This window comes from Microbispora sp. ZYX-F-249 (genome assembly GCF_039649665.1).
GTDB lineage: Bacteria > Actinomycetota > Actinomycetes > Streptosporangiales > Streptosporangiaceae > Microbispora > Microbispora maris.
On record NZ_JBDJAW010000045.1, the window covers coordinates 1 to 57,671 of the forward strand.

Annotated in this window: 49 protein-coding genes (1 of these 49 running past the window's edge); 36 read left to right on the forward strand and 13 right to left on the reverse strand. The window is 72.7% G+C overall.

Features of this window, described 5'->3' with window-relative positions:
- Positions 1-62: 62 nt before the first annotated feature.
- The 6 genes from AAH991_RS34040 to AAH991_RS34065 all read left to right on the forward strand — a co-directional run bounded on the left by AAH991_RS34040 (position 63) and on the right by AAH991_RS34065 (position 5,536).
- Entirely contained in the window at positions 63-728 is a 666-nt protein-coding gene (locus AAH991_RS34040) for a DUF5941 domain-containing protein (protein ID WP_169986224.1), read from the forward strand.
- Positions 729-821: 93 nt separating this feature from the next.
- Positions 822-1,553 carry a phosphocholine cytidylyltransferase family protein gene (locus AAH991_RS34045; protein WP_346230040.1) on the forward strand — a complete coding sequence of 244 codons (732 nt, stop codon included), beginning with the start codon at positions 822-824 and terminating at the stop codon, positions 1,551-1,553.
- Positions 1,554-1,597: 44 nt separating this feature from the next.
- Positions 1,598-2,638: an iron-containing alcohol dehydrogenase family protein gene (locus AAH991_RS34050; RefSeq protein ID WP_346230086.1), complete on the forward strand. Its 1,041-nt coding sequence runs from the start codon at positions 1,598-1,600 to the stop codon at positions 2,636-2,638.
- Positions 2,616-3,374 carry a CDP-alcohol phosphatidyltransferase family protein gene (locus AAH991_RS34055; protein ID WP_346230041.1) on the forward strand — a complete coding sequence of 253 codons (759 nt, stop codon included), beginning with the start codon at positions 2,616-2,618 and terminating at the stop codon, positions 3,372-3,374. Before AAH991_RS34050 ends, AAH991_RS34055 begins: the two co-directional genes overlap by 23 nt.
- A gap of 180 nt (positions 3,375-3,554) precedes the next feature.
- The gene (locus AAH991_RS34060; protein WP_346230042.1) at positions 3,555-4,436 is read left to right on the forward strand and encodes a glycosyltransferase family 2 protein; all 882 of its coding nucleotides are present in this window, start codon (positions 3,555-3,557) and stop codon (positions 4,434-4,436) included.
- Positions 4,437-4,606: 170 nt separating this feature from the next.
- The gene (locus AAH991_RS34065) at positions 4,607-5,536 is read left to right on the forward strand and encodes an ion transporter (RefSeq protein ID WP_346230043.1); all 930 of its coding nucleotides are present in this window, start codon (positions 4,607-4,609) and stop codon (positions 5,534-5,536) included.
- Between the two features lie 19 nt (positions 5,537-5,555).
- On the opposite strand, the gene AAH991_RS34070 is transcribed toward AAH991_RS34065, so the two are convergent.
- Positions 5,556-6,305, reverse strand: coding sequence for an acetoacetate decarboxylase family protein (locus AAH991_RS34070; protein WP_346230044.1), 750 nt, complete (start codon positions 6,303-6,305; stop codon positions 5,556-5,558).
- A gap of 148 nt (positions 6,306-6,453) precedes the next feature.
- On the opposite strand from AAH991_RS34070, the gene AAH991_RS34075 reads away from it, so the two are divergent.
- Positions 6,454-6,834, forward strand: coding sequence for a YciI family protein (locus tag AAH991_RS34075; protein ID WP_346230045.1), 381 nt, complete (start codon positions 6,454-6,456; stop codon positions 6,832-6,834).
- Positions 6,818-8,074, forward strand: coding sequence for an RNA polymerase sigma factor (locus AAH991_RS34080; protein ID WP_346230046.1), 1,257 nt, complete (start codon positions 6,818-6,820; stop codon positions 8,072-8,074). The genes AAH991_RS34075 and AAH991_RS34080 overlap by 17 nt, the downstream gene beginning before the upstream one ends.
- Here AAH991_RS34080 and AAH991_RS34085 read toward each other — a convergent pair.
- Together AAH991_RS34085 and AAH991_RS34090 are read right to left on the reverse strand one after the other, a co-directional pair.
- Entirely contained in the window at positions 8,050-8,697 is a 648-nt protein-coding gene (locus tag AAH991_RS34085) for a response regulator transcription factor (protein WP_346230047.1), read from the reverse strand. The genes AAH991_RS34080 and AAH991_RS34085 overlap by 25 nt on opposite strands.
- On the reverse strand, positions 8,685-10,667 hold the full coding sequence (locus AAH991_RS34090; protein ID WP_346230048.1) for a sensor histidine kinase: 1,983 nt from the start codon (positions 10,665-10,667) through the stop codon (positions 8,685-8,687). Before AAH991_RS34090 ends, AAH991_RS34085 begins: the two co-directional genes overlap by 13 nt.
- Before the next feature lie 143 nt (positions 10,668-10,810).
- Here AAH991_RS34090 and AAH991_RS34095 point away from each other — a divergent pair, with 143 nt between their 5' ends.
- Positions 10,811-11,161, forward strand: a complete 351-nt coding sequence (locus AAH991_RS34095) for a hypothetical protein (RefSeq protein WP_346230049.1) — start codon at positions 10,811-10,813, stop codon at positions 11,159-11,161.
- Positions 11,158-11,856 (forward strand): hypothetical protein, encoded by a 699-nt coding sequence (locus AAH991_RS34100; RefSeq protein WP_346230050.1) that lies wholly within the window; start codon positions 11,158-11,160, stop codon positions 11,854-11,856. Before AAH991_RS34095 ends, AAH991_RS34100 begins: the two co-directional genes overlap by 4 nt.
- 7 nt (positions 11,857-11,863) lie before the next feature.
- Here the strand turns inward: AAH991_RS34100 and AAH991_RS34105 are convergent, their stop codons facing one another.
- From AAH991_RS34105 to AAH991_RS34120, 4 genes are all read right to left on the reverse strand, one after another.
- Positions 11,864-13,000: a glycosyltransferase gene (locus AAH991_RS34105; RefSeq protein WP_346230051.1), complete on the reverse strand. Its 1,137-nt coding sequence runs from the start codon at positions 12,998-13,000 to the stop codon at positions 11,864-11,866.
- Positions 13,001-13,067: 67 nt separating this feature from the next.
- Positions 13,068-15,518: an acyltransferase family protein gene (locus AAH991_RS34110; RefSeq protein ID WP_346230052.1), complete on the reverse strand. Its 2,451-nt coding sequence runs from the start codon at positions 15,516-15,518 to the stop codon at positions 13,068-13,070.
- Between the two features lie 298 nt (positions 15,519-15,816).
- Positions 15,817-17,793, reverse strand: a complete 1,977-nt coding sequence (locus AAH991_RS34115; protein WP_346230053.1) for an LCP family protein — start codon at positions 17,791-17,793, stop codon at positions 15,817-15,819.
- 327 nt (positions 17,794-18,120) lie between these two features.
- On the reverse strand, positions 18,121-19,710 hold the full coding sequence (locus tag AAH991_RS34120; protein WP_346230054.1) for a phospholipid carrier-dependent glycosyltransferase: 1,590 nt from the start codon (positions 19,708-19,710) through the stop codon (positions 18,121-18,123).
- 499 nt (positions 19,711-20,209) lie between these two features.
- Between AAH991_RS34120 and AAH991_RS34125 the strand changes: the two genes are divergently transcribed.
- Genes AAH991_RS34125 through AAH991_RS34145 form a run of 5 tightly spaced genes read left to right on the forward strand, consistent with a single transcriptional unit; the run spans position 20,210 to position 26,238 of the window.
- A complete protein-coding gene (locus AAH991_RS34125; protein WP_346230055.1) occupies positions 20,210-22,318 on the forward strand; it encodes a hypothetical protein in 2,109 nt (702 codons plus the stop codon).
- A gap of 16 nt (positions 22,319-22,334) precedes the next feature.
- Positions 22,335-23,255: a permease-like cell division protein FtsX gene (locus AAH991_RS34130; protein ID WP_346230056.1), complete on the forward strand. Its 921-nt coding sequence runs from the start codon at positions 22,335-22,337 to the stop codon at positions 23,253-23,255.
- Positions 23,252-24,169 (forward strand): permease-like cell division protein FtsX, encoded by a 918-nt coding sequence (locus tag AAH991_RS34135; protein ID WP_346230057.1) that lies wholly within the window; start codon positions 23,252-23,254, stop codon positions 24,167-24,169. Before AAH991_RS34130 ends, AAH991_RS34135 begins: the two co-directional genes overlap by 4 nt.
- 57 nt (positions 24,170-24,226) lie before the next feature.
- A complete protein-coding gene (locus tag AAH991_RS34140) occupies positions 24,227-25,159 on the forward strand; it encodes a glycosyltransferase family 2 protein (RefSeq protein ID WP_346230058.1) in 933 nt (310 codons plus the stop codon).
- Positions 25,156-26,238, forward strand: a complete 1,083-nt coding sequence (locus AAH991_RS34145) for a glycosyltransferase family 4 protein (RefSeq protein ID WP_346230059.1) — start codon at positions 25,156-25,158, stop codon at positions 26,236-26,238. Before AAH991_RS34140 ends, AAH991_RS34145 begins: the two co-directional genes overlap by 4 nt.
- On the opposite strand, the gene AAH991_RS34150 is transcribed toward AAH991_RS34145, so the two are convergent.
- A complete protein-coding gene (locus tag AAH991_RS34150; protein ID WP_346230060.1) occupies positions 26,202-27,155 on the reverse strand; it encodes a lysylphosphatidylglycerol synthase transmembrane domain-containing protein in 954 nt (317 codons plus the stop codon). The genes AAH991_RS34145 and AAH991_RS34150 overlap by 37 nt on opposite strands.
- Positions 27,156-27,297: 142 nt before the next feature.
- On the opposite strand from AAH991_RS34150, the gene AAH991_RS34155 reads away from it, so the two are divergent.
- From AAH991_RS34155 to AAH991_RS34175, 5 genes are all read left to right on the forward strand, one after another.
- A complete protein-coding gene (locus AAH991_RS34155) occupies positions 27,298-28,152 on the forward strand; it encodes a class I SAM-dependent methyltransferase (protein WP_346230061.1) in 855 nt (284 codons plus the stop codon).
- Positions 28,149-29,075 (forward strand): lysylphosphatidylglycerol synthase domain-containing protein, encoded by a 927-nt coding sequence (locus AAH991_RS34160; protein ID WP_346230062.1) that lies wholly within the window; start codon positions 28,149-28,151, stop codon positions 29,073-29,075. The genes AAH991_RS34155 and AAH991_RS34160 overlap by 4 nt, the downstream gene beginning before the upstream one ends.
- Before the next feature lie 231 nt (positions 29,076-29,306).
- Positions 29,307-30,434, forward strand: a complete 1,128-nt coding sequence (locus AAH991_RS34165; protein ID WP_346230063.1) for a glycosyltransferase family 4 protein — start codon at positions 29,307-29,309, stop codon at positions 30,432-30,434.
- A 56-nt stretch (positions 30,435-30,490) separates the two neighbouring features.
- Positions 30,491-31,594 carry a mannose-1-phosphate guanylyltransferase gene (gene manB / locus AAH991_RS34170; RefSeq protein ID WP_346230064.1) on the forward strand — a complete coding sequence of 368 codons (1,104 nt, stop codon included), beginning with the start codon at positions 30,491-30,493 and terminating at the stop codon, positions 31,592-31,594.
- Between the two features lie 41 nt (positions 31,595-31,635).
- A complete protein-coding gene (locus AAH991_RS34175; protein ID WP_346230065.1) occupies positions 31,636-32,616 on the forward strand; it encodes a DNA-3-methyladenine glycosylase family protein in 981 nt (326 codons plus the stop codon).
- Here AAH991_RS34175 and AAH991_RS34180 read toward each other — a convergent pair.
- Positions 32,601-32,993 carry a hypothetical protein gene (locus AAH991_RS34180; RefSeq protein WP_346230066.1) on the reverse strand — a complete coding sequence of 131 codons (393 nt, stop codon included), beginning with the start codon at positions 32,991-32,993 and terminating at the stop codon, positions 32,601-32,603. The two genes, AAH991_RS34175 and AAH991_RS34180, sit on opposite strands and share 16 nt — an antisense overlap.
- Before the next feature lie 171 nt (positions 32,994-33,164).
- Here AAH991_RS34180 and AAH991_RS34185 point away from each other — a divergent pair, with 171 nt between their 5' ends.
- From AAH991_RS34185 to AAH991_RS34195, 3 genes are all read left to right on the forward strand, one after another.
- Positions 33,165-35,798: a bifunctional FO biosynthesis protein CofGH gene (locus AAH991_RS34185; RefSeq protein WP_346230067.1), complete on the forward strand. Its 2,634-nt coding sequence runs from the start codon at positions 33,165-33,167 to the stop codon at positions 35,796-35,798.
- 59 nt (positions 35,799-35,857) lie between these two features.
- Positions 35,858-36,655, forward strand: a complete 798-nt coding sequence (locus tag AAH991_RS34190) for a carboxypeptidase-like regulatory domain-containing protein (protein WP_346230068.1) — start codon at positions 35,858-35,860, stop codon at positions 36,653-36,655.
- A gap of 158 nt (positions 36,656-36,813) precedes the next feature.
- Positions 36,814-38,565: a substrate-binding and VWA domain-containing protein gene (locus AAH991_RS34195; protein ID WP_346230069.1), complete on the forward strand. Its 1,752-nt coding sequence runs from the start codon at positions 36,814-36,816 to the stop codon at positions 38,563-38,565.
- A gap of 3 nt (positions 38,566-38,568) precedes the next feature.
- Here AAH991_RS34195 and AAH991_RS34200 read toward each other — a convergent pair whose 3' ends face one another.
- Both AAH991_RS34200 and cofD read right to left on the reverse strand, forming a co-directional pair.
- Entirely contained in the window at positions 38,569-39,852 is a 1,284-nt protein-coding gene (locus AAH991_RS34200; RefSeq protein WP_346230070.1) for a coenzyme F420-0:L-glutamate ligase, read from the reverse strand.
- A gap of 21 nt (positions 39,853-39,873) precedes the next feature.
- Positions 39,874-40,812 carry a 2-phospho-L-lactate transferase gene (gene cofD, locus AAH991_RS34205; protein ID WP_346230071.1) on the reverse strand — a complete coding sequence of 313 codons (939 nt, stop codon included), beginning with the start codon at positions 40,810-40,812 and terminating at the stop codon, positions 39,874-39,876.
- A gap of 171 nt (positions 40,813-40,983) precedes the next feature.
- On the opposite strand from cofD, the gene AAH991_RS34210 reads away from it, so the two are divergent.
- The 4 genes from AAH991_RS34210 to AAH991_RS34225 all read left to right on the forward strand — a co-directional run bounded on the left by AAH991_RS34210 (position 40,984) and on the right by AAH991_RS34225 (position 47,914).
- The gene (locus tag AAH991_RS34210) at positions 40,984-43,011 is read left to right on the forward strand and encodes a hypothetical protein (RefSeq protein ID WP_346230072.1); all 2,028 of its coding nucleotides are present in this window, start codon (positions 40,984-40,986) and stop codon (positions 43,009-43,011) included.
- A gap of 192 nt (positions 43,012-43,203) precedes the next feature.
- Entirely contained in the window at positions 43,204-43,461 is a 258-nt protein-coding gene (locus AAH991_RS34215) for a WhiB family transcriptional regulator (protein WP_346230073.1), read from the forward strand.
- A gap of 164 nt (positions 43,462-43,625) precedes the next feature.
- A complete protein-coding gene (locus AAH991_RS34220; RefSeq protein WP_346230074.1) occupies positions 43,626-46,472 on the forward strand; it encodes a glycosyltransferase in 2,847 nt (948 codons plus the stop codon).
- Positions 46,469-47,914: a DUF5719 family protein gene (locus AAH991_RS34225; protein ID WP_346230075.1), complete on the forward strand. Its 1,446-nt coding sequence runs from the start codon at positions 46,469-46,471 to the stop codon at positions 47,912-47,914. The genes AAH991_RS34220 and AAH991_RS34225 overlap by 4 nt, the downstream gene beginning before the upstream one ends.
- A gap of 8 nt (positions 47,915-47,922) precedes the next feature.
- Here the strand turns inward: AAH991_RS34225 and AAH991_RS34230 are convergent, their stop codons facing one another.
- Positions 47,923-48,390, reverse strand: a complete 468-nt coding sequence (locus AAH991_RS34230; protein ID WP_346230076.1) for a metallopeptidase family protein — start codon at positions 48,388-48,390, stop codon at positions 47,923-47,925.
- 166 nt (positions 48,391-48,556) lie between these two features.
- Here AAH991_RS34230 and AAH991_RS34235 point away from each other — a divergent pair, with 166 nt between their 5' ends.
- The 7 genes from AAH991_RS34235 (at position 48,557) to AAH991_RS34265 (ending at position 54,893) form a co-directional block, all read left to right on the forward strand.
- Complete coding sequence (locus AAH991_RS34235; RefSeq protein WP_030509365.1) at positions 48,557-48,922, forward strand: DUF3499 domain-containing protein; 366 nt, start codon at positions 48,557-48,559, stop codon at positions 48,920-48,922.
- A 104-nt stretch (positions 48,923-49,026) separates the two neighbouring features.
- A complete protein-coding gene (locus AAH991_RS34240; RefSeq protein ID WP_346230077.1) occupies positions 49,027-50,382 on the forward strand; it encodes a phosphomannomutase/phosphoglucomutase in 1,356 nt (451 codons plus the stop codon).
- 4 nt (positions 50,383-50,386) lie between these two features.
- Positions 50,387-50,560 carry a Trm112 family protein gene (locus AAH991_RS34245; RefSeq protein ID WP_346230078.1) on the forward strand — a complete coding sequence of 58 codons (174 nt, stop codon included), beginning with the start codon at positions 50,387-50,389 and terminating at the stop codon, positions 50,558-50,560.
- The gene (locus tag AAH991_RS34250) at positions 50,557-51,705 is read left to right on the forward strand and encodes an SIS domain-containing protein (protein ID WP_346230079.1); all 1,149 of its coding nucleotides are present in this window, start codon (positions 50,557-50,559) and stop codon (positions 51,703-51,705) included. Before AAH991_RS34245 ends, AAH991_RS34250 begins: the two co-directional genes overlap by 4 nt.
- Positions 51,706-51,739: 34 nt before the next feature.
- Positions 51,740-52,681 (forward strand): cation diffusion facilitator family transporter, encoded by a 942-nt coding sequence (locus AAH991_RS34255; RefSeq protein ID WP_346230080.1) that lies wholly within the window; start codon positions 51,740-51,742, stop codon positions 52,679-52,681.
- Positions 52,682-52,843: 162 nt separating this feature from the next.
- Positions 52,844-53,422 (forward strand): DUF6230 family protein, encoded by a 579-nt coding sequence (locus AAH991_RS34260; RefSeq protein WP_346230081.1) that lies wholly within the window; start codon positions 52,844-52,846, stop codon positions 53,420-53,422.
- Between the two features lie 46 nt (positions 53,423-53,468).
- On the forward strand, positions 53,469-54,893 hold the full coding sequence (locus AAH991_RS34265; RefSeq protein ID WP_346230082.1) for a DUF6114 domain-containing protein: 1,425 nt from the start codon (positions 53,469-53,471) through the stop codon (positions 54,891-54,893).
- A gap of 31 nt (positions 54,894-54,924) precedes the next feature.
- Here AAH991_RS34265 and AAH991_RS34270 read toward each other — a convergent pair whose 3' ends face one another.
- On the reverse strand, positions 54,925-55,257 hold the full coding sequence (locus AAH991_RS34270) for a MerR family transcriptional regulator (RefSeq protein ID WP_346230083.1): 333 nt from the start codon (positions 55,255-55,257) through the stop codon (positions 54,925-54,927).
- A 167-nt stretch (positions 55,258-55,424) separates the two neighbouring features.
- Here AAH991_RS34270 and ahcY point away from each other — a divergent pair, with 167 nt between their 5' ends.
- Both ahcY and AAH991_RS34280 read left to right on the forward strand, forming a co-directional pair.
- Positions 55,425-56,852 carry an adenosylhomocysteinase gene (gene ahcY, locus AAH991_RS34275; protein ID WP_346230084.1) on the forward strand — a complete coding sequence of 476 codons (1,428 nt, stop codon included), beginning with the start codon at positions 55,425-55,427 and terminating at the stop codon, positions 56,850-56,852.
- 63 nt (positions 56,853-56,915) lie between these two features.
- Positions 56,916-57,671 carry the 5' portion of an adenosylhomocysteinase gene (locus tag AAH991_RS34280; RefSeq protein WP_346230085.1) on the forward strand. The gene runs 501 nt beyond the window's last position, so 756 of the gene's 1,257 nt are visible here — the first part of the coding sequence; it begins with the start codon at positions 56,916-56,918; the stop codon falls past the right edge of the window.

The window sequence follows — 57,671 nt, forward strand, 5'->3', positions numbered from 1 at the left end:
TGCCGGGTCGTCTGCGCGCCTCCGGCACGACGAAACCCCGAGCGGCCAGGCGAGGGGGTGGCATGAGCCGGCGCCCGCACGAGACCGACCGGAAGAGCCGCGGCGCGATCGCCGTGCACATGATCCCGGTGCCGCGCAGCGTCGTGGTGGCCTACCGGGACGACGGCCCGCTGTCGAAGGCGATGGGGCTGCTCGTCGCCGGGCAGCTCCCGCCGCTGCCGCCCGCGATCGCGGGGGCCTTCGTGACCGCCGTGCTGCTGGTGCTGGGCATCGCCGGGGCCGACGATTTCGCGGTCTTCGCCCCGGCGGTGGCCCTGCTGCTGGCCGGGGCGGGCAGCGCCCACCGGCACGACGGCCGGCTCGACTGGCTGGCGCCCCCGATCCTGCGGCTGACCGAATACGGCTTCATCGCCTCGGCCGGGTTCGCCCGTTCCGTTCCACCGGTGCTCGTCGTCGCGCTGCTCGGCGCGATGGCCTTCCACCACTACGACACCGTCTACCGGGTGCGCCAGCACGTGTATCCGCCGCCGTGGCTGGCGACGGCCGGGCTGGGCTGGGACGGCCGGATGCTCGTCGTCGCCCTCGGCGGCCTGCTCGACGTGATGACCGCCGTGTTCGTGCTGCTCGCGCTCTACCTCTGGGGCCTGTTCGGCTGGGAGAGCCTGACATGCTGGCTCGCCGCCCCCCGCACGCCGGACGAGGCCGTGGAACCGGCACCCGCCGATTAACGTCAGACCAACGGTGGATTACCCAAGCGGGGTGCCGAGCCAACTAACCTTTGGGGTTACTGTCTGACGCTCGACCTCAAGGAGTGCGGGAAATTGCTCGGAATGGTGCTGGCCGCCGGAGCCGGACGTCGCCTGCGGCCGTACACCGACACGCTGCCGAAGGCGCTGGTGCCGGTCGACGGTGAGACCACGATCCTCGACATCGCCCTGCGTAACCTGGCGGCCGTGGACCTCCGCGAGGTCGTGGTGATCGTCGGCTACCAGGCCCAGGCCGTGCGGGAACGGCAGGCCGACCTGGAGCGGCGCCACGGGGTGACGCTGACGCTCGTCCACAACGACAAGGCCGAGGAGTGGAACAACGCCTACTCGCTGTGGTGTGCCCGCGACTACTTCGCGCAGGGCGCGCTGCTGGTGAACGGCGACACCGTCCACCCCGTGTCGGTGGAGCGGACTCTGCTGGCCGCCGAGAACACCTCCGACATCCTGCTCGCCGTGGACGACGTGAAGTCGCTGGCGGACGAGGAGATGAAGGTCACGCTGGAGGACGGCCGGCTGAAGCGGATCACCAAGCTGATGGACCCCGCCGAGGCGTACGGCGAGTACATCGGCGCCACGCTGATCCGGCCGGGCGCGGCCGAGCGGCTGGCCGACGCGTTGAAGGCCACCTTCGAGCGCGACCCGCAGCTCTACTACGAGGACGGCTACCAGGAGATGGTCGAGCGCGGCGAGAAGATCGCCGTCGCGCCGATCGGCAAGGTCGAGTGGGTCGAGGTGGACAACCACGACGACCTCGCGAAGGCCCGTGAGATCGCGTGCCGTTACTGACTTCCGCGGTCTTCTGAGGAGTTCGCATGCCGATTCTGGCAAGGATGCTCCCCGCGCCTCTCACGATGGAGGTGCGGCGGGGCGCGATCGCGCAGCTCGGCACCCTGCTCGCCGACAGCAGGGTGGCCACCTCCGGCCGGGTCGCGGTCGCGGTCGGCGTCGGGCAGGGCGACCGCATCGCGGAGGTCATCGCGCCGTCGCTGGGTGAGGCCAAGGTGCTCCGGGTGGCGGACGGCACCGTGGACGCGGCCGTGTCCCTCGGCGCGGACCTGCGCAAGGGCAACTACGAGGCGGTGGTCGGCGTCGGCGGCGGCCGGACGATCGACGCCACCAAGTACGCCGCGTCGCTCGCCGGCATCCCCATGGTCGCCGTGGCCACCAACCTCTCGCACGACGGCATCTGCTCGCCGGTGGCCTCGCTCGTGTACGAGGGCGGCAAGGGCTCGTTCGGCGTGCCCATGCCGCTGGCGATCATGGTGGACCTCGAGTTCGTCCACGACGCCCCGCCCGCGCTCGTACGATCCGGGATCGGCGACGTGCTCAGCAACCTGTCGGCCATCGAGGACTGGCAGCTCGGCAACAGCGAGCGGGGCGAGCCCATAGACGGGCTGGCGATCTCCATGTCGCGCACGGCCGCCGAGGCCGTGCTCGGCCGGCAGGACACGATCGAGTCGGACGCGTTTCTGACCGTGCTCGCCGAGGCGCTGATCCTCTCGGGGATGTCGATGGTCATCGCGGGGTCAAGCCGTCCGGCGAGTGGTGGCGACCATGAGATCCTTCATGCCGTGGATCAGCTTTTCCCCGGCACTTCCAATCACGGTGAGCTGGCGGGCATCGGCGCGGCGTTCTGCTACTTCCTCCGCGAGGACGCGCACCGGCTCGGCCAGGTGACCGGCTGCCTCAGGCGGCACGGCCTGCCCGTCGCACCCGGCGACGTCGGCCTCACGACCGACCAGTTCACGGCCGCGGTGATGCTGGCCCCCAGCACCCGGCCCGGCCGTTACACCATCCTTGAGCACCTCCGGCTGTCGGAGCACGAGGTCCGGGGGAGAGTTGAGGACTATGTCCGCGCCGTCGGTCGCTGAGCTTCGCGCGGTCGCCCAGCCGCAGACCACCATGGACCGCCGCAGCGGCGAGCACTGGGCGGGCCTGCTGTACATGCGGCGTCTGTCCATCTACGCCACCTGGCTGCTGGCCAAGACCCCCATCTCGCCGAACCAGGTCACCGGCCTGATGATCGTGTGCGGGGTGGCGGCGGGCGCCGTGCTCGCCCTTCCGGGTCTGTGGGCGGCGCTGGGCGCGGCCCTGCTCATCCAGGTCTACCTGCTGCTCGACTGCTCCGACGGGGAGCTGGCCCGGTGGACCGGCCGCACCTCGATCACCGGGGTCTACCTCGACCGGGTCGGGCACTACTTCGCCGAGGCGGCGCTGCTGATCGGGCTGGGCTTCCGTGCCTCCGAGACGCTGCCCGACTGGTACACGGTCATGGGCGTGGCGGCGGCGCTCGGCGCGATCCTGATCAAGTCGGAGACCGACCTGGTCGACGTCGCCCGCGCCCGCTCGGGCCTGGTGGCGACCACCGAGGCGGCGGCGCAGCAGTTCACCTCGCCCCGGCTCGCGCTGGCCCGCAGATTCGCCGCGGCGCTGCGGTTCCACCGGGTGATCCAGGCCGTCGAGCTGTCGCTGATCGTCGTGGCCGCGGCGGTGCTCGACAACTGGTTCTCCGCCACCCGGATCCTCGTGGTCGCCTGCGTCGTCATCGCGGGAGTCCAGCTTCTGCTGCACCTCGTCAGCATCCTCGCGTCCCGGCGGCTGTCATGAGCGCGCCGGTCCCCGCGTGGCATGCCGATCGGTCGTACATTCGCGGTTGGGTAGGGGTTTGGTGGCAGTTCCGATACCCTTGTCCCACGGTAAACCAGGCAGATCCCGGATTGCCCGGCCATACAGACTCGGTGATCATGAAGTCGTGTGTAGTGCGCCCCATGTCGAGGCAGTGACGCGGTGAAAATCTCCTGTGTCATCCTCACCATGGGCAACAGGATCGCCGAGCTCGACCGGGCGGTGGAGTCCGCGCTCACCCAGACCGACGGCGACATCGAGGTGGTCATCGTCGGCAACGGCGCGGACGTGCCGCGGCTGACCGTGCAGCCGCTCCCCGGCTCCGCCGCCACGATCAAGACCGTACGGCTGGAGCGCAACGCGGGCATCCCCGAGGGACGCAACCGCGGCGTGCAGGAGTGCTCCGGCGACATCGTCCTGTTCCTCGACGACGACGGCTGGTACGCCAACGCCAAGGTCGCCGCGCACGTCCGCGAGCGGTTCACGCACGAGCCCGACCTCGCGGTGATCAGCTTCCGGGTGATGGACCCCGAGGGCGGTTCGGTGCAGCGGCGGCACGTGCCGCGGCTGCGGGCCGGCGACCCCGAGCGGTCCTCCCCGGTGACGACCTTCCTCGGCGGCGCCTGCGCCATCAGGAAGTCGGCGTTTCTGCAGGTCGGCGGGTTGCCGGAGAAGTTCTTCTACGCCCACGAGGAGACCGACCTCGCCTGGCGGCTGCTGGGCGAGGGGTACCGGATCGAGTACGACGCCGAGACGGTGATGTACCACCCGCTGGTGCTGCCGTCCCGGCACACGGATTTCTACCGGCTGAACGCCCGCAACCGGGTGTGGCTGGCCCGGCGCAACCTGCCGTGGCCGCTCGCGCTGCTCTACCTGCTCAACTGGGTCGTGCTCACGCTCGTGCGCGAGCGCTCGATGCCCGCGATCAGGGCGTGGTTCCGCGGCTTCTTCGAAGGACTGCGCGAGCCGGCGGGCGAGCGCCGTCCGATGGCCTGGCGCACCGCCTGGCGCATGCTCCGCCTCGGCCGCCCGCCCATCGTCTAGGTGTGCCGGCGCGGACGCCGCCGGCGGCTGCCGGGGCGTGGGCCCGGCGCCGGCGCGGCCGGGCGCGCGTTGCGTGAGTGGCAGGCGGTCGACGCCCTGCGGAAACCATAGTTAACCCCAAATTGTAAGATTTCGGGCGTTTCTTCTGCCTGATCTTCAGGGGTGTGGGCTTGCCCGTTTTCAACCGCGAACGGCTCCGCGTCATCGTCGACTCTCCGGTCTTCCAACGTGCGGTCATCGCCGTCATCGCGCTGAACGGGATCGCGCTCGGGCTGGAGACGTCGAACGAACTGGCCGATCGCCACGGCACGACCTTCCTCGTGATCGACCGGGTCATCCTCGCCGTTTTCGTCGTCGAGATCATCCTGCGGATCGTCGTCCACGGCAAGGCGTTCTTCCGTGACCCGTGGAGCTGGTTCGACCTGGTCATCGTCGGCATGGCCCTCGTGCCGGCCTCGGAGTCGGTGTCGATCCTGAGGCTCTTCCGGTTCCTGCGCGTCCTGCGGCTGATCTCCGTGGTGCCGGGCATGCGGCGGGTGGTCTCGGCGCTGTTCGCCGCGCTCCCGGGGCTGGCCTCGGCGGTGGTCCTTCTGCTGCTGTCGCTCTACACCGCGTCCGTGATCGGCGAGCAGCTCTTCCACGAGGCGGCCCCGCAGTACTTCGGGGATCTCGGGCGGTCGCTGTTCACCATGTTCACGGTTCTCACGGTCGAGAACTGGCCGCAGGTGGCCGAGGACGTGATGGCGAAGGAGCCGCTGGCGTGGATCTTCTTCGCCACGTTCATCGTGATCACGGCGTTCTTCGTGCTCAACCTGCTCATCGGTGTGATCGTCTCCGCGATGGAGGCCGAGGTCAACGCCCAGCGGTGGAAGGAGGACCAGGAGCTGGAACTGGAGCAGCACATCGTGGTCATGAACGAGATCAGGGCGCTGAGCGAGAAGGTCGACCGGCTTGCGGCCGCCCTGCCGATGTCCGCGGACGACCGTTCCGCGCACGCCGACGCCTCCTCGGGGAGGGACCGCTGCACCTGCGGCCATGATCCGTTACACGGCGGCGAGGCGTCCCGGGCCGAGACCGACGACCGGCGCCGGGGCGGGTGAGGGCGCCGCGGGCTCGGCGTCACGCGCGTCCCGGCTCCTCGAAGGTCATCGACACGCGCTCCGCGGTGGCCGTCATCAGGGCCCGCCGGGGCAGGCCGAGCTCGCTCAGCTCCTTGGCGATCGGGTGGTTGCCGAGGCGGATGAGCGCGCCGCCCGGCCGCCAGCGGACGCCCCGGGCGCGGGCCGTCCAGGGGATGCGGCGGGTGACCCCGTCCAGGTGGGCGTAGGCGTCCGGCACGGGAAGCGTCTCCCCGAGCAGCGGCACGGGCGTCGCCGGAACGCCGGGCCTGAGCAGCAGGTCGACGACCATCCGCCCGTCCTTGCGCAGCAGGCACCGCTTGTACGGCGAGCCGAGCCGCAGGTCGACGTCGGCGAGCTCCTTGGGGAAGCCCCAGATGGTCCTTCCGGCCTCCAGCGTGAACGCCTGGTCGACCGGCAGCCAGTGGACGAAGGCGCCCGTGCCCGCCCCGCGCAGGTCCTTCAGCCCGGCCAGCGGTCCGCGGCTCGGCGGGGGGCCCGCGTCGGCGGGCCGTACGAGGAAGGTCACCCCGAACTCGTTGTAGGAGCCCAGGTCGGAGTCGTGATAGCGGACGAACACCAGCGAGCACAGGGCCTTGCCCGGCAGGACCTCGGTGACGTCCATCCTGGAGTACGCGAGGACCGCGCGGGCGGCGTCGGCCCGCACCAGGTAGGCGGCGAGGCACACCGAGGCGTCGCGCACCTCCACCGGCGTCTCGACCCCGCGCCCCTGGACGACATGGCTTGCCATGGTTCCAGTACAGCAAGACCGGCGGCCCGGCGACAGCCGTACGGCGGCAAGGTTGTCCCAGACCTGGTTTCCGGCGGATGTCGAAACCGGGGGCGGCCGTTCGTGTAGAAGGTGAACGGGCCCGCGCCGGGTGGGCCCCGCCGAGGAGGTGTACGAGACGGTGAGGCACTACCTGCTCAGCATCCAGCAGCCCGACGGCGGGACGCCCCCGCCGGAGGTCCTGGAGCCGATCATGCGGGACCTCGCGGCCCTCAACGGGGAGCTGCGGGCCGCGGGCGCGTGGGTCTTCTCCGGAGGGCTGCACGATCCGGCCACGGCCACGGTCGTGCGGGCGCGGGACGGCGAGGAGCTCGTCACCGACGGGCCGTACACCGAGGGCAAGGAGCACGTCGGCGGGCTGACGATCATCAAGGCGCCCGATCTGGACGCGGCGCTGGAGTGGGGCCGCAAGCTCGCCCGCGCGACCACGCTCCCGGTGGAGGTGCGCCCGTTCGCCGGGGTCGTGGAAGGCGATGACGACCTCGCGTAGTGCGGCGTCCCCGGACGTCGAGCGGGTGTTCCGCGAGGAGTACGGCCGCGCCGTCGCGGTCCTGGTCCGCCACTTCGGCGACATCGACGTCGCCGAGGAGGCGGTCCAGGACGCGTTCGCCGAGGCGGTGCGGCGCTGGCCACGCGACGGGATGCCGCCGAGCCCGGCCGGCTGGATCATCACCACCGCCCGCAACCGGATGATCGACCGCCACCGGCGGGAGTCCCTGCGCGAGGACCGGCACGCGCGGGCGGTCCGGCTGCACGCCGCCGAGGACGAACCAGCCGAGGACGGGCCGGACGAGGAGGGGCCGGTGCACGACGACCGGCTCCGCCTCATCTTCACCTGCTGCCATCCGGCGCTCGCCCCCGCCGCCCGGGTCGCGCTGACGCTGCGCCTGCTGGGCGGCCTCACCACGGCCGAGATCGCACGCGCGTTCCTGGTCCCGGAGCCGACCATGGCCCAGCGGCTGGTCCGGGCCAAGGCCAAGATCCGCGACGCCGGCATCCCGTACCGTGTGCCGCGCGAGGCCGACCTGCCGGAGCGGCTCAGGGCCGTGCTCGCCGTCGTGTACCTGATCTTCAACGAGGGGCACACGGCGAGCGCGGGCGACCGGCTGGTCCGCGAGGACCTGTGCGCGGAGGCCGTCCGGCTCGGCCGCCTGCTGGCCGCGCTGCTGCCCGGCGAGCCGGAGGTCATGGGGCTGCTCGCGCTCATGCTGCTCCTCCACGCGCGGCGCGACGCCCGCACCACCCCGTCGGGCGACCTTGTGCCGCTGCCCGATCAGGACCGCGGCCGGTGGGACCGCGCCCTCACCGCCGAGGGCCAGGACATCGTGCGGGCGTGCCTGCGGCGCGGCCGGCCGGGGCCGTACCAGATCCAGGCGGCGATCAACGCCGTCCACGCCGACGCGCCGACGGCGGACGCCACGGACTGGCGGCAGATCCTGAGCCTGTACGACCACCTGCTCGCCCTCGCCCCGAGCCCGGTGGCCGCACTGAACCGCGCGGTCGTGGTGGCCGAGGTCGACGGGCCGGAGGCCGCGCTCGCCCTCGTGGACGCTCTCGACCTGAACGGCTATCACCTGTTCCACGCGGTCCGGGCCGACCTGCTGCGGCGGCTCGGCCGGGCCGAGGAGGCCGCCCGGGCGTACGAGGCCGCGATCGCCCGCACCCGGAACGCCTCCGAGCGGGCCTTCCTGGACCGCCGCCTGCGTCAGGTCCGGGAGCGGTTGAGATAGAGCAGGACGGCCAGCACGCGGCGGTGGTCCTCCTCCGAGCCGGGCAGGCCGAGCTTGGCGAGGATCGAGCTGACGTGGGTCTCCACCGTCCGGTCGGTCAGGTAGAGCCGCCGGGCGATGCCGACGTTCGTACGGCCCTCGGCCATCAGCGCGAGCACCTCGCGCTCACGGGCGCTGAGCGACGCCAGCGGGTCGGCGGCCCGGCGTACGCCGATGAGGCGCGAGACGACCTCGGGGTCGAGGGCGGAGCCGCCGGCCGCCACCCGGCGCAGCGTGTCGAGGAAGTCGTCCACGTCGAAGACGCGGTCCTTGAGCAGGTAGCCGAACCCGCCGCGGGACACCAAATCGACCGAGTGCCGGGTCTCGACGTGCTGGGAGAGCAGGACGATGCCGAGGCCGGGGTGGGCGTCGCGGATCCGCCGGGCCGCCCGTGCGCCGTCGTCGGTGTGGTCGGGCGGCATCCGGATGTCGGCGATGACCAGGTCGGGCTCGGCGGCGTCGACGGCGGCGACCAGCCCGGGAGCGTCCTGGGCCTTGGCCACCACCTCGTGCCCGGCGCCGGCGAGCAGCCGGGCCAGACCCTCCCGGAACAGGGCGGAGTCCTCCCCGATCACGACGCGCACGGCAGCACCGCCTCCACCGTCGTCCCGCCGCCCTGCGGGCTCGACAGCCGCAGCGCGCCGCCCGCCGCCCGGACCCGGTCGGCCAGGCCCGCCAGCCCGGCGCCCGGCCGCATCAGCGCGCCGCCCCGCCCGTCGTCGCTGATCCGTACGGTGACGTGGTCGCCGGCCCGGCTGACGCGCACGCCGATGGCGGCGGGGCCGGCGTGCTTGACCGCGTTCGTCATCGCCTCGCTCGCCACGTAGTAGGCGGTCATCGCCACGTCGTCCGGCAGGTCGCCGGCGGACACGTCGAGCGCCACGGGCACCGGGACCTTGCCCGCCAGCATGACCAGCGCGTTGCCGAGACCGTCGTCGAGGCTGCTCGGGCGCAGGCCGTGCGCGATCTGCCGCAGCTCGGTGACCGCGACGGCCAGCTCGGCCACCCACTCGTCCAGCAGGGCGTCGACGTCGGCCGTGCCGTCGCCGAGGTGGCGCTGGGCGAGCCGGATCGCCATGCCGAGGGACACCAGGCGCTGCTGGGCGCCGTCGTGCAGGTCGCGTTCGAGCCGCCGCCGCTCCTCGTAACCGGCGTGCAGCAGCCGGGTCCGGCTGGCCTCGGCCTCCTCGAGCGCCCGGCTCACCTCGATCCGCAGCCGGACGACCTCGATGAGCAGGGCGCTCGCGCCGGCCGCCTCGCGCAGCAGCTCGCGGCTCCCGGTCCGGCCGCGTACGATCGCGCCGATCTCGTGTCCCCCGAGCCGTACGGGTGTCACGGGGGAGTCGCCGGGATCGACGGGGGCGCCGGCCGCGTCGACCAGACCGGTGGCGCCGGGGATCCGGTAGCCGACGCGCAGCGCCCGGTCGCGCAGCGCCTCGCGCAGCGCCGCCTCCAGCTCCTCCGGCCTGGCCTGCCCGGCGTGCATGCGGTCGCGCAGCCGCGCGACGGCGGTCAGCACGGCCTGCCGGGCCGGGTAGAGCCGCCGGTCCACCCGGCGCTGGAGCCGGACGCGCAGCGGAGACAGCGCCGCGGCGCAGACGGCGGTGGCGGCGGCCGCCGCGACGGGTGAGCCGCGCCCCGCGCCGAGGCCGGCGAGGAACGAGGCGGCCGTGTAGAAACCCAGCAGGATCGTGGTGACCAGGCCGTAGGTGACGGCGGCGCTGATCGCCCGGTCGACGTCGTAGAGGTCGTGGCGCAGCATCGCGATGGCGGACGCCGCCGGGATCGCCACGGCCGTCGCGGAAAGGCCGAGCACCGCCAGGTCGGGGCTGCCGAGGAAAAGGTAACCGACCCAGCACAGCAGCAGCGTGAGCGGCAGGAAGACGGCGCCGAGGGCGAACCACTTGACCCGTGCCCGGCTCACCTCGTCGTCCGCGCGGCGGTAGCGGATGACCATCGCCGCCGCCGACGTGATCAGCAGCCCGAGGAAGACCGGCAGCAGCGCCACACCTGCGATCTCCAGCATCGGCAGGTACGCCCGCGGAGGCCGCAGCAGGTGCGGCGTGCCCTCGAACGGCGGCGGATACGCATCGGGGACGCACGCCGCGATCAGCATGAACAGCACGGGCACGACCAGCAGCCCGGCGACGGCCCAGCGCCAGCGCCGTCCCGGCAGTTTGCCGTCGGGGAAGACGAGCATGAGCAGCGCCGCCGGCACGTACAGGAACATCCAATTGCCCTGCGACAGCGCCGCGTAGACCTCGGTGAACAGCCCCCGCCGCATCGCCAGGTCCGCGTACGACTCACCGGCCGCGACATACACGGGCGCCGCGCCGGCCAGCACCAGCAGCAGGCCCACCACGCTGTGCGGACGCCGGGTGGCGACCAGCACGCCGAGCACGACGGAGGGCAGGGCGAGCGCGATGCCGATCGCGAACGCCATGCCGTCCAGCACCACCGTCCCGCCGCCCGCGACGGCCGGCGCCACCGGGGCGGCCATCAGCGCGCACACCAGCGTCGCGGCGGCGTACGTGAGCAGACGGGGGAGTGCCACGAGCACACCGTAGGCCGCGCGGCGGCCGGGGTGAATACGTGCCAGCACGGAGATCGGACCAGCGCCGGCCCGGATCCGCCGGCGGGGCCGGCGCGCCCACACTGCGAGACATCCGCATCCGGTCCCGCAGCTCGGGAGGCACAGTGAAACGCTCCGTTCCCCTCATCATCGGCCTGGTCCTGGCCGCTCTGTTCGGTCTCGGCGACGTGATCTCGGTGCCGCTGGGCGACGGCGAGCACCCGCCGTTCGCGGTGGCTCTCGCCGACGGCGTGCTCGGCCTGATCACCGTGGTCGGCGTCGTGCCGGCCTGGCGCGGCAGCCGCGCCGGGGTGGTGGCCGTGATCGTCACCCGGCTGCTGTCGGCGCTCAGCGCCGTGCCGGCGTTCTTCGCCGATGGAGTCCCGGCGCCGGCCATCGCGGTGGCCGCGGTCGGCATCGCGCTGACGCTCGCCTGCGTCGCGTTCCTCGCCCCGGCGCTGCGCTCCCGCGCATGACCCCCCACCTGCTCGACCGAGGAGAACCCGCGGAGACGGCTCCGTCGCGCACTCGTCATCTGCCGCTCGCCCTGGCGCTGTTCACCGCGCCGTGGGGCTTCGTCGCCGCCAACGGCGCCTACGCCTGGGCCACCCGCGCCGGAGGGGACGACAGCACCGGGGCGAACACGCTCGCCCTCGTGGCGGCCCACCCCGGCCTGTATCGCCTCAGTACGGTCGCCGCCATGCTGGGGAGCCTGCTCATGGTCCCGGCCATGCTCGGCGCGAGGCGCCTCATCGGCGACCGGAGCCGCAGGCTCGGGGCACTCGGCGCGACCCTCGTGGCGGCCGGGTACATGTGCTACTTCGCGGTCGCCTTCGCGGGGATCACCGACATCGTCATGGCGGAAGGCGGTGGCCGTGCCGCCGATTACGCGGCGGTCATCGACGGCACCCAGAGCGAGCCGATCGGCATCTGGGTGTTCCTGCTCTTCGCGCTCGGCAACCTCGTCGGCACGCTGCTGCTCGGGCTGGCCCTGCTACGCGCCCGTGTCGTGCCGCTGTGGGCCGCCGCCGGGGTCATCGCGTGGCCGCCGCTGCACGTTATCGGGCTCGTGGCCGGCACCGAGTGGTTCGAGGTCGCGGGCGCGATCACCCAGGCCGCCGGCCTCGCGGTCACGGGTGCGCGCCTGCTGTCCGCGTCCGGCCGGCCCTGAGCGGGGGTCAGGCCGGGACCGTACGGCCGGGGCTCAGGGCCGGCACCGTGTCCGCGGCCTGGGCCCACCGCTCCAGCAGAGCGACGAACGCGCCGGCCACGGCGGGCCAGTGATGGTGGTTCAGCGCCTCGACGTAGCCCCGGGCGCCCATCGCGGCCCGCCGTTCGGCGTCCTCGCGCAGGCGGAGCACGGACTGCACGACGGCGCCGGCCACCGCGCCGACGTCGCCGAACGGGACGATCGTCCCGCAGTCGACCCGCCCGACCAGGGACGCCGCCCTCGGCAGCGGGGTCGTGACGACGGGGATGCCGCGGGCCATGTACTCGACGACCTTCGTGGGCGTCGACTCACGGTAGTTCGGCACGTCGTGCAGCAGGGACAGCCCGGCAAGGGCGCCCTCGGCCATCCGCAGCGCGTGGTTGTTGGGGACGTATCCGAACCAGTCGAGCAGCCCCGCCCGCTGCGCGTCGCGCAGCATGGGACGCACCGCCGCGTCCGCCGGTCCGATCAGGTCCAGGCGGATGCCGTGGGGCCGGAGCCGCCGGGCGATCTCCACCATCTCGGCCGCGCCGCGCGCCAGGGAGATCTGCCCCACGTAGACGACCCGGGAGTCCCCCGGCGGCGCGGGCGGCGCCGGCGGCACGTACGTGTGGTTGGGCACCACGGGGTGCGGGCCGGGGAAGCGCTCGCGGTAGGACTCCTCGGCGAGGATCAGGTGGAGACGCCGCTCGGCACGGCCCTCGACCGCGCGGATCAGGGGCGGCAGGACGGTCCGCAACGGCCCCGGCAGGTACGCCTTCGCCCGCAGCGCGCCGATCGTGTCCTCGTGGACGTCCCAGACCGTGGGCGGCCGTCTGCGCGGCAGCGCGAGCAGCAGCTCGATGTCGTGCACGAGCAGCAGGTCGGCGTCCCGCACGGCCCTGCGCAGGGCGGAGGCGGCGGCCCGCAGCGCCTTTCCGCGGTGCAGGCCGACCGCCCTCGGCACGTCGACGGCCCGGATGCCCGGCCGCGGCGTCACGTTGCAGTGCGTGAAGGGCGCGACGAAGGTCACCTCGTGCCCGGCGTCGAGCAGCGCCCCGATCTGCCGGTGGGTGATCCGCGCGTCCTCCGGGTGATGGACTGTCGTGCCGACGCATACCCTCATGAGGGGAGGCTGACCGTGCCGTCCGAAATGACCGGATGCGCCAGGTGAATGCCTCCCGAAATGAGGCTTAACTTCCGGTGCTCACCGGCTTCGGCGCCTGTCCGCTCGGCCGCCGGTACAGCCATGTCAGCCGGGGTTCGAGCAGCCACTTGAACGCCGCACGGGTCACCGGCAGGCACAGCACGATGGCCAGGGCGAAGCCCGAGGCCGCGATGGCCGCCACCCCGAGCGGGCCGTACAGCCAGGGGAAGCTGACCCAGCCCATCTCCTTGGCGATCATCACCGGCACGCCGTGCAGCAGGTAGCAGTAGAGCGTGCGGGTGCCGAGGTCGGTGAACCACGTCTGGCGCCGGGGGATGAGCGACATCACGGCCGCCGACATTGCCAGCGCGGCGACCAGCAGGCCGGTGCGCAGCAGCATGCCCTTCCACCAGACCAGGTGGAGGTCCTTGTAGCTGTCCTTGTAGTAGATCGGGCCGAGCTTGACCGAGTAGTTCTTCACCAGGAAGATCGCCACGCCCGCGGCGCCCAGCAGCACGACCACCGACAGCATCATCACCCAGCGCTGCTTGAGGAAGTCGAAGACCTCCGGCTTGAGCACGAGGCCGAGGACGAAGAACGGCAGCAGCCCGAAGAACCGGTCCATGCTGAAATCGCCGGACAGCTCGGAGAACCCGGCGAACAGGTACACGGCGACCGAGATGAGGAACGGATGTTTCATCCGCTTCCACACAGGCGTGGAAAGCCGCCAGAACAGCAGCGCGAGCAGATACCAGTTCAACCACGCCGGATCCATGATGGTGAGGCTGAACTTGTGCCCGAAGGCGGTGCGCAGCAGGGCGTACCCCACCTCGACGATCACGTACGGCACCAGGAACGTGTCGACCAGCTTGTTGGTCTTCGCGTTCGAGTTCCAGAAGTTCCTGGACAGGTAACCGCTGATGATGACGAACAGCGGCATGTGGAAGACGTAGATGAACAGGTACGTCGCCCGCGCGGAGTCGGCCGCGAGCGTCGGGACCAGCGCGTGCCCGATCGGCACCAGGGCGATGCCGACGAACTTCACGTTGTCCAGGTAGGGATCGCGCGGCTTCTTGGCCCGGGGCGCGGGCTCCTGCTCGGGCTCGTTGTCCAGTCCGTCGTTCCGTCCCTCGCCGCGGGCGAAGGCGTCGTCCGGGCGGAGGGGCACCTCGGCCCAGGCGGGCAGCGGGGCGCGCAGCGGCCTGCCGAGCGGGCCGGTCTGGCGGGGGTCGCCCGGGCCGCCGGTGTCGTCCTGCGAGGAGCGCCGCCAGGGGTCGAACCGGGCGGGGTCGGCCTCCTGGCCGGGCCACGCGGGAGCGGGCGCCTCCGGCGCGGACGCGGAGCCGAAGGCCGCGTTCGGAGCGGCCCCGGGGAAGGCGTCCGGGAAGTCCCGCCCGCCGCTCCGGCCGCGGGTGGTCTCGGGGAACGGCGGCGCGGCGCCGAAGGGGTCGTCCGGTGGGAAGGCCGGGCCGACGCCGGACGGTGGAGTGTCGAGGAAGGGGTTCGCGGTCCTGCCCGCGGCGGCGGCCGGCTGCTGGGGGAATCCCGGAGGCTCGGGGAAGCTCGATGGAGGCTCGGGGAATCCCGGAGGCTCGGGGAACGGCGGCGCGGCGCCGAAGGCCGGCGCCGGGAAGGCCGGGGAGTCGCCGAACGGCGGCGTGGGGGCGTCGGAGCCACCCCGCAGGCCCGAGCCGTCCCGCTGGCCGAAGCCGGGCTCGGTGCCGGCGCCGTCCGGGTGGCCGAGGCCGGACGACCGCCGGCCGCCGCCGGGGAAGGCGTCCGACAGGTTGCGTGGACCATGCTCGGGGAACGCCTGCGGCCGGGCGGGGCCGTCGGAGGCGGCCGCCACACGCGGGACGCCCGGACGCTCCTGGCCCCGGCCGAAGTAGTCGAAGCCCTCGGCCTGCGGGGCGGACGCGGGCGGCATACCCAGGCGGGAGGCGCCCGGCTTGCGTGGCTTCCGTACGGGCAGGGGCTGCTTCTCGTACGGCGTGTCCTGCGACGCGGCACCGGCCGGCGCGGAACCGGTGGGTGCGGAGCCGGTGGGCGAGGCGCTCTTCGGAATGGAGCTGTGCGGGATGCCGCCGGGGCCTTCCGCGCCGCGCGGTTTGCGGGTGGGCAGGGGCTGCTTCTCGTATGGCTTGTCGTAGGAAGCGGTGCCGCCGCGCGCTTCGGCGGCCGGCCCTGCCGCGCTCCCCGGAGCACTCTCGTCGCTTTCGTGGCGTCCGTGCGCGGGTGCGGCCGTGCTCTCGTCGACGGGGGCGGACAGGACGCTCTCGTGGCGCCCGTGCTCGGGCCGCTCGCCGGCCGGGCCACCCGCGCCCTGCTCCCCCTCGGGATCGCCCGCGGGCTTCGGCTCTCGCCGCGGCAGGCCGCCGTCCGGAGCCGGCCAGTCTCCGGTGATCCGGCCTATCACTCCGGTGGGAGCCTCTTCGGCATCGGGGTCGTTGCCTTGCGGGGATCCGGGAACCGGGGGGTGATGGCGGGTGTCACTCACGGGAGAAACGCTCAGCTATCTGTTGGAGGCTCGGGGGGAACGGCCACGCCTGGCGTAGCGTCGCCGTGTCCTTTCGGACACTAGCGAAGGCGCCCCGGCGCATCAGCCCGAACGGGCGAACAGGGCGCGTTCGCCAGGTGTTCACCCTAACGTTCTTGAGGACTGATGTCGCCTCTGGGGCCGAACGTAACGGATGTGACGTTGTCGTGGTCCTCCGTCAGAGCACCGGTGACAGAACGGGCCGGGGCTCCTCCGTCCACGTGGACGGCCTGGAGTCCCGGCCCGGTGGTGACGCGGGTCAGCTCGCGCAGGGGTTGGTGTCGGAGGTGACGACGTTGTCGCCCAGGTTGATGGGGGAGCGGACGCCCTTCCAGTCGGCGCCGACGACGAGCTGGATGATCGGCCCGCGCACCTTGCCCTTGGGCGCGTCCGGCGGAGGCGAGGACGGCGTGAAAGGCCAGGCCGGGCCGCTCGCCGCCTTGCCGGTCTCCGGGCTGACGGGGTTGACCAGCTTGCCGACCAGGATCTTCGAGTAGTTCCAGCCCTGACCGGTGTAGCGGACCATCGTCTTCGGCTGGTCGGTGCCGTCGGGCTTCCTCGCGTCGCCGACGCCGACGACGTTGAAGCCGAGCCCGGCGAGCTCCTCGGCGACCTCCTTGGCCAGGCCGTCCCTGTTGGTGCCGTTGAACACCTGCACCTTGACCTGCTGCGGCTTGGTGACCACCGGCCCAGAGGGCGAGGCGGCCGGGCTCGCGGACGCGGTGGGAGCCACCTCGGTGTCGTTCGCGATGGCCCTGAAGAGGTTGCCGGCGGCCGGCTGCTTCCACTGGACGCGGTTCTTGTCGGCGGCGTACGGCTCCCACGGCACGGTGGTGGCCTTGAAGCCCTTCGCCGACAGCTTCGACGCGCTCTGCGCGATCTTGATGAGCTCCTCGGTGTTGAGCGCGTCGTCCATGGTGACGGACTTCGCCGCCGCGGCGATGAAGTTCTGCAGCTTGCCGACGTCGGTGAGCAGGGCGCTGCTGGTCGCCTTCTTCACGACCTGGGAGATGAAGACCTGCTGGCGCTTGATGCGGGAGATGTCGCTGCCGTCGCCGAGACCGTAGCGCAGCCGCACGTAGCCCAGCGCGGCCTCGCCCCGCACGGTCTGTTTGCCGGCGGGGAGCGTCAGCTTCGACTTCTTGTCGTTGACGGCCTGCGGCAGGCAGATCTCGATGCCGCCGAGGGCGTTGACGATGTTCTTGAAGCCGGTGAAGTCGACCTTCACGTAGTGGTGGACGCGGATCCCGGTGAGGCTCTCGATGGTCCGCCGCGTGCAGATCATCCCGCCGTCGGAGAACGCGGAGTTGATCATGCCGAGGTGTGCCGGGATGAGCGTCCTGCTGTGGGAGTAACAGGCCGGGATCATCACCATCGAGTCGCGGGGGAAGCTGAGCAGCGTCGCCGCGTCACGGTTGGGCGACACGTGCAGCAGCATGATCGTGTCGGTGCGCTCGCCGTCGTTGACCAGGTGCTGGCCGTACTTCTTGTTGTCTCCCGCCCGGGTGTCCGAGCCCACGAGCAGCACGTTGATCGCGCCGGTCTCGTTGACCGGGCGGTTCTTGTCGAGGTCGTCGGTGGACGCGCCTCTGTTGATCAGGCCGATGGTGCTCCGGTAGACCTTGTAGGCCGTCAGCGTGCCGATGACCATGACACACGTGAGCACCACGCTGATCCAGCCGCCGATCCCGAGGCCGGAACGGCCGCCGGCGCCTCCGCCGCGCCGACGCGGCGGCGGCCCGCCGTCCGGGGGGAAGTCGCCGCCGCCGTGCGCGCGGCTCGGGCCGGTGGGGGCGTGGGCCGTCTCCTCACCGCCGCGCCTGCGGCTCGGGACGGTGGCGGGGGCGTGGCCGGTCTCCTCGTCGCCGCCGCGCCTGCGGCCGCGCCGCCGCGGCGGCTCCTCCTCGTCGTAGGAAGGGTCGTAGGAGGGCTCGGGCGGGAGGCCCGGCTCGGCGCGCCGCCCGCCGCGGCGCCGTCCCCCGTCGTAGGCCTCGGGCGGGTGGTCGTCCCGGGGTGGTCGCTGCCCGCCACGTCTGCCCGGCATCTCCGCGTAGCCCGCGGGGGCGGTGGCCACCGGCATGTCGGCGTATCCGGCGGGCGCGGGAGCCGCTCTGCGGCCGTGCGGGGGCTCGAAGGCCCCGCCGTACGCGGCGTCCTCCGGGGGACCCCACACCCTCTGGTCGGACGGGGGCGGCGGAGGGCTGGTGCGCGCGGAGACGCGCCTGCGCTCGCTCACCGCACGCCTGCCCGGGAAGCGGTGGCCCGGCCACATGACAGGCCAGCCGGGCGACATGGTGTGGCAACCGGACGAGTGGGCGAGAGGCCGGAAGGATTACTGGTTCGCTCGCACACTTGTCCTCCTTGCCTGGCGATCACAGGTCGCGCTCCGAGGGTAGGTCACGGGAGCGTCTGCGGGCGCCGCGATTGGGAGGATCCGGGCCACGATCATGCCGTGTCACGTCCCCCTGATCCAGGGGCAGAGCATACTAAACACCGACATTTTGGGTATGGGAATGAGTTTGCCTTTACCTGGTTTTGATGATGCGCGCGTCGTTTGACCAGGTCAAGGGGTTCGTGCCCGTCTGCCGGGCCCTCGTACGGACAGGGCTGCGGCCAGGCAGGCGAGCGGCACCGCGGGCAGCACGTAGCGGTAGTCGAACTGGGCCGTGGCGGCCGGAACGAGCAGCAGCGCCCATGCCGTCGCCCAGGCGATGCCCCAATTCGCAGGGGCACGGTTCGAGGAGGCGTGGTTCTGGGGCACCAGTCGCGTCCACGCTGCCCCGGTTTCGCCCGCCGCCCCGGTGGTGCGCCTCGCCGGGGCGCGGCGGGCCGGCCCGGCCCGGACGGCCCAGGCGGCCGGCGGGACCAGGAGGATCACCAGCAGCGCCGTCCCCGGCAGCCACGCGACGTCCTGGTAGGCCCGCATCAGGCCCGCGAACGGCTCGGCGATGCGCACCGTGATCGGCCCGCCCTCGTAACGCTGCGCGAACTCCTTGCCCACCACGGCGGGGTGTCGTCCGGGCGGCGGCGGGACGGTCGCCGGGAACTCGTAGTACCCGTACGTCGCGGCGTCGGGGTAGACGGGCCGGCCCGGCGTGAACGACCTGCCGAGCTCGGTCAGCGTCGTGCGGACGAACGCGAGCGGCTGGCTGCGGATCGCGAGCGAGGCGAACCTTCCGGCCAGGGTGTCGGTCTCCTTGGTGAACGTGATGCCGGGCAGCCGGACCAGGGGGGACTGCGCGTTCCAGATGTACTCCTGGGACGCCGGCCGGGCCGCGGGAGGCCGCGGGTCGCACAGCACGGCGAGGTCGGGCGGCGGCTTCATCACCGAGCAGTCGGCGAACGACATCGTCCGCGCGTAGAGGAAGACGCCGTTCGAGCCGACCAGCCCGACGCGCTCGTAGGTCGCGTAGAACCACCCCGCGTAGCCCGCGACCGGCAGGAGCGCGGCCACCAGGAAGGGCACGGTGAGCCGGGCCACCGCCCTGCCTGGGCGCACCGACCCACTCTCCCCGCCTGGCCCGCTCTCCCCGGCCGCACGGCGCACGCCGTACGCGAGCAGGAAGAGCGCGAAGACGGCGACGAGCGGGAGCCCGACGGTCCTGGTCAGCGTGGCGGCGGCCAGCACGAGGCCGAGCGCGGCGGCCGAGCGAGGCGTCAGCGGGCGGCGCATCGCCAGGCACACCGCCCCCACGAGCAGGAAGGTGAACAACGAGTCGGAGACGAGCAGGTGCTCCAGCTCGATCTGGTACGCGTCGAGCAGCACCGGGACGCAGGCCAGGACGGCGGCCCACGGGGGACCGCCACGCCGCAGGACGGTCACGTAGAGCATCACGCCGACGAGCAACCCCAGCACGTGCTGGACGGTCACGACCAGGGCGAAGCTGTGGAACGCCTCCAGCAGCCTCAGGAACATCGAGTAGCCCGCCGGGCGGACGAGGTCCGGCCTCGGCCGCATGGCGGTCACCACGTAGGTGTAGGAGTCGGGGAACCACAGCGCGGGCCGGTAACCGATCACGGTCACCAGCCGCAGGAGCGCCCCGAGCCCGAGGACCACGAGAAACCACCGGTGCCGGCGCGCCCACCCGGGGAGGTCCTCACGCGCCCACGCCACCGGGTGCATCGGGTCGCGGGGCGTCAGACGCCCACGCACCCAACTCTCAAACCGGCCGCCTCCGGCCCGCGCGGCACCGCGCCACCCGACCCCGCGCCACCCGACCCCGCGCCACCCGACCCCGCGCCACCCGACCCCGCGCCCCCCGGCTCCTGTCCGCCCGGTTCCGACGTGCTCGGCTCGATGCCGCCCCATTCCGGCCCGTCCGTCCGTGGGCCGTCCGTCTGTGGGCCGTCCGTTCGGGAGCGGCGTGGGCGGACCAGTGGGCGGACCAGCGGACGACGACTCGCCGGGCCGGACGGGTCCGGAACGTTCGCGGGGGTGCCCGTCGTCCCCCTCCGGCCAGGGCGCCGAGCCCCGGCTGTCCGACACCCTCATGCGCCCCCCTGCCTGCCTCCCGGCGTACGCTACCGGCTTCCCGCGACCCCTGTGCGGGGCCGGGACGCGCCTGTGGACAACGGCGACGCGCGGGTGGCCGGGACACGACGCTGAAGAAGGCGCGGCTCCGGGGCAGGCCGCTAGTCTCGGGGGCATCCCGGTGAACACGTCAGGCCACGCGCGTGGCCGCACACGGCTGCCATCGCAGCGGAAGGCGGCGGGCAGGCTGCTCGCGGCCGTCTCCGTCGTGCCCGCGCTCGCGCTGAGCGGGTGGCTGATCGCCGGGCTCCCGCTGCTGCTGCTCGGGCGGTTCCTGCCGCTGCCCATGGCGCTGCTCGGCGGCGCCGCCGCCCTCCTGCTGTGCGCGTACGGCCTGCGCCGCCTGCCCGAGACCGCGCCGCCGCCCCGCCGGGCGACGGCGGCGACCCTCGCCGTCGCGCTCGGATCGGGGGTGTTCAACGGGCTCCTGCACGGGGAGCAGCTGATCGTCCGGCGTGACCCGTCGACCTACGCGCAGTACGCCGTCTGGCTCGCCCGGCACGGGTCGCTGCCGATTCCCACGGGCGACTTCGGCGGCCCCGACCTCGCACTGCGCTTCGACAGCATGGGGTTCTACGCGGTCGACGGCGGGATCGGCCCGCAGTTCATGGCCGGGGCGCCGATGATCCACGCGATCGGCCACTGGCTGGGCGGCGTCCCCGGACTGCTGCTCGTGCCGCCCGTGCTGGGCGCGCTCGCGGTGCTGACCGTCGCCGGGACCGCCGCGCGGCTCGCGGGCGGGCGCTGGGCGCCCCTGGCCGCCCTCGTGTTCGCGGTCAGCCTGCCGATCCTCTACACGTCGCGGACGACGTTCAGCGAGATCCCCTCGCTCATCCTGCTGTTCGGCGGGATGAACCTGCTGCTCGACGCGCGCGCCCGGCTCCGGGCCGCGCCGCCCGGCGCGGGCCTTCCGTCCGCCGCGCTCGCGGGGTTGTCGTTCGGGCTGGCGCTGCTGGTGCGCATCGACGGCCTGCGCGATGTGCTGCCCGTGCTCGTCCTGGCCGGGGCGCTCGTCGCGCTGCGGCGGACACCCCGCGCGAGGCCCCTGCCCGAGGCCCGGCTGGGCGCGCCCCTGCTGACCGGTCTGCTCGTGGGCGGTGTGTGGGGGTTCACCGGCGCTTACGCCCTCGCCCGGCCCTATCTGGAGTACCTGTCGGGCTCGCTCATTCCCCTGCTCGCGATCTGCGCCGTCGTCGTGGTGCTCACGGTCGCCGGGGCGGCGCTCGCGCCCCGGATCGCCGCCCGCGCCCGCCGCCTGCCGCGGGCGGAGTGGCTGCCGAACGCCGCCGCGGCCCTGGTCGTGCTGGTCATGGCGGGCTTCGCCGTACGGCCTCTGGTGCAGACGGTGCGGCGTGACGCGGTCACGCCCGAGGACATCCTCACGGCCGACTTCATCGAGAAGACGCAGATCGCGGGTGGCCTGGCGCCCGACAGGTCCCGGCTGTACTACGAGCACTCGCTCGACTGGCTCTTCTGGTACGTCGGGATCCCCGCCGTCGTGCTGGCGACCGTGGCGGCGGCCGTGCTCGCGCGCCGCCTCATGAAGGGGGAGGAGTTCGGCTGGCTGCTGCCGCTGGCGGTGATCGGATGGACGACGGTGACGACGCTCTGGCGTCCGGCGATCACCCCCGACCACCCCTTCGCCTCCCGCAGGCTGGTGCCGATCGTCATCCCCGGCCTGGTGCTGCTCGCCGTCTGGGGGCTGCGGTGGCTTTCGCGGCGGCTCGCGCGTACGCGCCGGTTCGCCGCCCGTCCGGGCCGTACGCGGGCGGCCGTCGCGGCCGGGGCGTTGCTGCTGGCGGTCCCGCCCGCGATCACCTCGATCGGCACCGCGTTCTCACCGGTCAATCAGGGGGAGGCCGCCGCGGTCGCGGGCCTGTGCCGGGCGATCCCGGCGAACGCCTCCGTGCTCGTCGCCGAGCGCGTCACGGGCGACCGCCTGACGCAGGTGCTGCGCGGCCAGTGCGGGCTGCCGACGGCCCGCGTGGTCTATCCCCCGGGATCCGACGTGCCGCGCCGGGCCGACGTCCTGCGCCTGGTCGAGGCCGTCCGGCGCACCGGCCGCAGGCCCGTGCTGCTCGCCGCCGAGCCCGAGCAGCTCATGGCGTACGGCCCGGCCACCCGGGTGATGAGCCTGCACACCCGGCAGGACGAACGCTCGCTGGTGGACCCGCCCAACGGCACCTGGTCGCTCAACATCGACGTCTGGATGACCGTTCCAACCGACTAGCTCTAGGGTTCGGCGTGTGGATTCCGCTGATATGGAGGAATTGTCCTTCGGTGACGATCGTCGTGAGCCGGAATCCAGGACGGGCCTTCTCCGGAGGCCGCTGGTCGTCGCCGGACTGGTGGTCGCACTCCTCGCCGGGCTCGGGCTCGCAGGGTGGCGGTTCTCCGGGCAGTCCCGCCGGCCGCTGCCCCCGCCCGCGCAGTCACCGCCGCGGTCGGGGTTCTTCTCGGTCTACCTGTGTCCGAACTCGCCGCATGACCTTCCGGCCTGTCATGACGGGGCGGCGACGGAAGAGGACAGACGCGGGATCGAGGCCGCGCTCAAGGCGATGCCGGAGGTCCGCATCTTCCGCTTCCGGACCCGCGAGCAGGGGTGGGAGGACTTCCAGGAATGGGTCGCGCCCGGGGAGGGCTCCGGGACCGAGAGCGTCTACGAGCCCGCCGACGTGCCGGAGGCCTACCACGGCGCGCTCGGCCCGGGGGACTGGCAAGGGGTCAAGCGCCGCCTGGAGGGCTTGCCCGGTGTCTCGGACGTCATCGTCTTCGGGGACACCGCATGGCGCGGCAGGGCCGACATCGCGATCCAGTTCTGTCCGGACAGAGGCGACGGCGCCTTCGAGCGATGCGAGAGGACTCCGAGGGCCTCCGAACGGGAGAGGGCGGCCGTACTCGACCGGATCGAGGACCTCGACGGGGTGGAGGCCGTCTACTTCGAGGATCTCGCCCACGCGCTGCGGGACAGGCGGCGCATGCTGTGGGAGGGGACGGAGATCGACCCGCTCGTCGTGCCCGAGGGCTTCTGGCTCAGGCTCGACAGGCCGGGCAGGCTGAGCGAGATGAGAGAGATCTTCGGACGGATGCCGGGCGTCGCCGCCGTGCTCGAGGTGTCCGCGCCGCCGCAGTGGCGGTTCGCGGTGACTCCCGGAGCCGGAAGATGACGGCGGTCTCCGGAGAGCGTACGCGGTGGACAAGGCCGCTCGCGGTCGTGGCGGCGGTGCTTCTGGTGGCGTCCTGCGCCACCGCCGGGCCGCCGGCGCGGCCTCGGCCCGTCGCGCCGCCGTCGCCGTCCGGTTCCGCCACGCCGTGGCCGCCGCCGGACGATCCGTGGCCGGGCACGAGCGCGCTCACACCCCTGCCGCCGCCGGATGGTCCGTGGCCGGAGACGGGGGAGCTGTCCGTGTTCTTCTGCGCGCGCTCCAGTGTCTTCGACGCCTGTGCCGAGCGCGGGGCCGCCACTTCGCGCGAGATCCGGAGGGTACGCGCGCTGCTCGCGGCGTCGCCGGAGGTCAAAAAGGTCCGGTTCATATCGCAGGCGGAGGAGTTGCGGCGCGAGCGGAAGATGTCCCGGGACAGGCCCGACATACTGGAGACGCTCGAATTGGAGGACATGGCGGCGTCCTACTGGGTCCGGGTCGGTTCGGGGGACTGGCCCGCACTGATCCGCCGCCTGTCGGCGTCACCGGGGGTCTCCACCGCCTTCGCCTTCCGCGACGACTTCTGGCCGGACAAGGCCGACGTGATGGTCCAGCTGTGCGTGCGGACCGACGCCGCCGAAGGGCCCTGTGCACGGCGGGGGTTCGCCACTCTCGCGGAGAAGAACGCCGTCCTCGACCGCATCGACGATCTCCCGGGGCTGGACGAGGTCTACTTCCAGGCCCGCTCCCACCAGGGCTCGGCGTGGCATCGCCGGCACGTGCCGGACAGCGCTCCCGTCCCCGGTCTGCCCGAGGTGTTCTACCTGAAGTTCACGAGCCCGCCGGTGCTGTCCGACGTCAGCCGGGCGTTGCGGGACGCGGAGGGGGTGCTCCTCGTGGGCGCGGTCGACGCGACCACGAAGGACAGGCGGCTGTGAGGGCGGCGTCCGCGAAGTGAGACCGCGATTTGGCGGGGCAGAGTACCCTAGCCGGACGTGACCACGCTCGAGACCTCTGGAAGCGCCGTGACTCCCGCAGAAACCCCGTACGTCACGATCGTCCTGCCGTGTTACAACGAGCAGGATCACGTGATCGCCGAGGTGGAGCGCATCTGCGCCGCCATGGACGCGAGCGGCTACACCTACGAACTGCTGGCCGTGGACGACTGCTCCACCGACGAGACGCTCGCGCGTCTGCACGAGGCCGCGCCGCGCTTCCCGCATATGCGGATCAGGGCGTTCCACCGCAACGGCGGCTCGGGCACCGTACGCAGGATCGGCAGCCAGGAGGCGCGCGGCGAGATCGTCGTGTGGACCGACGCCGACATGAGCTACCCGAACGAGCGCATCCCAGAGCTGGTCCAGATCCTGGAGAAGGACGCGACGATCGACCAGGTCGTCGGCGCGCGCACCACCGAGGAGGGCTCGCACAAGTTCCTCCGGGTGCCGGCGAAGTGGTTCATCCGCAAGGTGGCGGAGCGGCTGGCCGGGCAGAAGATCCCGGACCTCAACTCGGGCCTGCGGGCCTTCCGCAAGTCGGTGGCCAAGCCGTACCTGCGCCTGCTGCCCCCCGGCTTCTCCTGCGTCACGACGATCACGCTGGCGTTCATGTCGAACCAGCACGACGTCTACTACCTGCCGATCGAGTACGCGAAGCGGGCCGGCAAGTCGAAGTTCAACTTCGTCTCCGACGCCTACCGCTACGTCCTGCAGGTGCTGCGGATGATCATGTACTTCAACCCGCTCAAGGTGCTCATGCCGCCCGCGCTCTGGCTGGTCGGCATCGGCTTCGTCAAGGGCCTGTACGACGTGGTCCGCTATGGCTTCTACCTCACCAGCAACGCCATCGTGGTCTTCATATCCGGCATGCTGATCGGGGCGGTGGCGCTGCTGGCCGACCTGATCGTGCGCTCCAGAGGTGACGTTTGAGGATCGCGATCGTCGGCCCCACCTATCCGTACAAGGGCGGCGGCGCGCAGCACACGACGGAACTGGCCCACCGGCTGCGGGCGCGGGGCCACGACGTGGTCATCGAGTCGTGGCGGGCGCAGTATCCCTCGTTCCTGTATCCGGGGCAGCAGACGATCGACAGCCCCGAGGGCGAGCCGTACCACGGCACCCGCCGCGACCTCGACTGGCGACGGCCGGACGGCTGGGTGGCCTGCGGGCGGCGGCTGCGTGAGGCCGACCTCGTCGTGCTCGCCGTGCTGAGCCCGGTGCAGGTGCCCGCCTATCTCGGCATCCTGTCCGGCCTGCGCCGCCGGGCGCGGGTCGTCGCCCTGTGTCACAACGTGCTGCCGCACGAGAGCAAGCCGTACGACAGACCGCTGATGAAGGCGTTGCTGCGCCGGGTGGACGGCGTGCTCGCCCACTCGGAGCAGCAGGCGGACCTCGCCCGCGCGCTCACCGCCGCGCCCGTGCGGGTGGCCGCCCTCGCGCCGCACCTGCCCTCGCGCGGCGCCAGGGAGGCGGCGGGGCGCACGGCGCACGGCAGCCTGCTGTTCTTCGGCATCGTCCGGCCGTACAAGGGGCTCGACCTGCTGCTGGAGGCGCTCGCGCAGGTGCCGGACGTACGGCTCACCGTGGCGGGCGAGTTCTGGGGCGGCCTGGAGGACACCCGCGCCCTGATCGAGCGGCTGGGTCTCGCCGGCCGGGTGGAGATCCGGCCGGGGTACGTGCCCGCCGAGGACGTGCCAGGACTGTTCGCCGGGGCCGACGCCCTGGTGCTGCCCTACCGGTCGGCGACCGCCAGCCAGAACGTGTGGCTCGGTCACGAGCACGGCGTGCCGGTGATCGCCACCCGGGTCGGGGCGCTGCCCGACAACGTACGCGACGGGGTGGACGGCCTGCTGGTGGAGCCGGGCTCGGCCGGCGCGCTGGCGGAGGCGATCAAGCGGTTCTACGAGCCGGGGACGCCCGAGCGGCTGCGGGCGGGCATCGCGCCCGTCGACCCCGAGCCGCACTGGGCCGTCTACCTGGACACGTTGCTGGCCGCGTCGGACGGCTGACCGGCGGGGGCGGTGCGGCCGTGGGAGAGCAGGAAGCCGAGCCCGGCCCAGGCGGCGTCGCCGATGGTGAACATCACGCGGGACACCACCGCGATCGCCAGCGCCCTCGGTGTGTCGAGCACCGGCGCGAGCGCCACGACCATCGCGCCCTCCCGCACGCCGATCCCGGCGGGCACCACGACCGTGAGGATGCCGGTGGACCAGGCCAGCGCGTACGCCCCGGCCGCGACGGCGTACAGGGACAGGTCCGCGGGCCGCATGCCCCCGACGAGGACCCACAGGTGCACGCCGTACACCAGCCAGCCGGCCATCGTCCAGGCGGCGGCCTTGGCCATCTCCGTCCCGCTCAGCACCCGGTCGAGCGGATCCCTGCGGACGACGCGCAGGGCGAGGTTGAGCCCCCAGGTCATCACCCGTGGGTGGAGGCAGACGAGGATGAGCGGGATCAGCGCGAGCAGCCACCACGCCTGCCTGGCGATCTGCTGCGACAGCGTGGCCGCGGCGAGCGCGAGCGCGCAGCCCAGGGAGGTCACCAGGCCGAGCGCGGTGGCGCTGAACGTCCGGCGCGGCGGCGCGCCGTGGTCGCGGGCCAGCTCGATCATCGCGGCGAACGCCCAGACCGAGCCGGGGATGTACTTGCCGAGCTGGCCGACGAACAGCACCCGCGCGGCCACGCGCAGAGGCAGCGGCGAGCCGAGCCCGGCGAGGATGTCGCGCCAGGCGACCAGCATGAACCCGAGCCCGGCGAGCACGGCCAGGAACGAGACGCCGAGCGACCACCACGACAGCCGCGACAGGGCGGCCGAGGTGTCCGTCCAGTTCCGGGCCAGGCCGTACGCCAGGAAGGCGAGCGCGACCACGGCGAGCAGCACCCGCAGCAGCGGGCTGGAGCGCAGGCGGTTCAGCAGGCGCGGCACGCGCCCAGGGTAAAGCCTGAAGCTACTGATCGGTAGGTTCGCCGCGCGGGTTGTCCACAGGGTGGGCTGATCGCGAGGCGGGGGCGGCGCGGGCACGGGTACTGTTGGGCAGCGTGAAGACGAGGGTGAGCGGGGGACGAGGGTGAGCGCGGAACGCGCGGCTCAGCTGGAATACTCCGAGTTCCAGGCCGCGATGCTCGACGAGGACAAGCGCCGGCGCAAGGCCGCGAAGATCATCGCCGTGCTCGCGCACTTCCTGGGCAGGGACGCGGCCAAGCCCGGCGAGGTGCTGTCGGGGCTCACCGTCGGCGACGTCGGGTGCTCGGCCGGGTTCATCGCCGACGAGCTGGCCGCCGCGGGCGCGCGGCGCACGCTCGGGCTCGACATCGACGTCCCGGGCCTGCGCAAGGCGTCGGACCGCTTCGGCGGGCGGGTCGCGTTCGTCTGCGCCGACGGCTCCCGCCTGCCTTTCCCGGACGGCTCGATCGACGTGCTGGTCTTCAACCACATCTACGAGCACGTGGTGGACCCCGACGCGGTGATCGCCGACATGCACCGGGTGCTGTCCGACGACGGCGTGCTCTACCTCGGCCTGGGCAACCGGCTCGGCGTCATGGAGCCGCACTACAAGCTGCCCTTCCTGTCCTACCTGCCGCCCGCGGCGGCCGACCGGTACGTGCGGGCGTTCGGCCGGGCCGACCACTACTACGAGCGGTTCCGCACCCGCCCGGGGCTGCGGCGGATGCTCGCGGACTTCCACGTGTGGGACTACACGTTCCCGGTGCTGGCCGCGCCCGAGCGGTTCGCCGGGGGCGAGCTGTTCCCCGGCGCGGTCGGCCGCGCCGCCAAGGCCACGCTGGAGCGGACCCCGCGCCCCGCCCTGCGGGCGCTGCTGCCGGTCGTCCCGACCTACCTGTGGGTCGCGACCAAGACGCCTCGCCGTCCCCTCGGCGCGCCGCTCCCGCAGCCGCCCGAGCCGGTCCGTACGTCCCGATGAGCCGTCGCAAAGTCGTACGCGCGCTGTTCCTGCTCGTGGCGCTGGGGTTCGGCGTCTGGGCGGTGGCGAGCCAGTGGACCGCCGTGGCCGACGGGTTCACCCGGCTGTCGTGGGCGGAGCTCGCCGGCTCGCTGGTGGCGGTGCTCGGCGCGCTGGTCGCGGGGATGCTCATGTGGCGGGCGCTGCTGGCCGACCTGGGCTCCCCGCTGGCCTTCACCGACGCGTCCAAGATCTTCTTCGTGGGCCAGCTCGGCAAGTACATCCCCGGGTCGGTGTGGCCGATGCTCGCGCAGATGGAGATGGGCCGCGACCACGGCATACCCCGGCCGCGCAGCGCGGCCGCGTTCTTCCTGACGTACCCGATCTACCTCGGCACCGGCCTGCTGGTGGCCGTCGTCACGCTCCCGGTGCTCGCCGGGCAGTCGGTCGCGAGGTACGCCTGGCTGCTGCTGCTCGTGCCCGTGGTCGCCGCCGCCCTGCATCCCCGGGTGGTCAACGGCGTCATCGCGTTCGGGCTGCGCAAACTGCGCCGCCCGCCGCTCGAACGGCCCCTCACCCGGCGCGGCGTGCTCGTCGCGTGCGGCTGGGCCCTGGCGGGCTGGGCGGCGTACGGCGTGCACCTGGCGCTGATCGTGCACGGCCTCGGGGCGGGCGGGCCCTCGGCCGTGATCCTGAGCTTCGGCGCGTTCGCGCTCGCCTGGTGCCTGGGCTTCGTGTTCGTGATCGCCCCGGCGGGCGCGGGCGTGCGCGAGGTCGCGATGGTGGCCGCGCTCGCCCCGGTGCTCGACCGGCCCGCGGCGATCGCCGCCGCGCTGTGCTCCCGGCTCATCGTGTCCGTCGGCGACCTGGTGTGCGCGGGCGCCGCCGGTCTTGCCTCCCGCCGCGCGGTCCGTACGCGGAAGGAGCCCGTAGTCCGGGCCTGAATCCGTGGACTCGGCGCGGAATGCGCATCCTGAGAGACGCCCCTCATGTGATATCGCTCACGTTTTGGGGGACTCCGGAAATAGAGTGACAAGGAGGGGTGCGGGGGAAGGCGTCCGTTCGCGGCGTGGGCCCCCGGGCCTCTGCCGGAACACCGCCGGAACAGCGGGACCGCGTGGGCGGGGAGCGATCCTCCCCGGCCGGCGCGGGCCCAAGGGAGGGGAGCGATTCATTTGACACCCCGGGTGCTCGTCGACGCCGCCGCGGTCCCCGCCGACCGCGGCGCCCTGATCAGGTATGTCGATGGATTGGTCGCGGCCCTGCACGAGGCGGGCGCCGACGTCGCGGTGGTCTGCCAGCGGGCGGACGCCGAACGGTACGCGGCGCTGGCCCCCTCGGCGCGGATCCTCTCCGGACCGCCCGCCATCACCAACCGGGACAAGCGGCTGGCCTGGGAGCAGACCGGGCTGCCGGTCCTGGCCCGGCACGCCGGAGCCCAGGTGATCCACGCCCCCTACTACTCGATCCCGCTGGGCTCGGGCCTGCCCACGGTGGCCACCGTCCACGACGTCACCTCGTTCACCGACCCCGACCAGCACGACCCCGTGCGGGCCTCGTTCTTCCGGTCGGCCACCCGCACCGCCGTACGCCACGCGAACCGTGTGATCGTGCCGTCGAAGGCCACCATGGACGAGCTGGTCCGGGTGCTCGACGCCGACCCCACCCGGATCGACGTCGCCTACCATGGCGTGGATCCCGCGCTGTTCCACCCTCCGGCGCCCGAGGACGTGCGCCGGGTGGCCGGGCGCATCGGGCTGCACGGCCGGCCGTACGTCGCCTATCTGGGCGCGCTGGAGCCGCGCAAGAACGTGCCGAACCTGGTGACCGGCTTCGGCCGGGCGGTCGCACACCTGGCCACGCCCCCCGCGCTGGTGCTGGCGGGCGGCCCGGCCTGGGACGAGGAGGTCGACGCCGCCGTCGCCGCGCTGCCGCCCCGGGTGAAGGTCGTGCGTCCCGGCTACCTGCCCTTCGCCGACCTGCCGGGCTTCCTCGGCGGGGCGCTCGTGGTCGCCTCCCCCTCGCGGTGCGAGGGGTTCGGGCTGCCGGTGCTGGAGGCGATGGCGTGCGGGGCGCCCGTGCTGACCACCCACCGCACCTCGCTGCCGGAGGTCGGCGGCGACGCCGTGGCCTACACCGAGCCCGACGCCGACAGCATCGCGCGGACGCTGCGCGCCCTGCTGGAGTCGCCGGAACGGCGCGAGTCGCTGGCGCGGGCGGGGGTCACCCGGTCACGCGAGTTCACCTGGCGGCACTCGGCCGAGGCCCACCTCGTCGCCTACCAGCGGGCCGTGGAGGATTGAGCGCCACCTTTCGCGGCGAACCCCGCCGGAGGCGGCACTAGGCTACCCTCGCGGCTGTGAGGGAGAGTTCTGTGCGGTCGCCCGACGGTCTCGAGGCGATCCTTCTCGTGGGCGGCCAGGGCACGCGTCTGCGACCGCTGACGCTCAGCACGCCCAAGCCGCTGCTTCCGACGGCGGGGGTGCCCTTCCTCGCGCACCAGCTGGCCAAGGCGCGGGCGTACGGGGTGCGCCGGGTGGTCTTCGCGACGTCCTACCGGGCGTCGATGTTCACCGAGGCCTTCGGCGACGGCTCAGCCTTCGGCCTGGAGATCGTCTACATGACCGAGGACACCCCGCTCGGCACCGGTGGCGCGATCCGCAACGCCGCCCAGGCTTTGACCTGCGCGGCCGAGGCGCCGGTGCTCGTGCTGAACGGCGACATCCTGTCGGGGCACGACATCGCCGCCCAGGTGGACCTGCACGTCGCGCGGGGCGCCGCGGTGACCCTCCACCTCACGGAGGTGGACGACCCGTCGAGGTTCGGCTGCGTGCCGACCGACGGCGACGGCAGGGTCAGCGCCTTCCTGGAGAAGACGCCCAATCCCGTGACCAACCGGATCAACGCCGGCTGCTACGTGTTCCGGCGCTCGGTCATCGACACGATCCCCGAGGGCCAGGTCGTCTCCGTGGAGCGTGAAACTTTCCCCGGGCTCATCGCGGCCGGTGCGCTGGTGCTCGGCTTCGCCGACAGCTCGTACTGGCTGGACGTCGGCACGCCGGCGGCGTTCGTGCAGGGCTCGGCCGACCTGGTGCTGGGCAAGCTCGACTCGCCCGCCCTGCCCGGCCCGGCGGGCGAGCGCCTCCTGCTGGACGGGGCGGTCGTGTCGCCCGAGGCCAAGGTCACCGGGGGTACGGTCGTCTGCGCCCGGGCCATGGTCGAGGCCGGGGCGAGCGTACGCGGGAGCGTGCTGTCCGAGGGCTGCCACGTCGCGTCCGGCGCGACCGTCATCGACTCGGTCGTCGGCGTCGGCGCCCGCGTCGCCCCCGGTGCCGTGCTGCGGCAGGTCGTGGTCGGCGACGGCGCGCTGATCGGCCCCGGCAACGAGCTCACCTCCGGCATGCGCGTCTGGCCGGGGATCACCTTGCCGGAGTGCGCGGTCCGGTTCTCCAGCGACGTCTGAGCGTGCGGCAGACTGGGCGGGTGGAGGCGAGCCGAGCACCCGTGTTACCCGTTCCCGGGGCCGCGCTCCGCGAGCGGCGCTGGCGGCCGTCCGCGCCGCTCGACGTCGTGCTGACGCTGTCCCCGCACCGGCGCGGGGGAGGCGATCCGGCCTGGCGGCGCACCCCCGACGGGGCGATCTGGCGCACCTCGCGCACGCCCGAAGGCCCGGGCACGCTGCGCGTGACGGCGAGCGGCGACGAGGTCCGCGGGCAGGCGTGGGGGCCGGGTTCCGGCTGGCTGCTGGAGACGCTTCCGTCGCTGCTCGGCGCCGACGACGACGTGGCCGGCTTCGCCGCGATGCTCGCGCGGCTGACCCGCTCGCACGATTCCCGGCACGCCCGCGCGGCCGCGTTCGTCGCGGGCCTGGCCGGACGCGCCACCGGGCTGCGGATCGGCCGCTCCCTGCGGGTCTTCGAAGCGCTCGCGCCCGCCGTGCTCGAGCAGAAGGTGGTCGGCAGGGAGGCGTGGCGGGCCTGGCGGTTCCTCCTGCGCCGGTACGGCGAGCCGGCCCCGGGCCCGGCGCCCGAGGGCATGTACGTGGTCCCGCCGCCGGAGGTGTGGCGGGCGATCCCGTCGTGGGACTGGCACCGGGCGGGCGCGGAGGCCGTACGGGCCAGGACGATCGTCAACGCGGCCCGGCACGCCGAGAAGCTGGAGCGCACGACTACCACCACCGCGGAGGCGTCGGCGGAGGCGGACCGCCTGCTGCGGGCGCTGCCGGGCATCGGCGTGTGGACCTCCGCCGAGGTGCGCCAGCGGGCCCACGGCGACCCGGACGCCCCGAGTGTCGGCGACTTCCACCTGCCGGGCATCGTCGGCTACGCGCTGACCGGGCGGAAGACCGACGACGACGGCATGCTCGAACTGCTCGAGCCGTTCCGGGGACACCGCCACCGCGTGGTCAGGCTGATCGAGCTCAGCGGTGTCAGGCCGCCGGCGCGCGGCCCGCGCATGGCTCCTCGCGACTACCGGGCCTTCTGACCCCGTCCCGCGCCCCCTCGCGTCCGCAGGGCCTGGTTGATCCCGCAGTCGTCGATTCCCTGGCTGCACCGGCCGTTGAGGGTGTTGGTGAAGAAGGCGACGCTCGTCTCCTGCTGGAGGCCGGCGGTGGCGATGCCGTTGTTGCCCGCGGGCGCGTTCACGTTGCGTCTGCCCCCGGACAGCTGGCGGACCCCACTGGCGATCGCGTCGGCGTTGGCCGTGTTGCGTCCGTCCGTGACCTGCTTGGCGCGGCCCTTGCCGCCCCCGTCGCCGTGCCCGGCGTACGGCGCGGCCAGTGCCTGAGCCGGCGACAGCGCCATGCCGGCGACGATCGTCGCGACGGCCAGCGACCGGGCCCCCGAGGCCCGACAAAACACGTCAATCACCCTGATAACCGCCATTGGTATCCCGCCGGTTCGTTGATTTCGCCCCACCGTCATACCCTCCGGCCGCAAACTCCCCGGAAGCCCCAGCTCATGACTCCTCCCGTACGGGGTGGCCGGGGGCTGAGTACGCCGGACGGACCCACGCCCCATAGGGTGCGGCGTATGACGGCGAAGCGACCTCCGAACGTCAGTTCCGACAGCGGCACCCGCCGGGCACTCGCACGGGCGCGGGACGGCAAGACCCTCGACCTCGCCGAGGCGGCGACCCTGCTGCGCGCCCGCGGCGACGACCTCGACGCACTGCTCGCACACGCCTCGCGGGTCAGGGACGCGGGCCTGGAGGCCGTCGGGCGGCCCGGCGTCATCACCTACAGCCGCAAGGTGTTCATCCCGCTGACCCGGCTGTGCCGGGACAGATGCGGCTACTGCACGTTCGCCACCGCCCCGCACAAGCTGCCGAGCGCCTTCCTGTCCCCGGACGAGGTGCTGGAAATCGCCCGCCAGGGCGCCGCGATGGGCTGCAAGGAGGCGCTGTTCACGCTCGGCGACCGCCCCGAGGACCGGTGGCACCAGGCGCGCGAGTGGCTCGACGCCCACGGGTACGACGACACGTTGTCGTACGTCCGGGCGATGGCGATCCGGGTGCTGGAGGAGACGGGGCTGCTGCCGCACCTCAACCCCGGCGTGCTGAGCTGGAAGGACCTGCAGCGGCTCAAGCCCGTCGCGCCGTCGATGGGCATGATGCTGGAGACCACCTCGCGCCGGCTGTTCACCGAGAAGGGCGAGGCCCACTACGGCTCCCCGGACAAGGACCCGGACGTCCGGCTGCGCGTGCTGGAGGACGCGGGCCGCTCCAGCGTGCCGTTCACGACGGGCCTGTTGATCGGCATCGGCGAGACGGTCGAGGAGCGCGCCGAGTCGATCTTCGCGATCCGCCGGGTCGCCAGGGAGTACGGCGGCGTCCAGGAGGTCATCGTCCAGAACTTCCGCGCCAAGCCGGACACGGCCATGCGCGGCATGCCCGACGCCGACCTGCACGAGCTGGCCGCGACGATCGCGGTGACACGGCTCGTGCTCGGACCGAAGGTCCGCGTGCAGGCGCCGCCCAACCTGATCGGCGAGGAGTACGCGCTGATGCTGCGGGCGGGCATCGACGACTGGGGCGGGGTCTCCCCGCTCACGCCCGACCACGTCAACCCCGAGCGGCCGTGGCCGCAGATCGACGACCTCGCCGCGCGGACCGCCGCCGCCGGGTTCACGCTGCGCGAGCGGCTCACGATCTATCCCGAGTACGTGCTCGCGGGGGAGCCGTGGCTCGACCCCCGGCTGCGGGAGCACGTCGCGGCGCTGGCCGACCCCGCCACCGGGCTCGCGCGGGAGGACGCGGTGCTCCTCGGCCGTCCCTGGCAGGAGCCCGACGGCGGTCTCGTCACCGGGGGACGGGCCGACCTGCACACCGCCGTCGACACCGAGGGCCGCACGGGCGACCGCCGCGACGACTTCGACAGCGTGTACGGCGACTGGGACGCCCTGCGCGAGCGCCTGCCCAGCGGCGGGCGAGACGGGTCCGTCAGGGCGGACGTCCGGGAGGCGCTGCGGCAGGCCGAGGCGGACCCGGCGCGGCTGACCGACGAGCAGGCGCTGACGCTGCTCGACCTCGCCGGGGACCAGTCGGGGGCGGGCGCCGACGACGCCGGTCTGGACGAGCTGTGCCGGATCGCCGACGGGCTGCGCCGCGAGGCGGTGGGCGACGACGTCACCTACGTCGTCAACCGGAACATCAACTTCACCAACGTCTGCTACACCGGCTGCCGCTTCTGCGCGTTCGCCCAGCGGCGCACCGACGCCGACGCCTTCACGCTGTCGCTGAGCGAGGTGGCCGACCGGGCGCAGGAGGCGTGGGAGGCCGGCGCGACCGAGGTGTGCATGCAGGGCGGCATTCATCCCGACCTGCCCGGCACGGCCTACTTCGACATCGCCCGCGCGGTCAAGGAACGCTGCCCCGAGATGCACGTGCACGCGTTCTCGCCGATGGAGGTCGTCAACGGCGCCAGCCGTACGAACCTGTCGGTGGAGGAGTGGCTGCACGCGGCGCGGGAGGCTGGGGTCGACTCGCTGCCCGGCACGGCCGCCGAGATCCTCGACGACGACGTCCGGTGGGTGCTGACCAAGGGCAAGCTGCCCGCCCGGGAGTGGATCGAGGTCATCACCACGGCCCACCGGGTCGGCATCCCGACGACCTCGACCATGATGTACGGCCACGTCGACACCCGCGAGCACTGGGTGCGTCACATCCGGCTGATCCGGTCGATCCAGGAGGAGACGGGCGGGTTCAGCGAGTTCGTGCTGCTGCCGTTCGTGCACCACAGCGCCCCGATCTACCTGGCGGGAATCGCCCGGCCGGGGCCGACCGCGCGGGAGAACCGGGCCGTCCACGCGCTGGCGCGGATCATGCTGCACGGCGCGATCCGCAACATCCAGTGCTCCTGGGTCAAGCTCCGCGACGACCTGTGCCGGGACGTGCTCGCCGGAGGCGTGAACGACCTCGGCGGCACGCTCATGGAGGAGACGATCAGCAGGATGGCCGGCTCCGAGAACGGGTCCTACAAGACGATCAGCGAGATCGCGGCCATGGTCGCGCCGACCGGTCGCCCGCTGCGGCAGCGCACCACGTCGTACGGCCGGCCGAGCGAGGAGCGCGCCGAGGCGGCCCGGCGCAGTGACGGCGTGTGCCGGTCCGTCCGCGGGGTGCGGTTCCTGGAGAATCCGCAGTTCGGGCGGCAGCCGATCGGGTAGCCCGGCCGCCGTGTGATCTCCAAGTCGATTGCAAGATCGTGATCTTAATATTGGTCGGCATGGAGAGACGGCTGGTGCTCGGTGTCCTGGTGATGACGGTCCTCGGCGGGTGCGGGCTTCTGGAAGAGGGCGTGAGGAGCGGCTCGGTGCGCGAGGGGCGGGGCGAGGATTCCCGGGAGGCCGAGCCCGGGGAGGTCGAACGCGGCGTGCTCAAGGGACGGGTCGCCGACGAGCGGGGCCGCCCGATCGAGGGGGCCGAGGTCGTCGCCGACAACCAACTGCTCTACGACAGCAACGAGGTCGCGCGGACCGGCGGCGACGGCCGCTACCGCGTCGCCACGAACATCGGGGCGACCTTCCACGCGTCGGCGACGATCACCAGGCGGTACAACGGCAGGGAGTACTCGCTGAGCCTGGCGCCCGACGACGACGCGCCGTTCGCCGGGCCGAGCGGCGCGATCAGGAACTTCACCTGGAAACTCACGGGGGCGAAGCCCGACGGCCTCGGTTTCTACGGGGGCAAGGTGCTGTTCCGCGTCGACCTGAACGACCAGCTCGACACGGGCGCCTTCCTGGAGGACGAGAAGGTGCGGCTCACCCTCGTGCCGGACGGTCCGCTGATCGACGGCTCCGAGGGGAGCCGGATCGTGCGGACGGCCACCCGGAACGGGGACGGCTCGGGCCTGGAGGACGTGCCCATCGGCCGCTACCGGATCACGGCCGACTACGAGGGCCGCCCGCTCGCGGTGAAGCTCCGCGGCGCCGGTGACTACGCCCAGGAGGTCGTCGCCGACTTCACTCCCGTCATGACCGGCGTCTACTGGATCGAGCTGGAGCTCGGGCTTCCCAAGGGATGACGGCGCCCGCCCGATCGGACGCCTAATTGGACGCCGTGTATATAACAAGTTCTACGCGGCTCTTGCGCGGGGCGCGGGGGTGATGGGCAGAATCGTGACACTCGGCAGCGCCCCACGAGACCCTTACGAGAGCCACGAGAACTGGGGAGGACCCGCACGTGCCCTCCGGTCGTCACCGGGCCGCCTTCACGGCCGAGCGGCGCCGCAGGCAGGCCGGCTGGAAGGGTGTGGCCGCGGTCCTCACGGTCGCGATGATCATCGCGGGCGGGGCCTACCTCTTCCTCACCCGGTCGGCAGGAACGTGTTCCGCCCGGGATCCGATCCTCGTGAGCGTCGCGGCGGCGCTGGACGTCGCGCCGCCGGTGATGGACGCGGCCGGGCGGTTCAACGCCTCGGGCGCGCAGGTGGAGGGGCGGTGCGTCCAGGTGCAGGTGGCCGAGCAGCCGCCCGCGCCGGTGCTCCGCACGCTGATCGGCGACCGGGCCGGCGTGCTGCCCGGCCGGCCCGACGGCTGGATCGCCGACTCCTCGGTGTGGGTGCGGCTGGCCCGCAAGCAGGGCGGGCAGGACATCGCCGCCGACGAGACCGTCGTCGCGACCTCCCCGCTGGTCTTCGCCACCCGCCGCTCGCTCGCCGAGCGGTTCGCCGCCGGGGGGACGGCCATGAGCTGGGACATGGTCTTCCCCGCCACGGTGCGGGGACGGCTCCGGCCCACCGAGCACGAGCCGGACATCGTGCGCATCCCCGATCCGTCGGTGTCGGGGGCGGGGATCGCGACCGTCGCGGCGGCCCGCGACATCGTCGGCACGGGTGAGAAGGCGGACCGCGACCTCACGGCGTTCGTGCGGATGGCGCAGTCGGGCTCGGCCCCCGACTACCGCAGCATGCTCGGCGCGGTGGACGCGCCGGGCATCTGGTCACGGCCCGTGGTGATCGTCCCCGAGCAGTCGGTGTGGACGCACAACCACGAGGGCCACGCCGAGCCCGTGGTCGCCCTCCAGCCCAAGGAAGGCACGATCGACCTCGACTATCCGTACGTCGTGACGGCCGCCGACCCCGACCGGGCGGCCGCCTCGCGGCTGTTCGCGGCGTGGCTGCGGTCGGCGGCCACGCAGGAGGCCGTACGGAGGGCCGGGTTCCGCGGCGCCGACGGGCAGCCGCCGTTCGCGGCGGGCGACGACATCCCGACCGTGCGGCCCCGCCCGCGCCCGTCTATCACGGCCGAGGTCATCGACGAGGCGCTGGAAGCGTGGAGCAGGCTGGCTCCGCCGAGCCGGATCCTGGTGCTGGCCGACGTGTCGAAGGAGAACGCCGAGCCGATCAGGGCGGGCGGCGAGACCCGGCTGGACGTCGCGGTCGAGGCCGCCAAGCTCGGCCTGCAACTGTTCCCGAACGAGACCCACATGGGCCTGTGGGAGTTCGCCCGCGACCTGAAGGGCGGCGCGGACCACCGTGAGCTGATCGGCCTCGGCCCGATCACCGAGCCCGACGGCGGCCAGGAGGAGATCCGCAGGACGGCCCTGTTCCGGGTGGCCGACGGCATCAGGGCCCTCGGTGACCGGAGCGGCGCGCTGTACGACGCGATCGACGCGGGCTTCCGCTCGGTGTCGGAGGGCTACGACCCGCTGATGAGCAACGCCCTGCTGGTGCTCACCGCGGGCGTGGACGACGGGAAGGGCGTGTCGCGGCGCGAGCTCGTCGACAGGCTGCGCGAGGAGTGGGACCCGGACAGGCCGGTGCAGATCATCGTGGTCGCGTTCGGCAAGGCGGCCGACCGGGCCGCGCTCGGCGAGATCGTCTCGGCCACCAACGGCCAGCTCTACGTCGCCCAGGAGCCGGGCCAGATCATCGACGTGTTCCTGTCGGCGCTGGCCCGGCGGCTGTGTCACCCCACATGCACCCAGAAGTGACGGCTATCTGGTGACGTAGAAGTCGGCCGGGTCGCGCGGCGGCCGGTCCCTCGGCGGCGCGGCGGGATGGCCGATGGCCACGGCGCCCATGGGGTCCCAGTTCTGCGGCAGGCCGAGCACCTTGCGCACCACGTCGCGGCAGAACATCGTGGACGACACCCACGCCGAGCCCAGCCCCTGCACGGCGAGCTGCACCAGGAAGTTCTGCACGCCGGCACCGGTGGCCACCACGAACATCTCGCGCTCGGCGGCGTTCCTGCGCTCGTCGCGGTAGGTGTGCGAGCCGTCCATGACCAGGCACGGCACCGCCAGGTAGGGCGCGTTCCTGAGCACGTCGCCGCGCCGGATCCGCCGGGCGATCGACTCCTCGGAGAAGCCGTCGGAGCGCAGGTCCTCGATCCAGGCGTCCCGCATCGCGTCGAGCAGTTCGGTACGCGTCTGCGGGGTCTCGAGCAGCACGAACCGCCAGGGCGTGGTGTGGTGCGGGGCGGGCGCCGCGATGGCGGCCGCGACGGCCCGCCGTACGGCGGCCGGGTCGACCTCGCGGGCGGAGAACTCGCGGATCGTGCGCCGGGCGAAGACGACGTCGGCCGAGCCGAACCGGAACATGTCCTCGTCGGCGGGGCGGACGAGCACCCGCCCGCCCGGGCCGTCCTCGTCCGTCACCAGGTCGCCCAGTCCGCGCACGACGGCCACCGGGACGCCGGACAGCTTGCCCTTCGCCAGGTCGCCCGCCGCCGCGATCTCGTCGACCAGCGCCGTGACGGTGGCGTTGAGCGGGTTGCCGTAGGGGTCGACGCCGCCGCGCAGGTCCTCCAGCGGCCGTACGCCGGCCGCGCCGATGGCGACGTCGGTCAGGCCGTGCCGCCAGGGCCGGCCGAAGGTGTCGGAGACGATCACTCCGACGCGCACGCCGAGCCGCTCGCGCAGCCCCCCGCGGATGCGGGCCGCCGAGGCGTCCGGGTCCTCGGGGAGCAGCAGCACGGTGCCGGGGGAGGTGTTGGAGGCGTCGACGCCGGCCGCGGCCATCACGTAGCCGTGCCGCGTCTGCGCGATGACCGTGTCCCCGCGCCGCGCGACCACGCGCGCGGTCTCCTCCTCGATCGCGGCCGTACGGCTGTCGCCTTCGCGGATGCGGCCTTCGGCCTTGCTCACGATCTTGGAGGTGACGACCAGGATGTCGCCGTCCTCCAGGTCGGGCGCGGCCTGCGCCACGAGCAGGGCGATGTCGTCGCCGGGCCGCACCTCGGGCAGGCCGGGCACGCCGCTGACGGTGATCTGGGGCATGTGCTCCTCTGACATCTGGATTCAGGACCTGAGTGACTGGGCCAGGGCGAGGGCCGCGGCGGCGATGTCCCGCGTGGCCTCGGGACCGCTCATCAGGAGCGGGCGGGCCTCCACCACCACGCCGTCGAGCGCGACGCCCTTGTCCTCCTCGGCCACGAGCCAGCCGTCGAGCAGGGCGGAGCCGTACAGCTCCAGCACGGCCTGGGCGCTCGTCTCCACGCCGATCGCCGTCAGGCAGGCGTCGGCCATGCCGCGCACCGGCGCGCCGCCGATGATGGGGGAGACGCCGACGACGGTCTTGGTCTCCAGGGCCGCCCGGATGCCCGGGATCTGGAGGATCGTCCCGATGCTGACGACCGGGTTCGACGGCGGCAGGATCACGACGTCGGCCGCCGCGATGGCGTCGAGCACGCCGGGCGCGGGCCGGGCCTCGTCCGCGCCGACGAGCACGATCTGCTCGGCCGGCACGGAGGCGCGCAGCCGCACCCACCACTCCTGGAAGTGGATCGCCCTTCTGCCGGCCTCGTCGGAGACGACCACGTGGGTCTCGGTGCGGTCGTCCGACATCGGCAGCAGCCGCACCCCGGGCCGCCACCGGTCGCACAGAGCTTCGGTCACCTGCGAGAGCGGATAACCGGCCGCGAGCATCTGGGTGCGGACGATGTGCGTGGCGAAGTCCCGGTCGCCGAGGCCGAACCACTGCGGTTCCATGCCGTACGCGGCGAGCTCCTCCTTCACCGTGAACGTTTCACCGGCCCGTCCCCAGCCCTGTTCCTCGTTGATGCCGCCGCCCAGCGTGTACATGACCGTGTCGAGGTCGGGGCACACGCGCAGGCCGAAGAGGGTGATGTCGTCGCCGGTGTTGCCGATCACGGTGATGTCGGAATCGGGGGCCGCCGCCTTGAGACCTCGGAGGAACCGGGCGCCGCCGATTCCTCCGGCGAGGGACACGATGCGCATGCCGTCAGTCTTCCACCGGCCGTACGCGGCATCGCCGACACCCACCCAGAGAGCGGTATGAACAGCCATATGTAGGGTGTGTTCGGCTTGTGAGGTTGTTGGGTCTGCCGACGCTTAAGTCAGGCATGTGCAAAACTTCCCCGAGTGCCGTTTGGACCGATGGGGGTAGTCGTGCTCAAGGTCGATACCGGCCGGCTCCGCGAGCCGGCCGCGTGGACGATGCTGGCGGTGGTGATCACCGGCGTCCTCGTGAGCATCGCGCGCTTGCTGATCGGCTCGTCGCCGAGCAGCACCTTCGGCGTCCGCGCGGCGATGAGCCTGCACTCCCTCGTGTCCCCGCTCACGACCGCGCTCGCGGCCGGCGCCGTCCTGCTCGTCGCCAAGGCGGGCGCGCCCACCCCCCGGGCCCGCCTGGTGTCGCTCGGCGCGGCCGGGTCGCTCGGTCTCGGCGTCGTCTTCGGTGTGATCGGCGTGCTCGGTGTGCTCGTGGGCGACCTGCTCACGTTCCGCGACCGGTTCGAATACCTGATCACCGGACTGCCGATGATCGCCCTCGCCGTCTTCGGCGCGCTGTTCGCGTCGAGCACGGCCGCGGCGCTGCAGTCCGCCGCCGAACCGGCGGGCGACTACTTCGGCAGGCGCGAGGACGCCCACTCGCCCCTGTCGTACGCTCCGGCGCTGCCGCAGGGTCACCAGGGCCCCCAGAACCACCAGGGCCCCCAGGGTCACCAGGCCCCGCAGGGGTACGGCGAGGCCCCCGGCGCGGGCGTGATGCCCGGCCAGCAGGCGCCGGTTCAGCAACCGGTTCAGCAACCGGTTCAGCAGGCGCCGGTCCAGCAGGCACCGGTTCAGCAGATGCCCGCCCAGCAGGGTCCCGGTCAGCAGCAGTTCGGCCACCCCGCTCCGGGCGAGCCCCAGAACAGCCCTCAGAGCGCGCCGCACGTCCCCTCGCACGCGGCTCCCTCGCACGCCCCCGGCGGCCAGCAGGGTTTCCCGGGCCAGGGCCAGCAGAACGGACCGCAGAACCCGCCGCACCCCGGCCAGTACGACGTCCCCCACCAGAGCCACCCACAAAGCCACCCACAGGGCCAGCCGCAGAGTCAGCCCCAGGGGACCGCGTACGGGCAGAGCGCGCCGGCCCACCCCCAGCTGCCGCCCGCCGAGCACCGGTACGCCGAGCCCCAGCAGTACGCCGACCAGTACCCCCAGGAGCAGTACGGCCAGGAGCAGTACGGCCAGGAGCAGTACGGGCAGGAGAGGGGCCAGGGCGCCTTCGGCCAGGAGCGGCCCCAGGACGTCTACGGCCAGGAGCACGAGCCGCAGCACTCCTACACGCCCGCGCCGACCGCCCCGCAGCCCCCGCCGTTCGGGCAGCCCGGCGCCCCGGCTCCCGTCCATGGACAGGGGCAGGCGCAGCAGCCCCGGCCGTCGCTGCAGGACGTCCAGACCGGCGCCCACTACGCCGACTACGGCACCCAGGGCTACCAGCAGGAGCGGCCGCCGACCGGCGCGTACGGCACGCAGCCCGAGGCGCCGGCGCCCCAGCGCTCCGACTACTCCCCGCCGCAGGGCCCGGTGTTCGACCAGTACGGCTACGCGGGACAGCAGACGGAAACCGGCTCGTTCGGGCAGTTCCCGGCCGTCTCCTCCGGCGCGCCCAACGCCGGGTACGACCAGCCCTCCTTCGAGCAGCCCCAGCAGGACCAGTCGTACGGGCAGGGGTCGCCGTTCTCCGGATACTCCGGCCCGGCCTTCGCCCGGCAGGCCGCCGAGCAGGCCGCCACGGGCCCGGCCTTCGACGCTCCCCCCGCGTACGAGGGCCCGGCCGACCCGAGGGAGCAGCAGCTCGCGCAGGCCTACCAGCAGGCGCAGAGCTACCAGAAGATCGCCCTGCCGGATCACCCCACCGGTCCGCAGGACCTGCCTGAGTACTACGACAACCCGCTCGGCCATCCCCAGTCCGAGCCCGCGCCGTTCCAGCCCCCGGCGGCCGGCCCCACCGAGCAGACCGTCCGCTTCGACCCCTCCGCCTACACCGGAGACCCCCTCAGCGACCCGCTGCGCAGGGAGGAGCCGATCGACCCCACGGCGATCTACACGCCGGACCGGTCGCAGGCAAAGTATGAGGAAGGTTCCGCCCCCGATCAGGCAGGCCGCGGAACCGACCCCAACCTCCCTTGGTATGGTTCCGAACGCTGATAGGACCGTAGATCGGGGCATACGAACCGGGGCGAGCAGGTCTTTCCCCGGGTATCGTTATGCCGCTTGACGCCACACGCGCCACGCGCGTGTAATTACAGACATGTTGTTACGCCTTCCCAAGGGTGGGTATAGGGCAGGCGTTTTTATGGGGGGCTCCATGTGGGCGGGCGAGCGACAGGGAGGTGTGCAATGACCGATCTGGTCATGGCACAGGCGCTCGATGGTGAAGATCTGGGGTGGCAGGAGCGCGCTTTGTGTGCGCAGACCGACCCTGAAGCGTTCTTTCCTGAAAAGGGCGGTTCCACCAGGGAAGCCAAGAAGGTGTGCCGTTCGTGTGAGGTGCGCGCCGAGTGCCTTGAATACGCGCTTCAGCATGATGAGCGTTTCGGCATCTGGGGCGGCCTGTCCGAGCGGGAAAGGCGCAAGATGAAGCGCCAGGCCGTCTGACGACGACGCCGGCGGGGCCGCGTGCTGTGCGCGCGGCCCCGCACGCATGTCCGGGGCGTGTCCCGGATGGTGCTGACATCCTGTTTCGCCTGGATGTGATCGGGTGAGTCCGGGTTGCCGTATCGTGGTCGGCGCTCAGCCGTACGACCCCCCTAGGACTCGACGTGCACTCGGTGACCGCGATCGTCGTCGCCCACGACGGCGCCCGCTGGCTCAAGGAGACGCTGGCGGCGGTGCTGCGCCAGACCCGGCCTCTCGACCGTGTCGTCGGCGTCGACAACGGCAGCCGTGACGGCAGCGGGAAGCTGCTGACCGAGGCGTTCGGGACGGGCAACGTGCTGACCCTGCCCCGGTCCACCGGGTTCGGCGAGGCCGTCCACGAGGTCCTGCGGCGGCTGCCGCCCGCGCCGGGCCGGGAGTGGGTGTGGCTGCTCCACGACGACTGCGCGCCCGACGCGAACGCGCTGCAGGCCCTGCTGGGGGCGGCGGAGCAGGATCCCAAGGCCGCCATCCTCGGCCCCAAGCTGCGCGACTGGCTCGACCGGCGGGTGCTGCTGGAGATGGGCGTCACCGTCAGCAGGTCGGGGCGGCGCGACACCGGCCTCGAGCCGAGAGAGTACGACCAGGGGCAGCACGACGGCATCGCCGACGTCCTGTCGGTCTCCACGGCGGGCATGCTGATCCGCAGAGACGTCTGGGACGAGCTGAACGGCCTCGACACCGCGCTGCCGCTGTTCCGCGACGACCTCGACCTGTGCTGGCGGGCCCGTACGGCCGGCCACCGCGTGCTCAACGTGAGCGACGCGGTGGCCTGGCACGCCGAGGCCGCGGCGCGGCGGCGGCGCAGGATCGCCACCAGCGACGAGCATCCCCGCAGGCTCGGCCGGCGCAACGGCCTGTTCGTCCTGATGGCGAACCTGCCGTTCGGCGCGTTCGTGCGGTCCGTGCTGCGCAACGTCGTCGCGTCGACGCTGCGGGCGCTGCTTTTCCTGCTGGCCAAGCAGCCGGCCAACGCCCTCGACGAACTGGCCGCGCTCGGCTCGGTCATCGGCCGTCCGCTGCGCCTGCGGCGGGCCCGCAAGGCCCGCAGGAAGGGCAGGAAACAGGGCTGGCCCGCGATCCGGCGCAAGCTGACCCCGCCGGGCGCCGCGCTGCGGCGGCTGGCCGACATGGTGCAGGGCTTCCTCGCCGGAGCAGGTCCGGTCGACTCGGCGGGCCGCCACCACGCGGCCGCGGACCGCGCCCAGGAGGACGACGGCGACGAGTTGCTGACCGACTCCGGCGGGGTCCAGCGCGTGTTCGGCAGCCCGGTCGTGGCGCTCGGCCTGATCCTGGCGGTGATCACGCTGGCCGCCGAAAGGACGCTGCTGTCCGGGCTCCTGTCCGGAGGACACCTCGGCGGCGGGGCCCTGGTGCCCGTCTCCGGCGGCGCGTCCGACCTGTGGCGGCTCTACGTCGAAGACCACCACGTCACCGGGCTCGGCTCGCAGACCTGGGCACCGCCGTACGTCGCCGTGCTCGCCGGCCTGTCGGCGGTCGCGTTCGGCAAGACGTGGCTGGCCGTCGGCGTGGTGCTGCTCGGCTGCGTGCCGCTGGCCGGGATCTCGGCGTACGCGGCGACCAAGCGGATGATCCCGTACACGCCCGCGCGGGTCTGGCTGGCCGCCACCTACGCCCTGCTGCCGGTCGCGACCGGCGCGGTGGCGGGCGGGCGGCTGGGCACCGCGATCGTGCTCGTGCTGCTGCCCGTCTACGCGGCGCTCGCCACCCGTGTCATCGCCGGGTCGCGGCGGGCGGCCTGGGGTTTCGGCCTGCTCCTGACCGTGGGCACGGCCTTCGTCCCGCTCGTGTACGTGCTCGTGGCGATCCTCGGCGGGCTCGCCGCGGTGTCGTTCGGCGGCATCCGCAGAGGTGTCAGGCGGTCGCTCGTGATCGGCCTCGGCACCCCGGTCGTCCTGCTGTTCCCGTGGCTGGTCGAGATCGTCAGGGAACCGGCACGGATCCTGCTCGAGTCCGGCCTGCACGACAGCCGTCTCATCGACCTCCGGCTCGGCGCCGAGTCCCTGCTCATGCTGAGTCCCGGCGGGCCGGGGGCGCCGCCCGTGTGGGCGACGGCGGGCCTGGTCGCGGTCGCGCTGGCCGCCCTGCTGCTGCGGCGCCACCAGATGGTCGTCGCGATCGGCTGGGGCGTCATGCTCTTCGGGCTGCTGGTGGCGATCGTGGTGAGCCGGATCGGCGACACGGCGTGGCCGGGGGTGCCGCTGGCGTTCGCGGCGACCGGCCTGCTGGTGGCCGCGGGACACCAGGCGCACCGGATCGCCGAGTTCCGCGCCGCGCGCGGGCTGCGCCGCCTCGGCGCGATGCTCATCGTCGTGGTCGCCTTCGCGACCCCGCTCTCCGCCGCCGCGCTGTGGGTGACGAGGGGCGCGGACGGCCCGCTGCGCGGCGACCTGGGCGACCCGGTGCCGGTGCTCGCCGCGCTCCAGTCCGCGCCCGGCGAGGGCACGCTCCTGCTGCGCTCCAGGGACGACAGGGTCGGCTACACGCTGATGCGCGGCCGGGGGCCGCTGATCGGCGAGTCCGACCTCGAACCGCCCCGGGAGGCGAGCGCCCGTCTCGCGGCCGCGGTCGCCGGGCTCGCCTCGGGCCGGGGCAGCACGTACGTCCAGACACTGGCGTCGTTCGGAGTCCGCTTCGTGACGGTGCCCGGCCCCGTCGACCCGGCCCTGCAGCGGGCGCTCGACTCGCAGCCCGCCCTGGTCAGGGTGAGCCTCTCGGAGACGGGCGGCCTGTGGCGCGTGGCGGGTCAGGTGACGGCGCCCCCGCCGCCCGCGCCCGCGGGCGCGCTGCACCGGGGCTGGCTGTGGGCCCAGGGCGCGCTGCTCGTGCTCGTGCTGATCCTGGCCTCGCCCGGGGCCCGCACGAGAGAGCCGGAGGTCGACTACGCCGACGTGCCAGAGGAAGGGCCACGGGGCCGCCGCCGGGCGAAGGAAGATCGGGTGCCCGCGTGAGGAGACTGATCGAGAACCGCTTCGGCCTGCTCGCCCTGGTGCTGGTCGCACTGGGCGCGTTGTACGGCGTGGCCTACGTCAGCCGGCCTGCGCCGGTCGCGCAGGCGCGTCCGCAGGCCGTCAGAGCGCCGGTGGAGTCGGTGACCGCCGTGTGCCCGGCGCCGTCCGGCAGCCGGGTGAGCGTGGTGACCCCCGAGCAGAACCAGGGGCCGGGCAGCGCCACCCTGTCGGGGATCAAGGCCCCGGAGGAGAAGGGCGGCGGCAAGGACGACGTGATCGACCGGCCGGGTCTGCTGTGGCAGCGTGACGTCGCCGCCGGGGGCGGGCCTCTCGTGGTGGACGCCACCGGGTCGATGGCCGCCGGGCTGGAGAGCGCCCAGACCGCCCGGGAGACGTCGGGCACCCAGCGGGGTCTCGCCGGGGTGCGCTGCGTCGAACCGGGGGCCGAGAGCTGGTTCGTCGGGCCGGGGCCGGCCGCGGCGGAGATGACGCTCTACCTCGCCAACCCCGACTCGGCCCCGGCCAACGTCTCGTTCATGGTCTACTCCGGCGAAGGCCCGGTGCTGAGCGAGCGGGGCAACGGCGTCGTCGTCAAGCCCGGCGGGCACCGCGTGATCAGGCTGCGCGACCTCGCACCTTCCCCGCTGATCATGGCTCTGCAGGTCAGCACGCGCAGCGGCCGGGTGGCCGCCGCGGTGAAGGCCGTGCTGGGCGAGGGCAGGGGCGTCGACTGGCTGCCCGTCGCCGCCGCCCCCGCCACCCGGGTCGTCGTCCCCGGTGTCCCCGGCACCGCCGGGCAGCGGGAGCTGTACGTCGCCGCGCCGGGGGAGCGGGACACGGTCGTGCGGATCAAGGCCGTGCTCGAGGACGGCTCCTACGCGCTGAAGAACAAGGAGACGCTCGAGGTGCCGGCCGGCTCGGCGTCCTCGCTCGACCTGTCCACAGGCATCGGCGGGCAACCGGCCGCGCTGGTGCTGGAGTCCGACGTCCCGATCGTGGCGGGCCTGAGGATCACCGGGACGGGAGCCAGGCAGGATGTCGCCTTCACGGCCGGCGCCGCCTCCGTCGACCTCGGCAGCGTCGTCGCCGACGGCCGGGCCGAAGGCAAGCAGACCTCCTGGCTGGTGCTCTCGGCGCCGTTCGCGGCGGCCACAGTGGAGGTGCGGCTGCTGCCCGCGAAGGGCGAGGCGCCGGCCCCGATCGAGGTCAAGCTGCCCGCCGCCCGCACCCAGGAGCTCAGGCTCACACCCCCCAAGGGCAGCAAGGGCGGTTTCAGCGTCGTCGTACGGCCGAAGCCGGGCTCGGGGCCGGTGTACGGCGGGCGCGTCCTCGACGAGGCGGCCAAGGACGGCCAGATGGTGACCGCGCAGCCGCTGGCCATGGCCAGGACCTGGGCGCTGGTGCCTCCGACCGTCGACTCGCCGGGCGTGGTGCTTCCGTAAGAACCGCTTCAGTGCCGGTCGTCGTAGCCGGGGTCGATCGTCTCCGGGGTGAGGCCCAGCAGGCTGGCCACCTGCTCGACGACCACGTCCAGCACCAGCGTGCCGAGCTGCTCGCGGTCGCGGGCCCGCGCCTCGAGCGGGCGGCGGTACAGCACGACGGCGGCCGGATCCTCTCCCGAGGCCGACTCGGCCCGCCCGAGCGGGATCGGGTCGGAGGACAGCCGGGCGGGCCCGTCCACCAGCTCGGCGGCCGGCGGCACCTCCTCCACCGCGAACTCGACCGACGCGAGCTGGGTGCCCCACCGCGGCTTCAGCCGGTCGACCGCGTCGAGCACCAGGTCGTCGAACCGCTCGCCGCGGGACTTCGCGATGGGGACGTGCGAGGGTGCGAGGGGGCCGCGCATGCCGCGGCCGTGCCGGTCGCGCCGGCGCACCCGCCGGGCTGGATCCGGCCTGTCACCGCTCCGATCGCTCACGCAGCCAGCTTAAGGCCCGTCCCGTCGGCGCGGTGGATCCCGCGGGTCGTGTCCGCTTTGCCCACCAACGTCATACCGACTTCAAAGAACGCTGAATTGTGGCGACACGTTCAATAAGAGCGGCGGGGTGGTGGCAATGTGAACGCGGACCGGATACGGTCCCTCCGTGAGCCCCGTCCGCAGCTGTTCCCGTACCGCCTGCAGGCAGCCTGCCGTCTTCACACTCACGTATGTCTACGCCGACTCGACCGCCGTACTCGGCCCTCTGGCGACGTACGTCGAGCCACACTGTTACGACTTGTGCGCGGAGCACGCGGAACGGCTCACCGCGCCCAGGGGCTGGGAGGTCGTGCGCCTTCCGTCCGAGTCCGTCGCCCCGAGCGGGGACGACCTGGAGGCCCTGGCGAACGCGGTCCGGGAGGCCGCGCGCCCCGCTCCCGCCGCCGGCGAACCCGTCGGCCAGGCGGTCGAGGTGGGCCGCCGTGGTCACCTGCGGGTGCTCAAGTCCGCCCAGCCGAACAGGGAGCGATGACCCCTCGCGATGAGTTCGCGCGCTCCGCGTTGGAGAGCCCGCTGTGCGGGCAATCGGGCGCTATAGGCTCAGGTGCGAAGACTAACGACATTTAGGGGCGTGCAGTGGCCGACCTCAGCAGGATCTTCAAGGCGTACGACGTGCGTGGCGTGGTGCCGGACGAGCTCGACGAGGAGATCGCACAGGCCGTCGGGGCGGCCTTCGTGGAGCTGACGGGTGCGACCTCGGTGGTGATGGCGCACGACATGCGCCCCTCCTCGGGCCCGCTGGCCGCGGCGTTCGCCCGGGGCGCGACCTCCCGGGGCGCCGACGTGGTCAACGCCGGCCTCGGCTCGACCGACATGCTCTACTACGCCAGCGGCAGCCTGAACCTGCCGGGCGTCATGTTCACGGCGAGCCACAACCCGGCCAAATACAACGGCATGAAGATGTGCCGGGCGGGCGCCGTGCCGGTGGGCACCGACACCGGCCTGCTGGAGATCCGCGACCGCGCGGCCGAACTGCTCGCCACGGGCCTGGGCGGCACGCCGGGTGCCGGCGCGGTGACCGAGCGCGACCTTCTGGAGGGCTACGCCGCCCACCTCAAGACGCTGGTCGACCTGTCGGGCATCCGGCCGCTCAAGGTGGTCGTGGACGCCGGCAACGGCATGGGCGGCTACACCGTCCCCGAGGTCTTCAAGGGCCTGCCGATCGAGCTGACTCCGCTCTACTTCGAGCTCGACGGCAGCTTCCCCAACCACGAGGCCAACCCGATCGAGCCGGAGAACCTGCGCGACCTGCAGAAGGCGGTCGTCTCGCAGGGCGCGGACATCGGCATCGCCTTCGACGGCGACGCCGACCGGTGCTGGGTCATCGACGAGCGGGGCGAGTCGGTCTCGCCGTCCACCGTCACGGCGCTGGTCGCGGTGCGCGAGCTGGCCAAGAACCCCGGCGCCACGATCATCCACAACCTGATCACCTCGAAGGGTGTGCCGGAGATCGTCGCCGAGCACGGCGGCAAGCCCGTCCGCACCCGCGTCGGCCACTCGTTCATCAAGGCGGAGATGGCCCGCACCGGCGCCGTCTTCGGCGGGGAGCACTCGGCCCACTACTACTTCCGCGACTTCTGGTTCGCCGACTCGGGCATGCTGGCCGCCCTGCACGTGCTCGCGGCCCTGGGCGAGCAGGACCGGCCGCTGTCGGAGGTGCTGTCCCGCTACTCGCGCTACGCCGCGTCGGGGGAGATCAACAGCAGGGTCGAGGACCAGGCCGCCGCCCTGGCGCGGGTGCGCGAGACCTTCGCGGGCCGGGAGGGTGTTACCTTCGACGAGCTGGACGGACTCACCGTCAGCGGTCCGGACTGGTGGTTCAACCTGCGTCCGTCCAACACCGAGCCGCTGCTCCGGCTCAACGCGGAGGCCGCCGACGAGGAGAAGGTCGCCGCCGTCCGGGACGAAGTGCTCGCCGTGGTAAGGAGCTGACGACGTGAAGATCGACGACTGGCTGCTGGACATCCTCGCCTGCCCGGCGTGCAAGTCCCCGCTCCGCGCCGTGCCCGACGTGGACGAGCTGGCCTGCACCTCGGAGTCGTGCGGGCTGGTCTATCCCGTGCGTGACGACATCCCGGTGCTCCTCGTCGACGAGGCCCGCAAGGCATGACCGCTGCCGGAGGGGCCCGGTTCGAGCCCGACCGGCTCGACGACCAGGCGTACCTGACGGAGGGCGACCCCTCCGGCATGCTCCGTTCCGTCGCGTCGTCGGCCGCCCAGATGCGGGCGGCGTACCGATCGTCCGTGGAGAACGGCCTGGCGCGGATCGGGCGGGACGGCCGTCCCCGCGCGATCGTCGTGGCGGGCATGGGCGTCTCCGCCCTCGCGGGCGACGTCCTGGAGGCGCTGTGCCGGTACGGCGCCCCGGTCCCGGTGGTGACCGTCCGCGGCCATCGCCTGCCCGGCTGGGCCGGCGCCGCCGATCTCGTCATCGCGGTCTCCCGCTCCGGCAGGACCGAGGAGACCGTCGCCGTGACCGCCGAGGCCGTGCGGCGCGGGTGCGCGCTCGTCGGCGTGGGCGCGCCCGACACGCCGCTGTCGGCCCTGGTCGCGCGGGTGGGCGGGCCGTACGTGCCGGTGGGCGGCGCGACCGGGGTGGCCGGACAGCCGAAGGCCACGCTGTGGTCGCTCGTGGTCCCGCCGATCCTGGCGGCGGCCGCGCTCGGCCTGGTCTCCGCGGGGGAGAGCGAGTTCGAGTCGGCGGCCAAGCGGCTGGAGGACCTGGCCCATCGCTGCCGCCCGTCGAGCGAGTCGTTCATCAATCCCGGCAAGACGCTGGCGATGGAACTGGCCGGGACGCTTCCGCTCATCTGGGGCACCTCGCCGCTGGCCGCGGTGGCGGCCCGCCGTCTGGCCGACCGGCTCGGTGGGGACGCGGGCTACCCGGCGATCTGGGGGGAGCTGCCCGAGGCCGCCCACAACCAGATCGTGACGTTCGACGGCCCCTTGGCCGGACGGGACCTCTTCGCCGACCCGTTCGCCGACGAGCCGGGAGAGAGTCCACGTCTGCGCCTGTTCCTGCTGCGCGACGTGGAGGAGCATCCCCTGGTGGCCGCGTCCCGCACGGCCGCCGTACGGCTGGCCGAGGACCGGGGCGTGCCGGTCTCCGAGATCGCGGCCGAAGGCGCGCACCCGCTGGACCGGCTCGCCGCCCTGGTCGGTCTCTGCGACTACGCGAGTGTCTACCTCGCTCTCGGGTACGGGATGGACCCGGCGTCGGCCGCGGCGGAACTCCGGGCGAGAATTTCCCAATAGGATCGCCTCGGCCGATCGAATTGAGGAGTTCAACGTGAGTGCGGGTGGCGGTACCAAGGCGATCCTCGCGGCGCTCGGCGCCAACCTCGCGATCGCGGTGTCGAAGTTCGTGGCGTTCGTCTTCACCGGGTCGTCGTCGATGCTCGCCGAGTCGGTCCACTCGGTGGCCGACTCCGGCAACCAGGCGCTGCTGCTGCTCGGCGGCAAGCGCGCCGCCAAGGGGAGGACCCGCAAGCATCCCTTCGGCTATGGCCGGGAGCGTTACTTCTACGCCTTCGTCGTCGCCGTGGTGCTGTTCACGATCGGCGCCCTGTTCTCCCTGTACGAGGGCTGGCACAAGATCAGTGACCCGCACCCCGTGGAGTCGCCGCAGTGGGCCTTCGGCGTGCTGATCTTCGCGATCGTCGCCGAGGGCTTCTCGTTCCGTACGGCGATCAAGGAGTCGAGGGAGCACAAGGGCAAGGAGTCCTGGGTGTCCTTCATCCGCAGGGCCAAGGCACCCGAACTGCCCGTCGTGCTGCTGGAGGATCTCGGCGCACTGCTGGGCCTGGTCTTCGCGCTGTTCGGCGTGGCGATGGCCGTCATCACCGGCAACGGCATGTGGGACGGCGTCGGCACTCTCATGATCGGCGTGCTGCTTGCGATGATCGCGGTCATCCTGGCCACCGAGACCAAGTCGCTGCTGATCGGCGAGAGCGCGACCCCCGAGGTGGAGGAGAAGATCTGCGCCGCGCTGGAGTCCGCCCCCGAGGTCAGCCGGGTCATCCACCTGCGCACCCTGCATCTCGGCCCGGAGGAGCTGCTGGTCGCCGCCAAGATCGCGGTGGAGCACGACGACACCGCCGGCGAGGTGGCGAAGGGGATCGACGAGGCCGAGCGCCGCATCCGTGACGCGGTTCCGATGGCCCGGGTGATCTACCTGGAGCCGGACCTCTACCGGGCGGACGCCGCCTCGGGGCAGCGTACCGGCGCATAATGCTCGTTACGGTCAGCCGCTTTTCGCTGCGCGCCGTAATTGAAATGTGATGCTGAGTCACTTCAACCTCTGGGGTACCGCTCGGTAACTTTGCTTCTGCATTTGACTGGTTCCCCCCAGAGGTGACTCATGGCTCAACAGGGACGCGTTCGGCAGGGACGCGTGCGTTGGAAGCGCTTCGCGCTCGTCTTCGTGCCCGCACTCGCGGTCGCGTCCGTGTTGGTCGGCGCGACCGCCGAGGGGGCGATCGGCGCGTCGTTCGTGGTCTCGGGTGACACGTTCAAGGTCTCCGCGGACACCCTGCAGGGCCAGGGCTTCGTCCAGTACGGCAGCACGGTGGAGAACAAGAAGGGCCAGAAGATCCCGGTCGCCGTCTCCGGCATCCGCAAGGCCACCCTGACCAACATGTGCCAGACGGTCCTGGTGAAGTCGCCCGTCGGCGCCGTGACCATCCGGATCACCGCCGGCACGGGCAAGGACCCGGTCACCGCCGAGAACATGATCGTCGATGCTTCCCAGATCGAGGGCAACGCGGTCTTCACGAAGCTGGAGGCGGGCCGCGACGCCAGCGCCCTCGACCAGCTTCCGGGCGCCGAGGGCGCGGCCGGCATGTTCGGCCAGCAGGCGAGCGGCATCACCATCAAGGACTTCCGGCAGGTCTCCTGGTCGGTCAACGCGGCGACGTTCAAGCTGCCGGGGCTGAAGCTGGCGGTGGAGCCGGGCCAGCACGAGTGCTTCTGATGCGGGTGCTGCACATGGCCGGACACACGCTCCCGGGCGGGCGGCGATGAGCGGGTCCTGGCGGCGCTCGCGGCCGTTCTGGGGCGGCCTGCTGGTGCTCGCGGCCGGTCTGGAACTGCTGAGCATTCCGTTCGCGACCCAGGCCCTGCCGCTCGTCATCCAGTCGGGCACGATCGGCGCCACCTACCTGATCTCGCTGGTGCTGATCATCCTCGGCCTGATGATCTGGCTCCAGCCCGACAAACGCGCCTTCCTCGGCGTGGTCGCCGTACTGATCTCGATCGCGTCGTTCGTCTACGCCAACCTCGGCGGCTTCCTGATCGGCATGCTGCTCGGCCTGGTCGGCGGGGCGCTCGCGGTCGCCTGGACGCCCGCGGAGACCCCCGCCGAGACCACCGCGGAGACCCCCGTGGCCGATTCGGCGCCCATCCTGCCCGCCGCGCCGCCGGGGCCGTCGGCGGGTGAGATCACCATCACCGAGCGCCGGGTGGTCAGCGGCGACGAGCGGCTGGAGGCCACCCGGCCCCAGCGGCCGGCGGCCGAGCCCCCGGGCGAGAGCCCGCGCGTCCTGGTGGCCCGCGTCCGCGACGGGTCCGTGTCCGGGCCGGAGGAGGAGAGCCCTGACGACGACCCTCACGGCGGCCCTGACGACGGTCCTGACGACGGGGGCGTGCGCCCGGACGGCGGCGGACGCGGGGACGGGGGCCCGGGCCCGGCGACGAGGGCGCTGGCCATCGCCGTGCTTCCCGCCATCCTGGCGGCCGGAACGGTCATGACGCCGAAGGACCCCGGTCCGGACGGGCAGGGCGGCTCCCTCCTGCCCGGCGTCGTCCCGAGCGCCGTTCCCGGCGGCCTGTCCGACGCCCTCGGCGGCGTCCTGCCCAGCGCGGTCCCCACGGCCCTGCCCACGACTCTGCCCACGGCCCTGCCCACGAGTCTGCAGGACGCCGTGGGCTCCCTCACCGGCAGGAGGAGCCCCTCGCCGACGCCCGGGCGGGACGGCGAGGACGAGCCGGGGGACTCTCCCACGCAGGGGGGCGGCGCGCCGGGGGCGGTGCGGGTCGCGACCGAGACGGCCGCCGTCCGCGCCCCCTCGCTGACCATGACCGGGATGAAGTTCACCGGCGTGGTCGAGATGCCCACCGCGACCGGCACCGTCAAGATGCTCCGCTTCACCATGGACAAGGCCGTGCTGGAGCGGCCCACCCAGACGATGGGCCCGACGACGCTGACCGGCAGCACGTTCACCTTCGAGGGCAACGTGGTGATCTGCACGACGAAGATGACCGCCAAACTCCTCGGCCTGCCCCAGGAGTTCACGGCGGAGCACCCGAACCTCCTGGTCAAAGCGCTCAGGCTGGTGCCGTCCCTGAACGTCCCGCTGACGATGACCGACATCGTGAGCGAGCAGCCGTACGTCACGGCCGACACGCTGCGCGCCGACGACCTGCGCCTCGTGGTCGGCGCCTGATTCAACGGCGCCTGATTCAACGGCGCCTGACTCAACGCTGCCGCAGCAGCCGCAGGGCCTTCTCCTTCTCGAAGTCCAGCGCCCGGCGCGGCGCCTGGATGCGCCCGATGCGCACGCCGAGGTCGCGTACGGCCTGGGCCACCGCGGGCTCGGACAGCGCCCGGAGCGCGAAGGCCAGCTCGGCCGGCGAGACGTCGAACCGGCGCTCCAGCTCCATCGCCTGGCGCACCGCCTCCAGTTCGTCGGGCCCGAAGCGCCGATGGGCGCCCCTGTCCCGTACGGGCGGCAGCAGGCCGAGGGCCTCCCGGTAGCGCAGCATCCGGGGGGACATGCCGAGCCGCCTGGCCGCCTCGGTGATGCGCATCGTGCCTCCGGTCCCCGTTCCTGGGTCCACGCTAGACAGTCCGGCGGCCCTCCGGCACCCGTCGGCGACGGAATCTCACATTCTTGTGTCAGGTTCGCACGCCTCCGTATGCGTCGGCGCGTCCGCGACGCCTAAACTCGCACCGACGGACAATGGAGGAGACACTCATGGACTTCAAGGTCGCCGACCTTTCGCTGGCGGAATTCGGCCGCAAAGAGATCCGCCTCGCGGAGCACGAGATGCCGGGCCTCATGGCGACCCGCAAGGAGTACGCCGCGGCGCAGCCGCTGCGCGGCGCGAAGATCATGGGATCGCTGCACATGACGATCCAGACCGCCGTACTGATCGAGACGCTGGTCGCGCTCGGCGCCGACGTCCGCTGGGTGAGCTGCAACATCTTCTCCACGCAGGACCACGCCGCCGCCGCGGTCGTCGTCGGCCCGGACGGCACGGTGGACAACCCCTCCGGCGTCCCGGTCTTCGCCTGGAAGGGCGAGACGCTGGAGGAGTACTGGTGGTGCACCGAGCAGGCCCTCCGCTGGCCCGACGGCTCCGGCCCCAACATGATCCTCGACGACGGTGGCGACGCCACGCTGCTCGTCCACAAGGGTGTGGAGTTCGAGAAGGCCGGCGCCGTGCCGGTCGCCGGTGAGGACGACCCCGAGGAGTGGGCGGTCATCCTCGACACGCTCCGCCGCACGGTCTCCGAGGACAAGTGGTGGACCCGCGTGGCCGAGGAGATCAAGGGCGTCACCGAGGAGACCACGACCGGTGTGCACCGGCTGTACGAGATGCACAAGTCCGGCACGCTCCTGTTCCCGGCGATCAACGTCAACGACTCGGTGACCAAGTCGAAGTTCGACAACAAGTACGGCTGCCGCCACTCGGTGATCGACGGCCTCAACCGCGCCACCGACGTGCTGATCGGCGGCAAGGTGGCCGTGGTCTGCGGCTACGGCGACGTGGGCAAGGGCTGCGCCGACGCGCTGCGCGGTCAGGGCGCCCGGGTCATCGTCACCGAGATCGACCCGATCTGCGCGCTCCAGGCCGCCATGGACGGCTTCCAGGTCACCACCCTGGAGGAGGTCGTCGGCATCGCGGACATCTTCGTCACCTGCACCGGCAACTACGGCATCATCACCGCCGAGCACATGTCGCAGATGAAGCACCAGGCGATCGTGTCCAACATCGGCCACTTCGACAACGAGATCGACATGGCCGGCCTGACCCGCATCCCGGGCATCAAGAGGATCAACATCAAGCCGCAGGTCGACGAGTGGGTGTTCCCCGACGGGCACTCGATCATCGTGCTCGCCGAGGGCCGCCTGATGAACCTCGGCTGCGCCACCGGCCACCCGTCGTTCGTCATGTCGAACTCGTTCACCAACCAGGTGATCGCCCAGATCGAGCTGTTCACGAAGACCGACGAATACCCGGTCGGCGTGTACGTGCTGCCCAAGCACCTCGACGAGAAGGTCGCCCGCCTCCACCTCGACGCGCTCGGCGTCAAGCTGACCACGCTCAGCAAGAAGCAGGCGGAGTACATCGGCGTCGACGTCGAGGGCCCGTACAAGCCGGACCACTACCGCTACTGACAGGCGGGTCGCACGACGAGGGCGCGGGCCCGGGCCCGCGCCCCTCGTCAGGAGGTAGACGGCGTGATTCAGCCGGACATCACGGCGGGCATCGCGGAGGCCGGAGAGCGCCGCATCGAGTGGGCGGCCCGGTCGATGCCGGTCCTAGGGGCGGTCGGCGCCGGTTTCGGTGCCGACAGGCCGCTCGACGGCCTGCGCGTCGCCGCCTGCATGCACGTGACCGCCGAGACGGCGGTGCTCATGGGGGCCCTGCGGGAGGGCGGCGCAGAGATCGCCCTGGCCGCGTCCAACCCCCTGTCCACGCAGGACGACGTCGCCGAGGCGCTGAGGACGTACGGCATCGCCGTGCACGCCCGCGCCGGCGTGGACATGGAGACCTACTACCGGCACATCCACCAGACGCTCGACATCGCGCCGAACATCGTCCTGGACGACGGATGCGACCTCGTCAACACCCTGCACACCGAGCGGGTCGAGCTCCTCGACGACGTGATCGGCGGTTGTGAGGAGACCACGACCGGGATCATCCGGCTGCGCCAGATGGCCTCGGAGAACGCGTTGCGCTTCCCGATGGTCGCGGTGAACGACACCCGGACCAAGCGGATGTTCGACAACCGGTACGGCACCGGCCAGTCGACGCTCGACGGCATCATGCGGGCCACCAACGTCCTGCTGGCCGGCCGCACCGTCGTCGTGGCGGGTTTCGGCTTCTGCGGCCGTGGCGTCGCGGAGCGGGCCAAGGGCCTCGGCGCGCGGGTCGTCGTCACCGAGATCGACCCGGTCAAGGCTCTCGACGCCGCCCTGCAGGGCTACGACGTG

What these genes read in the sequence shown, in the direction of transcription:
- AAH991_RS34040 (WP_169986224.1), top strand. Translation starts at nt 63, where the DNA reads ATGAGCCGGCGCCCGCACGAGACCGACCGGAAGAGCCGCGGCGCGATC.
- AAH991_RS34050 (WP_346230086.1), top strand. Translation starts at nt 1,598, where the DNA reads ATGCTCCCCGCGCCTCTCACGATGGAGGTGCGGCGGGGCGCGATCGCG.
- AAH991_RS34055 (WP_346230041.1), top strand. Translation starts at nt 2,616, where the DNA reads ATGTCCGCGCCGTCGGTCGCTGAGCTTCGCGCGGTCGCCCAGCCGCAG.
- AAH991_RS34070 (WP_346230044.1), bottom strand. Translation starts at nt 6,305, where the DNA reads ATGGCAAGCCATGTCGTCCAGGGGCGCGGGGTCGAGACGCCGGTGGAG.
- AAH991_RS34080 (WP_346230046.1), top strand. Translation starts at nt 6,818, where the DNA reads ATGACGACCTCGCGTAGTGCGGCGTCCCCGGACGTCGAGCGGGTGTTC.
- AAH991_RS34100 (WP_346230050.1), top strand. Translation starts at nt 11,158, where the DNA reads ATGACCCCCCACCTGCTCGACCGAGGAGAACCCGCGGAGACGGCTCCG.
- AAH991_RS34105 (WP_346230051.1), bottom strand. Translation starts at nt 13,000, where the DNA reads ATGAGGGTATGCGTCGGCACGACAGTCCATCACCCGGAGGACGCGCGG.
- AAH991_RS34135 (WP_346230057.1), top strand. Translation starts at nt 23,252, where the DNA reads ATGACGGCGGTCTCCGGAGAGCGTACGCGGTGGACAAGGCCGCTCGCG.
- AAH991_RS34160 (WP_346230062.1), top strand. Translation starts at nt 28,149, where the DNA reads ATGAGCCGTCGCAAAGTCGTACGCGCGCTGTTCCTGCTCGTGGCGCTG.
- AAH991_RS34185 (WP_346230067.1), top strand. Translation starts at nt 33,165, where the DNA reads ATGACGGCGAAGCGACCTCCGAACGTCAGTTCCGACAGCGGCACCCGC.
- AAH991_RS34190 (WP_346230068.1), top strand. Translation starts at nt 35,858, where the DNA reads ATGGAGAGACGGCTGGTGCTCGGTGTCCTGGTGATGACGGTCCTCGGC.
- AAH991_RS34200 (WP_346230070.1), bottom strand. Translation starts at nt 39,852, where the DNA reads ATGCCCCAGATCACCGTCAGCGGCGTGCCCGGCCTGCCCGAGGTGCGG.
- cofD (WP_346230071.1), bottom strand. Translation starts at nt 40,812, where the DNA reads ATGCGCATCGTGTCCCTCGCCGGAGGAATCGGCGGCGCCCGGTTCCTC.
- AAH991_RS34215 (WP_346230073.1), top strand. Translation starts at nt 43,204, where the DNA reads ATGACCGATCTGGTCATGGCACAGGCGCTCGATGGTGAAGATCTGGGG.
- AAH991_RS34250 (WP_346230079.1), top strand. Translation starts at nt 50,557, where the DNA reads ATGACCGCTGCCGGAGGGGCCCGGTTCGAGCCCGACCGGCTCGACGAC.
- AAH991_RS34265 (WP_346230082.1), top strand. Translation starts at nt 53,469, where the DNA reads ATGAGCGGGTCCTGGCGGCGCTCGCGGCCGTTCTGGGGCGGCCTGCTG.
- AAH991_RS34270 (WP_346230083.1), bottom strand. Translation starts at nt 55,257, where the DNA reads ATGCGCATCACCGAGGCGGCCAGGCGGCTCGGCATGTCCCCCCGGATG.
- ahcY (WP_346230084.1), top strand. Translation starts at nt 55,425, where the DNA reads ATGGACTTCAAGGTCGCCGACCTTTCGCTGGCGGAATTCGGCCGCAAA.